46 protein-coding genes and 2 tRNA genes are annotated in these 42,747 nt (G+C 60.1%); 36 read left to right on the top strand and 12 right to left on the bottom strand.

Annotation, left to right across the window (positions count from 1 at the left end):
- Positions 1-231: 231 nt before the first annotated feature.
- A complete protein-coding gene (locus tag AC07OP_RS30525; RefSeq protein WP_495103178.1) occupies positions 232-1,515 on the bottom strand; it encodes an NAD(P)/FAD-dependent oxidoreductase in 1,284 nt (427 codons plus the stop codon).
- 184 nt (positions 1,516-1,699) lie between these two features.
- On the opposite strand from AC07OP_RS30525, the gene AC07OP_RS30520 reads away from it, so the two are divergent.
- Both AC07OP_RS30520 and AC07OP_RS30515 read left to right on the top strand, forming a co-directional pair.
- A tRNA-Val gene (locus AC07OP_RS30520) sits at positions 1,700-1,776 on the top strand.
- Positions 1,777-1,939: 163 nt separating this feature from the next.
- Positions 1,940-2,374: a hypothetical protein gene (locus tag AC07OP_RS30515; protein WP_115486926.1), complete on the top strand. Its 435-nt coding sequence runs from the start codon at positions 1,940-1,942 to the stop codon at positions 2,372-2,374.
- 30 nt (positions 2,375-2,404) lie between these two features.
- On the opposite strand, the gene AC07OP_RS30510 is transcribed toward AC07OP_RS30515, so the two are convergent.
- Positions 2,405-3,835 (bottom strand): DHA2 family efflux MFS transporter permease subunit, encoded by a 1,431-nt coding sequence (locus AC07OP_RS30510; protein ID WP_495103179.1) that lies wholly within the window; start codon positions 3,833-3,835, stop codon positions 2,405-2,407.
- 348 nt (positions 3,836-4,183) lie between these two features.
- Between AC07OP_RS30510 and AC07OP_RS30505 the strand changes: the two genes are divergently transcribed.
- From AC07OP_RS30505 to AC07OP_RS30485, 5 genes are all read left to right on the top strand, one after another.
- A complete protein-coding gene (locus AC07OP_RS30505; protein WP_115486928.1) occupies positions 4,184-4,900 on the top strand; it encodes a DUF969 domain-containing protein in 717 nt (238 codons plus the stop codon).
- On the top strand, positions 4,897-5,847 hold the full coding sequence (locus AC07OP_RS30500) for a DUF979 domain-containing protein (protein ID WP_115486929.1): 951 nt from the start codon (positions 4,897-4,899) through the stop codon (positions 5,845-5,847). The genes AC07OP_RS30505 and AC07OP_RS30500 overlap by 4 nt, the downstream gene beginning before the upstream one ends.
- Before the next feature lie 7 nt (positions 5,848-5,854).
- Positions 5,855-6,460, top strand: a complete 606-nt coding sequence (gene pcp, locus AC07OP_RS30495) for a pyroglutamyl-peptidase I (protein ID WP_065940363.1) — start codon at positions 5,855-5,857, stop codon at positions 6,458-6,460.
- A gap of 63 nt (positions 6,461-6,523) precedes the next feature.
- Positions 6,524-6,970: an anti-virulence regulator CigR family protein gene (locus AC07OP_RS30490; RefSeq protein ID WP_495103180.1), complete on the top strand. Its 447-nt coding sequence runs from the start codon at positions 6,524-6,526 to the stop codon at positions 6,968-6,970.
- A gap of 133 nt (positions 6,971-7,103) precedes the next feature.
- Positions 7,104-7,781, top strand: a complete 678-nt coding sequence (locus AC07OP_RS30485) for an HAD-IA family hydrolase (RefSeq protein WP_495103181.1) — start codon at positions 7,104-7,106, stop codon at positions 7,779-7,781.
- Between the two features lie 19 nt (positions 7,782-7,800).
- Here AC07OP_RS30485 and AC07OP_RS30480 read toward each other — a convergent pair whose 3' ends face one another.
- From AC07OP_RS30480 to csrA, 3 genes are all read right to left on the bottom strand, one after another.
- Positions 7,801-8,097 carry a DUF1652 domain-containing protein gene (locus AC07OP_RS30480; RefSeq protein ID WP_115486933.1) on the bottom strand — a complete coding sequence of 99 codons (297 nt, stop codon included), beginning with the start codon at positions 8,095-8,097 and terminating at the stop codon, positions 7,801-7,803.
- 101 nt (positions 8,098-8,198) lie between these two features.
- A complete protein-coding gene (locus AC07OP_RS30475; protein WP_115486934.1) occupies positions 8,199-8,444 on the bottom strand; it encodes a hypothetical protein in 246 nt (81 codons plus the stop codon).
- Positions 8,445-8,655: 211 nt separating this feature from the next.
- Complete coding sequence (csrA, locus tag AC07OP_RS30470) at positions 8,656-8,850, bottom strand: carbon storage regulator CsrA (protein ID WP_003192511.1); 195 nt, start codon at positions 8,848-8,850, stop codon at positions 8,656-8,658.
- A 263-nt stretch (positions 8,851-9,113) separates the two neighbouring features.
- On the opposite strand from csrA, the gene AC07OP_RS30465 reads away from it, so the two are divergent.
- Complete coding sequence (locus tag AC07OP_RS30465) at positions 9,114-9,479, top strand: SPOR domain-containing protein (protein WP_495103192.1); 366 nt, start codon at positions 9,114-9,116, stop codon at positions 9,477-9,479.
- A gap of 30 nt (positions 9,480-9,509) precedes the next feature.
- On the opposite strand, the gene AC07OP_RS30460 is transcribed toward AC07OP_RS30465, so the two are convergent.
- From AC07OP_RS30460 to AC07OP_RS30450, 3 genes are all read right to left on the bottom strand, one after another.
- A complete protein-coding gene (locus AC07OP_RS30460) occupies positions 9,510-10,199 on the bottom strand; it encodes an endonuclease (protein WP_115486936.1) in 690 nt (229 codons plus the stop codon).
- 4 nt (positions 10,200-10,203) lie between these two features.
- Positions 10,204-10,455, bottom strand: coding sequence for a DUF1654 domain-containing protein (locus tag AC07OP_RS30455; RefSeq protein WP_174562738.1), 252 nt, complete (start codon positions 10,453-10,455; stop codon positions 10,204-10,206).
- A gap of 191 nt (positions 10,456-10,646) precedes the next feature.
- Positions 10,647-11,735, bottom strand: coding sequence for an asparaginase (locus tag AC07OP_RS30450; RefSeq protein WP_010209102.1), 1,089 nt, complete (start codon positions 11,733-11,735; stop codon positions 10,647-10,649).
- A 554-nt stretch (positions 11,736-12,289) separates the two neighbouring features.
- Here AC07OP_RS30450 and AC07OP_RS30445 point away from each other — a divergent pair.
- The 7 genes from AC07OP_RS30445 to AC07OP_RS30415 are packed head-to-tail and all read left to right on the top strand — an operon-like array spanning position 12,290 to position 19,257.
- Positions 12,290-13,249: a sugar ABC transporter substrate-binding protein gene (locus tag AC07OP_RS30445; RefSeq protein ID WP_115486938.1), complete on the top strand. Its 960-nt coding sequence runs from the start codon at positions 12,290-12,292 to the stop codon at positions 13,247-13,249.
- A 57-nt stretch (positions 13,250-13,306) separates the two neighbouring features.
- On the top strand, positions 13,307-14,860 hold the full coding sequence (locus tag AC07OP_RS30440; protein ID WP_495103182.1) for a sugar ABC transporter ATP-binding protein: 1,554 nt from the start codon (positions 13,307-13,309) through the stop codon (positions 14,858-14,860).
- The gene (locus tag AC07OP_RS30435) at positions 14,857-15,834 is read left to right on the top strand and encodes an ABC transporter permease (RefSeq protein ID WP_065927257.1); all 978 of its coding nucleotides are present in this window, start codon (positions 14,857-14,859) and stop codon (positions 15,832-15,834) included. The genes AC07OP_RS30440 and AC07OP_RS30435 overlap by 4 nt, the downstream gene beginning before the upstream one ends.
- Positions 15,835-15,837: 3 nt before the next feature.
- Positions 15,838-16,860, top strand: coding sequence for a LacI family DNA-binding transcriptional regulator (locus AC07OP_RS30430; RefSeq protein WP_495103183.1), 1,023 nt, complete (start codon positions 15,838-15,840; stop codon positions 16,858-16,860).
- A gap of 23 nt (positions 16,861-16,883) precedes the next feature.
- Positions 16,884-17,801, top strand: a complete 918-nt coding sequence (gene rbsK, locus AC07OP_RS30425) for a ribokinase (RefSeq protein WP_495103184.1) — start codon at positions 16,884-16,886, stop codon at positions 17,799-17,801.
- A complete protein-coding gene (rbsD, locus tag AC07OP_RS30420) occupies positions 17,798-18,202 on the top strand; it encodes a D-ribose pyranase (protein WP_065940351.1) in 405 nt (134 codons plus the stop codon). Before rbsK ends, rbsD begins: the two co-directional genes overlap by 4 nt.
- Positions 18,203-18,228: 26 nt before the next feature.
- Positions 18,229-19,257, top strand: coding sequence for a nucleoside hydrolase (locus tag AC07OP_RS30415; protein WP_027604105.1), 1,029 nt, complete (start codon positions 18,229-18,231; stop codon positions 19,255-19,257).
- 26 nt (positions 19,258-19,283) lie between these two features.
- Here AC07OP_RS30415 and AC07OP_RS30410 read toward each other — a convergent pair whose 3' ends face one another.
- The gene (locus tag AC07OP_RS30410) at positions 19,284-19,496 is read right to left on the bottom strand and encodes a hypothetical protein (RefSeq protein WP_027604106.1); all 213 of its coding nucleotides are present in this window, start codon (positions 19,494-19,496) and stop codon (positions 19,284-19,286) included.
- Positions 19,497-19,650: 154 nt separating this feature from the next.
- Between AC07OP_RS30410 and AC07OP_RS30405 the strand changes: the two genes are divergently transcribed.
- A complete protein-coding gene (locus tag AC07OP_RS30405; RefSeq protein WP_115486943.1) occupies positions 19,651-19,956 on the top strand; it encodes a hypothetical protein in 306 nt (101 codons plus the stop codon).
- Between the two features lie 143 nt (positions 19,957-20,099).
- Positions 20,100-20,420: an I78 family peptidase inhibitor gene (locus AC07OP_RS30400; RefSeq protein ID WP_495103185.1), complete on the top strand. Its 321-nt coding sequence runs from the start codon at positions 20,100-20,102 to the stop codon at positions 20,418-20,420.
- Positions 20,421-20,492: 72 nt separating this feature from the next.
- On the opposite strand, the gene AC07OP_RS30395 is transcribed toward AC07OP_RS30400, so the two are convergent.
- Together AC07OP_RS30395 and AC07OP_RS30390 are read right to left on the bottom strand one after the other, a co-directional pair.
- The gene (locus tag AC07OP_RS30395) at positions 20,493-20,705 is read right to left on the bottom strand and encodes a cold-shock protein (protein WP_003234260.1); all 213 of its coding nucleotides are present in this window, start codon (positions 20,703-20,705) and stop codon (positions 20,493-20,495) included.
- Between the two features lie 289 nt (positions 20,706-20,994).
- Positions 20,995-21,309 carry a hypothetical protein gene (locus AC07OP_RS30390; protein WP_027604109.1) on the bottom strand — a complete coding sequence of 105 codons (315 nt, stop codon included), beginning with the start codon at positions 21,307-21,309 and terminating at the stop codon, positions 20,995-20,997.
- Positions 21,310-21,676: 367 nt separating this feature from the next.
- On the opposite strand from AC07OP_RS30390, the gene thrS reads away from it, so the two are divergent.
- The 10 genes from thrS (at position 21,677) to AC07OP_RS30340 (ending at position 29,898) form a co-directional block, all read left to right on the top strand.
- Positions 21,677-23,599: a threonine--tRNA ligase gene (thrS, locus tag AC07OP_RS30385; protein WP_048719014.1), complete on the top strand. Its 1,923-nt coding sequence runs from the start codon at positions 21,677-21,679 to the stop codon at positions 23,597-23,599.
- Positions 23,599-24,150 carry a translation initiation factor IF-3 gene (gene infC / locus AC07OP_RS30380; RefSeq protein ID WP_015884933.1) on the top strand — a complete coding sequence of 184 codons (552 nt, stop codon included), beginning with the start codon at positions 23,599-23,601 and terminating at the stop codon, positions 24,148-24,150. Before thrS ends, infC begins: the two co-directional genes overlap by 1 nt.
- Before the next feature lie 60 nt (positions 24,151-24,210).
- Positions 24,211-24,405, top strand: a complete 195-nt coding sequence (rpmI, locus tag AC07OP_RS30375) for a 50S ribosomal protein L35 (RefSeq protein ID WP_002553160.1) — start codon at positions 24,211-24,213, stop codon at positions 24,403-24,405.
- 30 nt (positions 24,406-24,435) lie between these two features.
- Complete coding sequence (gene rplT / locus AC07OP_RS30370; protein WP_003174975.1) at positions 24,436-24,792, top strand: 50S ribosomal protein L20; 357 nt, start codon at positions 24,436-24,438, stop codon at positions 24,790-24,792.
- 109 nt (positions 24,793-24,901) lie between these two features.
- The gene (gene pheS, locus AC07OP_RS30365) at positions 24,902-25,918 is read left to right on the top strand and encodes a phenylalanine--tRNA ligase subunit alpha (RefSeq protein WP_017737822.1); all 1,017 of its coding nucleotides are present in this window, start codon (positions 24,902-24,904) and stop codon (positions 25,916-25,918) included.
- Between the two features lie 26 nt (positions 25,919-25,944).
- Positions 25,945-28,323, top strand: a complete 2,379-nt coding sequence (gene pheT / locus AC07OP_RS30360) for a phenylalanine--tRNA ligase subunit beta (RefSeq protein ID WP_495103186.1) — start codon at positions 25,945-25,947, stop codon at positions 28,321-28,323.
- Between the two features lie 3 nt (positions 28,324-28,326).
- The gene (ihfA, locus tag AC07OP_RS30355) at positions 28,327-28,629 is read left to right on the top strand and encodes an integration host factor subunit alpha (protein WP_002553164.1); all 303 of its coding nucleotides are present in this window, start codon (positions 28,327-28,329) and stop codon (positions 28,627-28,629) included.
- Complete coding sequence (locus AC07OP_RS30350) at positions 28,610-28,966, top strand: MerR family transcriptional regulator (RefSeq protein ID WP_003174972.1); 357 nt, start codon at positions 28,610-28,612, stop codon at positions 28,964-28,966. The genes ihfA and AC07OP_RS30350 overlap by 20 nt, the downstream gene beginning before the upstream one ends.
- A 90-nt stretch (positions 28,967-29,056) precedes the next feature.
- Positions 29,057-29,133, top strand: a tRNA-Pro gene (locus tag AC07OP_RS30345).
- A 204-nt stretch (positions 29,134-29,337) separates the two neighbouring features.
- The gene (locus AC07OP_RS30340; protein WP_495103187.1) at positions 29,338-29,898 is read left to right on the top strand and encodes a cytochrome b; all 561 of its coding nucleotides are present in this window, start codon (positions 29,338-29,340) and stop codon (positions 29,896-29,898) included.
- Between the two features lie 189 nt (positions 29,899-30,087).
- On the opposite strand, the gene bamA is transcribed toward AC07OP_RS30340, so the two are convergent.
- Positions 30,088-32,454 carry an outer membrane protein assembly factor BamA gene (bamA, locus tag AC07OP_RS30335; protein WP_027607396.1) on the bottom strand — a complete coding sequence of 789 codons (2,367 nt, stop codon included), beginning with the start codon at positions 32,452-32,454 and terminating at the stop codon, positions 30,088-30,090.
- Between the two features lie 196 nt (positions 32,455-32,650).
- Between bamA and AC07OP_RS30330 the strand changes: the two genes are divergently transcribed.
- The 9 genes from AC07OP_RS30330 (at position 32,651) to AC07OP_RS30290 (ending at position 42,636) form a co-directional block, all read left to right on the top strand.
- A complete protein-coding gene (locus AC07OP_RS30330) occupies positions 32,651-33,334 on the top strand; it encodes a response regulator (RefSeq protein WP_495103188.1) in 684 nt (227 codons plus the stop codon).
- Positions 33,331-34,614, top strand: a complete 1,284-nt coding sequence (locus AC07OP_RS30325; RefSeq protein ID WP_098479038.1) for a HAMP domain-containing sensor histidine kinase — start codon at positions 33,331-33,333, stop codon at positions 34,612-34,614. Before AC07OP_RS30330 ends, AC07OP_RS30325 begins: the two co-directional genes overlap by 4 nt.
- 57 nt (positions 34,615-34,671) lie before the next feature.
- Positions 34,672-35,109: a hypothetical protein gene (locus AC07OP_RS30320; RefSeq protein ID WP_027607399.1), complete on the top strand. Its 438-nt coding sequence runs from the start codon at positions 34,672-34,674 to the stop codon at positions 35,107-35,109.
- Between the two features lie 255 nt (positions 35,110-35,364).
- Entirely contained in the window at positions 35,365-36,033 is a 669-nt protein-coding gene (locus tag AC07OP_RS30315) for a GntR family transcriptional regulator (RefSeq protein ID WP_065940326.1), read from the top strand.
- Positions 36,034-36,097: 64 nt separating this feature from the next.
- On the top strand, positions 36,098-36,904 hold the full coding sequence (locus AC07OP_RS30310) for an ABC transporter substrate-binding protein (RefSeq protein ID WP_495103189.1): 807 nt from the start codon (positions 36,098-36,100) through the stop codon (positions 36,902-36,904).
- A 12-nt stretch (positions 36,905-36,916) separates the two neighbouring features.
- Entirely contained in the window at positions 36,917-37,693 is a 777-nt protein-coding gene (locus AC07OP_RS30305) for an amino acid ABC transporter permease (protein WP_027607402.1), read from the top strand.
- A gap of 2 nt (positions 37,694-37,695) precedes the next feature.
- Positions 37,696-38,475 (top strand): amino acid ABC transporter ATP-binding protein, encoded by a 780-nt coding sequence (locus tag AC07OP_RS30300; RefSeq protein WP_027607403.1) that lies wholly within the window; start codon positions 37,696-37,698, stop codon positions 38,473-38,475.
- A gap of 22 nt (positions 38,476-38,497) precedes the next feature.
- On the top strand, positions 38,498-40,108 hold the full coding sequence (locus AC07OP_RS30295; protein WP_495103190.1) for a gamma-glutamyltransferase family protein: 1,611 nt from the start codon (positions 38,498-38,500) through the stop codon (positions 40,106-40,108).
- A gap of 122 nt (positions 40,109-40,230) precedes the next feature.
- Positions 40,231-42,636: a TonB-dependent siderophore receptor gene (locus AC07OP_RS30290; protein WP_495103191.1), complete on the top strand. Its 2,406-nt coding sequence runs from the start codon at positions 40,231-40,233 to the stop codon at positions 42,634-42,636.
- Positions 42,637-42,747 lie beyond the last annotated feature (111 nt).

The following is a 42,747-nucleotide window of genomic DNA, read 5'->3' as shown; positions in this document are numbered from 1 at the left end:
GCGGTAGTTCAGTCGGTTAGAATACCGGCCTGTCACGCCGGGGGTCGCGGGTTCGAGTCCCGTCCGCTGCGCCATATCTGCCTCAAGGCCCACTGAACGCCTTGCAGCACAAAGAAAGCCACTGGCTACTTTGATCCGATAGCAAAGACCCTGGTCGAAAGACCGGGGTTTTTTGTGTCTGCAATTTGGCGATTTTTTGCGGGAGCCGGCGAACCGGCTCCCATTGATTTGTCAGAGGGCCAGCTTATCCCGCAGCCCGTAGTACCAGGCTCCCAGTGCCGCAAACGGTGTGCGCAACAGTTGCCCGCCCGGGAATGGGTAGTGCGGCAGGTCGGCAAACGCATCAAAGCGCTCTGCCTGGCCTCTCAGCGCTTCCGCCAGCACCTTGCCCGCCAGGTGGGTGTATGTCACCCCATGGCCGCTGCAGCCCTGTGAGTAGTAGATGTTGTCGCCCAGGCGACCGACCTGCGGCAAGCGCGACAGGGTCAGCAGGAAGTTGCCGGTCCAGGCGTAGTCGATCTTCACATCCTTGAGTTGCGGGAAGGCCTTGAGCATCTTCGGGCGGATGATTGCTTCGATGTTCGCCGGGTCGCGCGCGCCATACACCACGCCGCCGCCGAAGATCAGGCGCTTGTCACTGGTGAGGCGATAGTAGTCGAGCAGGTAGTTGCAGTCCTCTACGCAGTAATCCTGCGGCAGGAGTGTCCTGGCCAGCTCATCCCCGAGTGGCGCCGTCGTGATCACCTGGGTGCCACAGGGCATCGACTTGGCCGCCAGCTCCGGCACCAGGTTGCCCAGGTAGGCATTGCCCGCGACGATGATGAACTTGGCCCTGACCTTGCCTTCTGCCGTATGGACCACCGGGTTGGCGCCACGCTCGATGCGCACCGCCGCCGATTGTTCGTAGATCGTCCCGCCCAGGGACTCCACGGCGGCGGCTTCACCGAGTGCCAGGTTGAGTGGGTGGATATGGCCGCCACTCATGTCCAGCAGCCCGCCGACATAGTTGTCACAGGCCACGACCTCGCGAATGCGACGCTCGTCCAGCAACTCCAGCTGTGTATGGCCGTAGCGCTCCCACAAGCGTTTCTGAGACTCCAGATGGTCCATGTGCTTGCTGTTGAGTGCCGCGAACACGCCGCCGTCCTTCAGGTCGCACTGGATCTGGTACTTGGCGACCCGCTCGCGAATGATCCTGCCGCCCTCGAACGCCATCTGCCCCAGCAACTGCGCCTGTTGCGGGCCGACGCTGCGCTCGATCACATCAATGTCACGGCTGTAGCTGTTGACGATCTGCCCGCCATTGCGGCCCGACGCGCCAAAACCCACCTTGGCGGCTTCCAGCACCGTTACGCGAAAACCGTTCTCCAGCAGGAACAGCGCGCTGGACAGGCCGGTATAGCCGGCACCGATCACGCACACATCGGTTTCGACGTCCCCTTGCAACATTGGGCGCGGCGGAACGGCATTGGCGGAAGCGGCGTAATACGACTGGGGGTAGGGGGTGTTCGCCATCCTGGAACCTCTGTTTTATATTTTTTACGAGTGCCCCGATCCTACCTGAGTTGAAAATTGCCTGCCAGCCACCCCAAAAAGTGCGGTGCGCCGGCTGCAAATAAATAATTCGCATATTCATAGGGTTAGCTGCAAAAAAGATGTTGACACCCCTCCGGAATTCCGTAGAATGCCGCCTCACAGCAGGCACGTAGCTCAGTTGGTTAGAGCACCACCTTGACATGGTGGGGGTCGTTGGTTCGAGTCCAATCGCGCCTACCAAACAAAATCCGCTCTGCTGGGCGGTCTAGAAGGGCTCACCGAAAGGTGGGCCCTTTTTTGTTCGTGCGATTTATTACTACCCGAAAATCTTCCCACCCCCGCCTAAAGTAATCGACACCCAGGCCGATAGAGATCGCAAATCTCTTACTCTCGGACACTTGGCATGCTTATCAACATCAGCACTACCGCCTCCGTAGCAAGCACCCCAAGCACTGTCAGCTCGACGGCTGGCGCGACCAAGGAAAGCACAAGCAGCGCAGGCGGCATGACCGTCAACATGCACGCTGACTCCAATGGTGCGGCAGGTGTAAGTGGCGGTGGCCAAGCCTCCTCGCTCTCGAAGGAGTCCGATACCGTCAAAGAATTGAAGAAGCAGATCGAGCAGTTGCAAAAGCAGCTTCAAGCGCAGCAGCAAGCCTTGCAGAAAGCTCAGTCCAGCAACCAGAGTGCAGAAGCCAAAGCGGCGGCAGTAGCGGCGGCGCAGATGCAGATCGCCGGCACTGCGGCGGCGTTGCAGACAGTGACTTCCGCGCTGTTGCAGGCAGTCACCGATGAGGGCAACAGCACGTCGGGTTCGATGGTCAGTACCACCGCCTGATACTGGCAACAGTGTGTTGAGCCGCAGCCTTCACTGTCGATTCAACACACTTTCTCCCGCTCCCACCGTCAAGCGATATACATCCACCAGCGCCCACGCTCCCAGCAGCGCCACGCCGACGAACGCCACGCGAAAATCCCCGACCTGTGCCTGCATCCCATGCCCCTGCAGGGTCATGGATGCCCGTAGCAGCAGCGCCGCCACCGTCACGCCCATCCCCATCGCCAGCTGGAATGACATGCTGAACAGCGCCGAGGCCTCACTCATGCGCGGTTTGGGCACATCCGCAAAGCCGATCGAGTTGTAGCAGGTGAACTGCATCGAGCGGGACAACCCTCCCACAAACAACACGGCCGCGATCAGTACAAATGGGGTCTGCACCGTGAAAAGCGCGCAAGCAGCTATCGACACCACACCGATTACCCCGTTCACCAGCAAGACTTGGCGAAACCCGTGGCGGCGCATGATTGCCGTGGTGAACGGTTTCATCGCCAGATTGCCAGCGAATACCGCCAGCACCAGCAAGCCTGCGTCCACCGGGGACAAGCCAAAGGCGATTTGAAACAGCAGCGGCAGCAGGAACGGCAGGGCGCTGATGGCCAGGCGAAACAGCGAGCCGCCATAGATGCTCACGCGAAATGTATCGATGGACAAGGTCTCGAGCGGCAATAACGGGTCGCTGGCATGGCGGCAATGGTGAATGGCCCACACTGCCAGCGCGATGCCTGCCGCGACCAGCACGGCGCCTGGAATAAGGCGTTCACCGGCCTGGTTACCCAGCCATTCCAGCCCGCCCAGCAGGGCCACGCAGGCGCCTGCCAGCAGTACAAACCCCTTGGCATCGAACTGGCGCACGCTGGCTTCACGGTCTTCCGGTACCAGCCACAGTGCGGCGGCCAATGCCAGCGCACCTAGCGGCAGATTCACGTAGAAGATCCATGGCCACGATGCATGCGTCACGATCAAGCCGCCGACCAGCGGCCCCAGAATCGGCGCGACCAGGCCGGGCCAGGTAATGATCGCGATCATCTTCACCAAGTCTTTCTTATCCGTATTGCGTAACACCGCTAAGCGTCCTACGGGCACCATCAATGCGCCGCCGATGCCCTGCAGGACGCGGGCGAACACGAACATCTCGATACTTTGGCTGAGCCCGCAGAGCATCGAGGCGAGGGTGAACAGGATGATTGCGCCAGCGAATACCCGGCGCGCACCAAAGCGGTCGGCGACCCAGCTGGACAGCGGTATGAAGATCGCCACGGCGAGGATATAGGCGGTGATGCCGATGTTCATGTCGACCGGTGTCACGCCAAAGGCCGAGGCCATGGTTGGCAGCGCGGTGGCGATGACCGTGGCGTCAAGGTTCTCCATGAAGAAGGTTACGGCGACCACCAGGGCGATCAGACTGGTGTGTAGACTGAGGCGGTTTTGCGCGGCGGAATCTGGAGTGGCTGAGCTCACCGGTGCTGCCCTTTTTCAGTGAACGGTTTGATGAAGAAGGCCGACCAACTGCCCGATGCGCCGCGCACGATAAACGGGCGGCGTTAAGATGAGCGAATCCTTCATGGTCTGTCCACGTCTTGTTACTTGTGGACTACTCAATTACCCACAAAATTTATTGGTTTGCAGCAACAATTTTTCTTGTTGGACACCTCCTGCTCCCAGGCAGCACAGTTGCCGCCACTGACGCTCGCCCTGACGGGCCAACAATAAAAAACCGAGCCGACTGCACGCCACTTCCTGCTGTGAACCCTTTGTTCACATCCTGCTGTAATGGCGCCGCAGCGCGCACTTAAGGACCTCTCCGCCATGCAAACTGTTGTGAACTTATGGCCGTTGATCGGCGTACTTGTGATCGTGGTTGGCTTTGTTTTGCGTTTCAATCCGCTGTTGGTGGTCACCGCCGCAGCTATCGCCACCGGGCTCGCTGCCCACTTCCCGCTGGAGAAAATCCTCGCCACTATGGGGGATGGTTTCCTACAGACTCGCGCCCTGCAATTGATCCTGTTGTTGCCCCTCGCCGTCATCGGTCTGCTGGAGCGCCACGGCTTGCGCCTGCACGCGCAGAACTGGATTGCGCGGTTTGAGCGCGCCACGGTCGGACGCCTGCTGATCATCTATCTGTTTGTACGCGAATCCACTGCAGCCATGGGCTTGACCAGCCTCGGCGGGCACCCGCAGATGGTGCGCCCACTGCTGGCGCCGATGGCCGAAGGCGCGGCGGAAAAGCGCTACGGCAAACTGCCGGACAAACTGCGTCACAAGGTGTTGGCCATGTGCGCGGCCACCGATAACGTCGGCCTGTTTTTTGGTGAGGACATCTTCGTCGCCTTTGGGGCGATTGCCTTGATGCATACCTTCCTGCTCGGTTCGGGTATTGATGTGGAGCCGCTGCACATTGCGGTGTGGGGCATTCCTACGGCGATTTGCGCCTTTATCGTTCACGCGATCCGACTTCATCGGTTTGACCGAAGACTGACCCGCGAGATGACGACCGTCGTGACCCCAGTGGAGGCCGCGCAATGATCATCTCTATCCAATACCTGTACTGGCTCGCCGGGGTCCTGCTGCTGATCACCGCCGGCATGATCCTGTTGGATCGAAGCCATCCCAAGCGCTGGTCCAGCGCACTGTTCTGGCTGCTGTTCGCCATCCCGTTCCTGGTAGGGGAGCGCCTGCCCTCGGTGGTGGTCGGTGCGGGAGTGGTGGTGATGGCACTGATCGCCGGCCTGGGAGGCGTCGGCCGTGGCACCCATGCTGAGTTGCATGACAAGGCTTCGCGCGCCAGTGCCGGCCGCCTCGGGCACAAGTTGTTTATCCCGGCGCTGGCGATCCCCCTGACCACCGTGATCGGTTCGGTCTTGCTCAAGCACACCGAGATTGGCGGCGTACCGCTGCTGGACCCGAAAAACACCACCTTCGTGTCCCTCGGCATCGGCTGCCTGATTGCCCTCGGCCTGGCGTGCTGGCTGACCCGTGATACACCGGTGCAAGCCTTGCGCGAATCCCGACGACTCACCGAGGCCCTGGGCTGGGCCATGGTGCTGCCGCAGATGCTGGCGATGCTTGGCCTGCTGTTCAATGAAGCCGGGGTCGGCACGGCTGTCGCCCATGTCACCACTACCTACATCAACCTGGATTTCAAGTTGGTGGCGGTCATGGTGTACGTGTTGGGCATGGCGCTGTTTACGGTGATCATGGGCAATGGTTTCGCGGCGTTCCCGGTGATGACCGGGGGCGTCGGCGTGCCGGTGCTGGTGGGTATCTACGGCGGTAACCCGGCGGTGATGGCCGCCATCGGTATGTTCTCCGGCTACTGCGGTACGCTGATGACGCCGATGGCGGCCAACTTCAATATCGTGCCGGCGGCGTTGCTGGAGTTGCCGGACAAGAACGCGGTGATCAAGGCGCAACTGCCGACCGCGTTGATGATGCTGGTGGTCAATATTGTCCTGCTTTATGTGCTGATGTGAGGCGACGATGCGAACTGTATTGCTGACGGGGTTCGAGCCCTTTGATCAAGACCTGGTGAATCCTTCCTGGGAAGCGGTGAGCCAGTTGGATGGCGTGCAACTCGACGATGATGTGCGCATTGTTGCGCGCCGATTGCCCTGTGCGTTTGCCACGGCGGGTGAGTGCCTGCTCCAACTGATCAGTGAACTGCGCCCGGCGATGGTCATCGCCACTGGGTTGGCCTCCGGGCGCAGCGAAATATCCCTCGAGCGAGTGGCGATCAACATCAACGATGCACGCATCCCCGATAATCTGGGGGAGCAGCCCATCGACACGGCGGTGGTGGTCGGCGGCCCGGCGGCGTACTTCTCGACTCTGCCGATCAAGGCCATGGCCAGGGCGGTGCGCGAAGCAGGGATTGCGGTGTCGGTATCGCAGACGGCGGGTACATTCGTGTGCAACCAGGTGTTCTACCGCTTGCAGCACGAACTCGCGGGCACCGGTGTACGCAGTGGTTTTATCCACGTGCCGAACCAGCTTGGAGCGGGGCTGGTCGATGGGCTGCGCATCGCGGTGTCGACGGCGTGGAATACCCCGGTGGATGTGCTGGAAGTGGGCGGTCAGGTGAGTTGACGTCCCACGGGGTGCGATAACCTCGACTACAGTTCAGCTACATTCCTATGTTGGATCATCGCCATGATCAAGTGCCCGAAATTCGTGTCTGTTGCGCTTTCGCTTGTGTTGTTTGCCGCTGGCGGTATGGCCCTGGCTGATCCAAGCAATGGCAAGGGGCAAGGCAACGATAAAGGCAATGGTCACGGCGGGCAGGGGCATGACAAGCCCAAGGGCAAAGGTGCAGCAGGCAGTCATGGCCCCAGCGTCGACCGTGGCAGCGTGCTGAATGTGTTGGGCGGTTATCGCGACTACTGGAGCCCGGGGCCCGCCTTGCCGCCTGGCATCCAGAAGAACCTGGCCCGCGGCAAGCCGCTGCCGCCGGGCATTGCCAAGAAGCTGGACGGGCGTTTGTTGGGCCGCTTGCCTCATTACGATGGGTACGAGTGGCAGCAGGCGGGCACCGACTTGATACTGGTGGCTATCGCGACGGGCATCATCTACGAAGTCCTCAATGGCGCCCTCGATTGAGCTGGCGGTGCCGCTCGCATGGCGCTCGACGCCGCCGTGTTATTGCCGGCGTCGTTGGCGTTTACAAGCCGCCGGGTGATCCGTAGATTGCATTGCGTCGATTATTCGTTTCAGCTCACGAGGAAACCCCGCAGTGTCCATCCGAGGTTCAGCCGTATTTGCCCGCCCTTACCGCGCCTTTCTGTTCGATATGGATGGGACTCTGCTCAATTCGATTGCCGCCGCCGAGCGGGTATGGAGTATCTGGGCTGAACGCCATGGGCTGGAGGTGGCGACGTTCCTGACCACCATCCATGGCGCCCGGGCGATCGACACCATCACGCGCCAGGCCTTGCCCGGCGTCGACCCGGAGGTTGAAGCGCAGTGGATTACCGAGGCTGAAATCAATGATGTGCACGGTGTCGTTGCGATTGCCGGGGCCGTCGAGTTTCTGAACCGCTTGCCCGGCGATCAGTGGGCGCTGGTCACTTCTGCTCCCAGGGAACTGGCGTTGCGTCGACTGCAAGCGGCGGGTATTACGCCGCCAGCGGTGCTGGTCACGGCTGAAGACGTGGCTATCGGCAAGCCGAACCCTGCGTGTTATGTGCTCGGTGCGCAGCGCCTGGGGGTGTCGACGCAGGATTGCCTGGTGTTTGAGGATGCGACGGTGGGTATTCGCGCGGGGGAGGCGGCTGGCGCGGATGTGATGGTCGTGACTTCGACGCACCTCAAGCCCATGGCGACGGAGCATCCTTCGATCGATGGGTATGAACAGCTGCAGGTGCAACGCAGCGCTGATGGCTTGCTGTACTTGGCGCGCGCGACGGACTGACGCAGCAAGGCCGAGCCGGCTACCGGACTCGGCCTGCTTCGCGGGTGGCTGGATCAGGCGGCGCCTGCATTCGATCACTGCGCATGCCTTGGCGTGACAGCACCATCTCCCTGAGAATCTCGTTGGCGAGCCGGGCAATCGCTTCGGCACCGCGATAATGCGCGCGCACGATTCCGGTGATTGCGAAGTGGTCCGTCTCCGGACCGCTGAGCACGGCCGAGAGGGTGCCGTCGGCGTGCAGCGTACAGGTGACCGTGTAGCTGGGCAGGCGGGCTGCCAATTCAGATTCGATTTGGGTTTTAGTGAGCGTGTCCATCTGTACCGACACCTTCTACTGACTGTGCAAACACACCCAAGGATAGGTCCTGCTGCGCGGCTGTAAATACCAGCGATCTGAAAGCGAATCGGGGGTGGGCGTCAGCGTACGGTTTTGCGCACGATGCGTTGGCACAACTTGCGCTGCACGGCCATCTGGATGGGCTTGAGGCAGAACATGAACAGGTAGCCACACAGCAGGAGTACCAGGTCCAGCCGCGAACGGGGCGCTTCGGCGCCCTCTATTTCAAGCTTCAGGCCATATTCCAAGCCGACAAAGACCAGCCCCGTCAGCAGGGCGATCATCCAGGATCTGGAAAAAAATGGCTGGGCGCTGCCTGGCATCATCGACGTGCTCCTGAGTGCACACGGATGGTGGGGTATCAGTCAGAGGATTCGGTTGCAGGGGGGGTAATAAGTTCCAGGTGTGAAGATAGTTTCATCTTGAGCATGGATGCACATGCGGCAAAAAGCGCTTAGCGCAACACAGACAAAAGCAGTCCGAGGAGGTTTTCGCCAGCCGTTACAGTGAACGAAAGGGCTGGCTACTGAGGGCGCTTCAAGGCGTCTGGTTTTTGTCCGGAGCGGTCAGGCCGGCCTGGATGCGCTGGTAAATCTCCTCGCGATGCACGGCAACATCCTTGGGTGCGTTGATGCCGATTCGTACTTGCTGGCCGCTGACGCCCAGGATGGTGATCGTAATGTCATCACCGATGTTTATGCTTTCACCGACTTTGCGGGTGAGTATAAGCATGGACTTCTCCTTGATTACTTTTAAGGACACATGTTTCAGACAGGGCAGGTGTCGTATGTGTGTAGCTTACTGCTAAGCGCGTCCCTGTGACTGCCTCTTTTAGGACGCATAGAGGCGACATTAATTCCCATGGCGACATCATACAGGTCTGGGATACATCATTCGCATTGTTTAAGCCAACGTTTATGACGGCCAGAATAGACAGTGAATGATAAAGTCGCCTCTTTATCCGTTGAAGGAGCAGGGCAGTGCGTAAAGTAGCGATGGCAATTGCGGTGTTGGTATTGGCCGGTTGCGGTGAAGGCAAAAGTGTCGATGCCCCCAAGGCCAAGCCTGCCGTCACCGAAAGCCAGCCACAAACCGGCGCGATTGCTGCCCAGGAATGGGACCTGCGAGTAGGCCCGCCGGACCATAAGCTGCAGGCAATCACCGACCTGACCGCCTGGTTGCTCGAACACGGGTTCAGTTTTTATATCGTGAAGGTCGACGGCAAGGACGAAGTGCTGCTGGGGCCATTTGCAACCAAGGCCGAGGCCGAGGCCAAGCAGACGCTGCTCAACGAGAAGATGGCGCGGGCCAAGAAAAGCGACACGGTGTCCGAGATCATCGAGCACAAGGCTGCGCAGTAACAGCAGTTCGGGCGGCAGTGCCGCCCTCGTTCAACCGCAGGCTTTCAGGTTAACCGGGCCGACAAACTCATTGCCGCGCCCCATTACGCACGCCACCGTCTGGTTCCGCTGGAGCTCCCAGGCTTGTACCGGATAGGTCTTGTTCCAGGCTTCGTACAGCTGGCGATCCTGTTTCGACAGGCGCAAGCCGTACTGCTTGCTCATGTAGAAATACGTGCGTGCGATCATCCCGCGAATGGACGGGCGCGGCATGACCTTCTTGGCCTTGAAATCCACCTGGGTCAGGCACGAACCGTACTGCCCGCTTTGCACCGGCAGCCAGCCAAAACTGAAGTTACTTCGATCTCCATTGACCTCGCCGATGCTCGGCACCAGGTTGTGCAGATCCGCTTCGGCACGCTTGAATACGTCGTCATGGCGGGTGCAGTTCTTGCGTCCACCGTTCTGCCAGCACTGGCGCTGATGGCCGATCTGCCAGGCCGGAACAATGTGCTCCCACTCGATGCGCGCGGCACGGTTGGCGTTTTTGCGTGGGATGTAGCCGCAGGCTTTCAGGTCAACGCGGTTGCCGGTGTATTTGCAGCCGCAATAGAACTCGGTGGATTGTGGCGCGTACAACTTCCAGGCAACCTTTTTGGCTTCGCTGAAGGTACGGGGCGCCTGGGCATGGGCAGTGACAGCAAAAAGCAGGCAGCACACAGCAATAAAACGGGCACTCATTGAATCAATCTTCCTTCGGCACAACCCAGAAAATCTGCACGCCGCCGTCATCCCGATAGGCGAGGGTGACGTTGTCGTTCTCCGCGATTTCCTCCAGCAAGCGCTGCCACTCGTCTTCTGGCTCGTCCGGCAAGCGGAAGATCAAGGCTGCCTTGGCTTTTTGAGCGTTGGTGGAGTTGATGATCTTTTGCACACGAATGGCCAGGCGTTCGTAGGCATCAGGTGGGGTTAGGGCTGCGGAAGAGGACTTTGCCACGGAGTGTTCCTTAATAAGCTGTACGTGCATACAGTATTTAACTGTAGGCAAATTCGCAACTGCTTAAAATTCAATAAGTTCGTCTGACGGCTATTTAGGCGAGTTGGTGTAAGGCGGGGAGGTGTTGGTTGCGGGATTTACACAGGAGGTAGAGGCGGGTAAACCCGCCTCTACAGAGATGCCAACAGGAATCAATATTCCCAGAACATCCGTTGCAGTTCTTTGCTGTCCTGGGTCTTGGTCAGGGCAACCATCGCCAGAATCCGCGCTTTCTGCGGGTTCAGGTCGAGGGCGGCGACCCAGTCGTACTTGTCGTCCGGCTGTTCGGCATTACGCAGCACCATGCCCCCGGCATTCACGTGGGAAGAACGGATGATCTGCACACCTTGCTTGCGCAATTCCACCAGCGCGGGAACCACTTTGGACGACACCGAACCATTGCCGGTGCCGGCGTGGATGATGGCTTTGGCGCCAGCCTGGGCCAGTGCCTTGTAGGCGGTGTCGCTCACGTTGCCGTAGCCGTAGGCGATTTCAACATCGGGCAGGCTCTTGATGTTCTTGATGTCGAACTCCGAGTCCATGGTGTGACGCTTGGCCGGCAGGCGGAACCAGTAGGACTTGCCTTCAACGACCATGCCCAGCGGGCCCCATGGGCTCTTGAAGGCTTCGGTCTTGATATTGATCATCTTGCTGACGTCGCGACCCGATTGGATCTCGTCGTTCATGGTCACCAGTACGCCTTTGCCACGTGCATCCTTGCTGCCGGCCACGGCTACGGCGTTGTACAGGTTGAGCATGCCGTCGGCCGACATGGCGGTGCCTGGGCGCATGGAGCCGACCACCACGATAGGCTTGTCGGTTTTTTCCACCAGGTTCAGGAAGTAGGCGGTCTCTTCCAGGGTGTCGGTACCGTGGGTGATCACGATGCCGTCCACGTCCTTGCTGTCGGCCAGTTCGGCGACGCGGCGACCCAGTTGCAGCAGGTTCTCGTTGTTGATGCTTTCGGACGCAATTTGCATCACTTGCTCGCCACGCACATTGGCGATCTGGCTAAGCTCAGGAACACCGGCGATCAATTGCTCGATACCGACTTTGGCAGCCTGGTACGTCGCACTGTTGGCGGCGCTGGCGCCCGCGCCGGCAATGGTGCCGCCGGTGGCGAGGATCACCACGTTGGACAGTTTGGTCTTGGATTCAACCTCCTTTGCCTGGGCGGCAACGGGGAACAGCAGCAGAAGGGCCAGCGCCCCCGGAACAAAGTTCTTCAATGCAGATTTCATTATTTTTCTCTCTGGTTTTTGATGAGTGCTGTAGCAGGTTCATCTAGAACACCTGGGCAGTGCTGAATGCCTCCAGGCGCTGTGTAGGAGCAGGATCTGTACCATGCCGAATATGTTCGAGCATATAAATTAACTTGTTGATATATATAGATTTTTATTGAATGAGCGATGTGGTTTTGCTTGCTGGATGTCCGGCTTTCCGAACAACCTGGGGTGTGGCGTTCGGTTGTCCGAAAGTTATGACGAAAGAATCCTGCCTGTCGTGCCAAAACCTGTCGTTTCAGAGAACGACCGAACCCGGCAGATGTTTAAGAGCGGCTTTCGCAGGGCGCGAGAGCCGGGGCTGGAGGTCTTGCATGAAAGGCCATGTTCTACCGTTGACAAATCTCGACAAGGTTCTCATAGTTTGGCTAACGCAAACGTTTGCGAGATGTTTCATGAGGCCCTCGTCAGAGTCTCCTGTCAGCTCGTATCAGCCACCCGGGTGGGAGGGCCGCCGAAGCACACTTCGGTGCACGCGTTGCTCACAATAATCATAAGATCGGAGTGAACCCATGAAGCTGCCATTCGCCGGACGTCTTCTTGCTGTCGCTGTGCTTGCTGCTGCATCCGCCGCCTTACCTTTCTCCTCTGCGTTCGCTGATGACGCTGCCGCCAAACCCAAGGTCGGCCTGGTGATGAAGTCCCTTGCCAATGAATTCTTTGTCACCATGCAGGACGGTGCCAAGGCGTATCAGAAAGACCATGCCGCCGATTTCGACATGATCACCAACGGCATCAAGAACGAAACCGATACCAGTGCGCAGATCGATATCGTCAAGCAGATGATCCTGTCCAAAGTCAATGCCATCGTTATCGCGCCTGCTGATTCCAAGGCACTGGTAAAAGTGCTGGAGGATGCCTCTAAGGCCGGGATCAAGGTCGTCAACATCGATAACCGCCTGGACCCGGACGTGCTGAAAAGCAAAAAACTCGATATCCCCTTCGTCGGCCCCGACAACCGCAAAGGCGCCAAACTGGTGGGCGACTACCTGGCCAAGCAGCTGGCTGCCGGCGATAAGGTCGGCATCATCGAAGGTGTACCCACCACCACCAACGCCCAGCAGCGCACCGCAGGCTTCAAGGATGCGATGGACGCTGCCGGTATGAAGATCGTTTCCACCCAATCCGGCAACTGGGAAATTGACCAGGGCCAGAAAGTGGCCTCGGCCATGCTGAGCGAACACCCGGACCTCAAGGCGCTGCTGGCCGGTAACGACAACATGGCCCTGGGCGCCGTCTCCGCCGTACGTGCGGCAGGCAAGGCCGGTAAGGTGCTGGTGGTGGGTTACGACAACATCGAAGCCATCAAGCCGATGCTGCAGGATGGTCGTGTGCTGGCGACCGCCGACCAGGCGGCTGCGCAGCAAGCGGTGTTCGGTATCCAGAACGCCCTCAAGCTGGTCAAGGGTGAGAAAGTCGATGCCAAGGACGGCGTGATCGAAACTCCGGTCGAACTCGTCCTCAAGAAGTAATCCTGGCAGCACCCAACAGCGTCTGCCCGTCCTGGGCGGACGCCTGGAGATTTTCCTATGTCATCTTCCGCCCCGAACGCTGTCCTCTCGGTCAGCGGTATCGGTAAGACCTATGCCCAACCGGTTCTGGCCGACATTACCCTCACGCTTAACCGGGGTGAAGTACTGGCGCTGACCGGTGAAAACGGCGCGGGCAAGAGTACCTTGTCGAAGATCGTCGGTGGGCTGGTTACCCCGACCACCGGGCACATGCAATTCCAGGGGCAGGATTACCGTCCGGCCAGCCGTGCCCAGGCTGAAGCGTTGGGCGTGCGCATGGTCATGCAGGAACTCAATCTGCTGCCGACGCTGACCGTGGCCGAAAACCTGTTCCTGGATAATCTGCCGAGCCACTGTGGCTGGATCAGCCGCAAGCAATTGCGCAAAGCCGCAATCGAGGCCATGGCCCAGGTCGGTCTCGACGCCATCGATCCGGACACCCTGGTCGGCAGCCTCGGCATCGGCCATCAACAGATGGTCGAGATCGCCCGCAACCTGATCGGCGACTGCCATGTGCTGATCCTCGACGAGCCCACCGCGATGCTCACGGCCCGCGAAGTCGAGATGCTGTTTGAGCAAATCACCCGCCTGCAGGCCCGGGGCGTGGCGATCATTTATATTTCGCACCGGCTCGAAGAACTGGCCCGTGTCGCCCAGCGCATTGCAGTACTGCGCGACGGCAAGCTGGTCTGCGTCGAGCCGATGGCCAATTACAACAGCGAACAACTGGTCACCTTGATGGTGGGCCGGGAGTTGGGTGAACACATCGACCTGGGACCGCGCAGCCTCGGCGGCCCGGCCCTGACCGTAAAAGGCCTGACGCGCTCGGACAAGGTCCGCGACGTATCGTTTGAAGTGCGTGCCGGTGAGATCTATGGCATCTCCGGCCTGATCGGCGCCGGTCGTACAGAGCTACTGCGGCTTATCTTCGGGGCCGACCTGGCCGACAGCGGCACCGTCGCCCTGGGTTCGCCGGCCCAGGTGGTGAGTATTCGCTCGCCGGTGGATGCCGTGGGTCATGGCATTGCCCTGATCACCGAAGACCGCAAGGGCGAAGGGCTGCTGCTGACCCAGTCGATCAGTGCGAATATCGCATTGGGCAACATGCCGGAAATTTCCGCCGGCGGCCTGGTCAATAGCCGCGACGAAACTGCCTTGGCCAAGCGCCAGATCGATGCCATGCGGATCCGCAGTTCCAGCCCGGCGCAATTGGTGTCCGAACTGTCCGGTGGCAACCAGCAGAAAGTGGTGATCGGCCGCTGGCTGGAGCGCGACTGCTCGGTGATGCTGTTCGACGAGCCCACCCGTGGCATCGATGTCGGTGCCAAGTTCGACATTTATGCCTTGCTGGGTGAATTGACTCGCCAGGGCAAGGCGCTGGTGGTGGTGTCCAGCGACCTGCGTGAACTCATGCTGATCTGCGACCGCATCGGCGTGCTGTCCGCCGGACGCTTGATCGAAACCTTCGAGCGCGACAGCTGGACCCAGGACGAATTGCTCGCCGCCGCCTTTGCCGGCTATCAGAAACGTGATGCGCTGCTCAACGACGCAGTGCTTAGGGATACCCCATGAAACTAACAACTTCCCCCGGTAAAACCGGCGGTAACTTCTACGGCCTGGGCACCTACCTGGGGCTGGCCGGTGCATTGCTGGCGATGATCGCGCTGTTTTCGGTGCTCAGTGATCACTTCCTGTCCTATGACACGTTCAGCACCCTGGCCAACCAGATTCCTGACCTGATGGTGTTGGCGGTGGGCATGACCTTCATCCTGATCATCGGCGGTATCGACCTGTCGGTGGGCTCGGTGCTGGCGTTGGCGGCATCGGCGGTCAGTGTGGCGATTCTCGGTTGGGGCTGGAGTGTCTTGCCGGCTGCCTTGCTCGGCATGGGCTGCGCCGCGTTGGCCGGCACTATCACCGGCTCGATCACGGTGGCCTGGCGCATTCCCTCGTTTATCGTGTCCCTCGGCGTGTTGGAAATGGCCCGTGGCGTCGCGTACCAGATGACCGGCTCGCGCACGGCCTATATCGGCGATTCGTTTGCCTGGCTGTCCAACCCGATCGCCTTCGGTATTTCGCCGTCGTTTATCATCGCTTTGCTGGTGATCATTGCCGCCCAGTTGGTATTGACCCGCACCGTATTCGGTCGTTACCTGATCGGTATCGGCACCAACGAAGAAGCCGTACGCCTGGCCGGGATCAATCCCAAGCCGTACAAGATCCTGGTGTTCAGCCTCATGGGCCTGCTGGCCGGTGTGGCGGCGCTGTTCCAGATTTCGCGTCTGGAAGCGGCAGACCCGAATGCCGGTGCCGGCCTTGAGCTGCAAGTGATCGCCGCAGTGGTGATCGGCGGCACCAGCCTGATGGGCGGGCGTGGTTCGGTGATCAGTACCTTCTTCGGTGTGTTGATTATTTCGGTATTGGCCGCCGGCCTGGCGCAGATCGGTGCCACGGAGCCCACCAAGCGCATCATCACCGGTGCCGTGATCGTGATTGCCGTGGTCCTGGATACTTATCGCAGCCGTCGTGCCAGTCGGCGAGGCTGAACCATGGCAACGATCAAGGATGTGGCCGCGATTGCAGGTATTTCCTACACCACCGTGTCCCATGTGGTGAACAAGACGCGCCCGGTGAGCGAGCCGGTACGGATCAAGGTTGAAGCGGCGATCAAGCAACTCGACTACGTGCCCAGTGCCGTCGCGCGTTCGCTCAAGGCCAAGACCACGGCCACCATCGGATTGCTGGTGCCCAACAGCCTCAACCCGTATTTTGCCGAGCTGGCCCGGGGTATCGAGGATTATTGTGAACGTAACGGCTACTGCGTGATTCTCTGCAACTCCGACGACAATGCGGAAAAACAACGCAGCTATTTGCGGGTGTTGCTGGAAAAACGCATCGACGGCTTGATCGTGACCTCGGTAGGCGGGGATGACAGCGGCCTCGCCGCGGGGTTGAGCGCCGTGCGCACGCCCATGGTGATTGTCGACCGGGCGCTGGATGGTATCGATGTCGACCTGGTACGCATCGACCACGAGGAGGGCGCCTACCTGGCGACCCGGCACTTGCTTGAGCTGGGGCATCGGGACATCGCCTGCATCGGCGGCCCGGGCCACACCCGCGTCGCGCAAATGCGCCTGGCGGGTTACCAGCGTGCACTGCATGAAGCCGGTGTGGCAGTGGTGGCCAATCGCATCCAGGAAAGCGACTTCACCAGCACCGGCGGTTATGCTGCTGCCGTGCAATTGCTGGCGCAGAACCCGCCCAGCGCGATTTTTGCCAGCAACGACATGATCGGCTTCGGCGTGTTGCGCGCGGCGGCGGAGCGTAATATTCGCGTACCCGGCGAGCTGTCGGTGATCGGTTTCGATGACATTCAAATGGGCCGCTACGTGTACCCGGCGCTGACCACGGTCGGGCAGTCGATCCTGCAACTGGGCGAGACCGCGGCCGAGCTTTTACTGCGACGAATTGCAACCCCCCAACTGCCGATCGATCAACGCATCGTGACGCCGAGCATCGTGTTGCGTGAATCGACGGCGCCCGTCGCCGGTGTGTTCGCCCAATACCGCTGAACCGAATTGATGAGTACTGATGTATGCCAGCAAAAGTAGTGGTAATAGGCAGCTTGAACATGGACCTGGTCACCCGCGCGAGTCGGCTGCCCCGTGCCGGTGAGACCCTGATCGGCCAGACGTTTTCCACGGTGCCTGGCGGCAAGGGCGCCAACCAGGCCGTGGCCTCGGCGCGACTGGGTGCGGATGTGGCAATGATCGGGTGTGTCGGTAGCGATGCCTATGGCACTGAACTGCGTGGCGCCTTGCTGGTGGAAGGTATCGATTGCCAGGCGGTGAGCACCGTCGACGGTTCCAGTGGCGTGGCCTTGATTGTGGTGGACGACAGCAGCCAGAACGCGATTGTGATTGTTGCCGGCAGCAACGGCGAGCTGACGCCCGCCTCACTGCAGGCGTCCGATGCGGTGCTACAGGGGGCCGATGTGATTATCTGCCAGCTGGAAGTGCCGATGGATACCGTGGGCTATACCCTCAAGCGCGGTCGTGAACTGGGCAAGACCGTGATTCTCAACCCGGCGCCGGCCAGCGGCCCGTTGCCCGCCGACTGGTACGCCTCGGTCGACTACCTGATTCCCAACGAAAGCGAAGCCAGCGCACTGAGCGGCGTGACAGTCGACTCCCTCGACAGTGCCAAGGTCGCGGCGACCCACCTGATCAAGGCGGGGGCGCGCAAAGTCATCATCACCCTGGGCGCCCAGGGTGCGTTGTTTGCCGATGGCCAGGGCTTTGAGCACCTGGTGGCGCCCAAGGTCAAGGCGGTGGATACCACCGCTGCCGGCGATACCTTTGTCGGTGGTTTTGCCGCAGCACTGGCCAGTGGCAAAAGCGAAGCCGAGGCCATCCGTTTCGGCCAGGTCGCGGCAGCCTTGTCAGTCACCCGTGCTGGTGCGCAACCCTCCATTCCTACGCTGCATGACGTTCAAGGTTTTGTGCTTTTATGAAAAAGACGCCTCTGCTCAATATCGCCTTGTCGCGTTTGATCGCATCCCTGGGCCATGGTGACATCCTGGTGATCGGCGACGCCGGCCTGCCAGTGCCGCCCGGGGTCGAGTTGATCGACCTGGCGCTGACCCAGGGCATTCCCGACTTCATCAGCACCTTGCGTATCGTGCTCAGTGAAATGCAGGTGGAAAGCCACGTGCTGGCGGAAGAAATCCTGCTCAAGCAGCCGCCCGCGCTGACGGAGCTGAACGCTTTGGCTGAACAGGCCGCCCTCGGCGAGCGAAGGCTGCTCAGCCATGAACAATTCAAGCAACTGAGCCGTAACGCGCGCGCTGTCGTGCGTACCGGCGAGTGCCAGCCTTACTGCAATATCGCGCTGGTCTCCGGCGTCACCTTCTAGAGTTTCCCAACGACAAGGAGTGTTTTATGCAACGTGGTCTGCCAACCCTGAAAAATCTGTTTCGGAGTGTCCTGCTTTTGTCCGCACTCACTGCTGCCAGCGCCCAAGCGGCGGAAAAAATCGACTTGATCATCGACACCGACCCAGGTGCCGACGACGTGGTGGCCTTGCTCTTCGCCATGGCTTCCCCGGACGAATTGAACATTCGTGCGCTGACCACCGTCGCCGGCAACGTACGCCTGGACAAGACCTCGCGTAACGCGCGCCTGGCCCGCGAGTGGGCCGGGCGTGAAGAAATCCCGGTGTACGCCGGAGCACCCAAGCCGCTGTTGCGCACACCGATCTATGCCGAGAACATCCATGGCAAAGAAGGTATTTCCGGCGTCACCGTCCATGAGCCTAAAAAGGGCCTGGCTGAAGGCAACGCCGTTGATTACCTGATCAAGACCCTGCGTGCGGCCAAGCCTCACAGCATCACCATTGCCATGCTCGGTCCGCAGACCAACCTGGCGCTGGCCTTGACCCAGGACCCGGAAATCACCCAAGGCATCAAGGAAGTGGTGGTGATGGGTGGCGCGCACTTCAACGGCGGCAATATCACCCCGGTTGCCGAGTTCAACCTGTTCGCCGATCCGATTGCAGCCGAGATTGTGCTCAAGAGTGGCGTCAAGCTGACCTACCTGCCGCTGGATGTGACCCACAAGGTGCTGACCAGCGAGGCGCGCCTGAAGAAGATCGCCGACATCAATAACAACGCGAGCAAGGTCGTCGGCGATATTCTCAATGAATACGTCAAGGGCGATATGGAACACTACGGCATCCCGGGCGGCCCGGTACATGACGCCACTGTCATCGCCTACCTGCTCAAGCCGTCCTTGTTCACCGGGCGTCAGGCCAATATGGTGGTGGACAGCCGCGAAGGCCCGACCTTCGGCCAGACCATCGTTGATTGGTACGACGGCCTGAAGCAGACAAAAAATGTGTTCTGGGTTGAGAACGGCGACGCCCAGGGTTTCTTCGATCTGCTCACCGAGCGCCTGGCACGCCTGAAGTAACCCGGTCGACCTTCGCCAGCCGGTTCTTATTCACGCTCGGGGTCTGGTGCCCCCATGTGATCGGCCGGGTATTTTTCGAATACCTGGCCGATGAATGCCTGTGCCGCCTGGGTGCCGAGTTCCTTGACCAGCAGGTCGATACCGATGATTGCCAGTTCTTCCGGGCTTCCTGGGCTGTAGGAGCTTTGTCCTTGGGGCCATTTGGCTTTGATGTCGGCTTGGAGCGTTACGGTGGTCATGGAAGTCTCACGGGTTGAAATGCTGGGTAATGCGCTGGAACGCGGCTCTAACCGGCGCAGTTAATCATTTTGCGCGGGGTTTGGCACTGCTACTTAGGCATGAAGCAGGTGCTGTGCGACACTGTCCTCCTGTTTAATTGCCGGGGCGTACCGCGTGCAGATCGATTTGAATAACCCCGAGAACCTGACACTGGCCGCCGTGCGTCAACTGATCGCCAGTGCCAGTGATGACGAGCATACTCAGTTGCGTGTGACCAAGGCCGGAATGGCCTACATATCTTCCGGGGTGGTGGGAGGCACTGACATCGATGGCCTGCTGTTCCGCCTGGAGACCTGGGCCAAGGGTTCCGGTTATGTCGGCAATGTCGCGGCCAGCGACGAGGTCTGGGTTACACAGATTTTCAATGCGCTGAAGCAGAACTGGCCGAAGCCGCCGTTTGATTACATCGACGTCTACTGATTGCGCTCATATTTGGTCACGATTGATCGGGCGAATGCCTGCTGATAGTCGGGCAGACTTACCTGGCGGCGGTTTACGTTTTGAAACCTATCAGCCTGACCGCTGTCGCACGATCTCTGTCCATTTTTCAATTAGGAGGCTTCATGCCTTGGAAGCTCGCATCATTCGGTACTTTGTTGGCAGCACTCGCGTTGGCGGGTTGCAGCACCCCGGGTGCCTCTGAGCCAGCCAAAGACGCCGCCGTGACCGATGCCGGTCATAGCCGCTGTGAGTCGAAGGCCGCCGAATTCAGCATTGGCCAGAAAGCCTCGCCGCAGTTGCTGGAGGAGGCCCGTACCCGCGCTGGCGCACAGAACGCACGGATCCTCAAGCCCAACGATATGATCACGCTGGAATACCGCTCCGACCGCCTCAACCTGAACACCGATGACAACCTGGTGATCACGCGCGTTAATTGCGGCTGATCGTTTCCAGGCTTTGCAACGCCCATAAAAAACCCCGTCACATGGACGGGGTTTTTTTAGCTCAGCGGAGAATTACTCGCCGCGAACCTGTGCAGCTTGCATACCCTTTTGGCCTTTCTCAGCCACGAAGGAAACGGTTTGGCCTTCTTTCAGGCTTTTGAAACCGTCGCTTTCGATAGCTTTGAAGTGTACGAACAGGTCGTCACCGCCACCTTGAGGAGTGATGAAGCCGAAGCCTTTTTCATCGTTGAACCATTTAACGGTGCCGGTTTGGCGATTAGACATGGTGTATCTCCAAGAAACATATATTTTCAGTAGTGCTGTGCTGCTCAGGCCAACTGGGCACACTGGGCTATCATAGTCGAAATGTTCGGCTTGGGAGCCCCCCCAAGGCATTGTTTGCTAATCAATAGCGTTGCGTTTGCTACTTGTGTCGGCTGAAAGCCCCGATCTACGGGGCTTCGGCACGAAATATCAGCTGGTAAAAAAAGCCGTAAAAGCTGCGTAATTTGTGCGAAATGGCAGTTTTCGGGCTGTTTTCCTGGCAAAACGGTCGTCTGATCCCGGACCGGTCTTACTTTTTCTTCACGACTTTGCAGGACGAAATAGCCGCGACTGCTTTGTTTTTAAGCTCCGGGCTGGCGTTCTGGTTAGTCATGAGCTCTTTGATTTCCGCAGTGCTCAATTCGGCGTTGATCTTGTCGGCGCCACATTCGCAGTGGGCCTTGGCAGTCTTGACGTCTACGTTCTGGCTGGCGGCCGCGCTGCAGTCGCTGACGAAACTGTCACGGGCACCGGCTGGCCAATTGGATGGAGCGGCAGCCTGCGCGCCGAGGGAAAGGAGGCTCAGGGTAGCGGCGAAAGCGAGGGTCGAGGTAAAACGCATCATGGGATGCTCCTTTGATTCGAGGACGAACGGCGATTCTCAGTGGGTTTGAGGTGTGGCGTACAGCTCAAGTTCACTTTTGCAGCTATAAAGGCTGGAATTTGTCTTTGCGGCGGATACTGTCGGCGCGATGACCGTTCATCTGTGCTAGCATCTTCGGCCTGGCTAATTCCGGGCGCGCCATTTGCCGCCTTGCCATGTTTATTTTCAGCTCACTCCAGTCACTGTGGTTCGATTATCGGTTGGCCGAAAGGCTCCTGCCGCTGTAAGGCAGGCGTTCATCATTGAACGGCCTGGTGTTGGATCTTGTACTGGCTCATCCCAACCCACGTGACCTTTGGTAGGGGTCACCACTAGGAGAGGAGGCGCCATGCCAACTATTACTCTTCCCGACGGCAGTCAACGTTCATTCGATCATTCGGTTTCCGTAGCCGAGGTCGCCGCATCCATTGGTGCTGGCCTGGCCAAGGCCACCGTGGCCGGCAAGGTCGATGGCAAGCTGGTTGACGCCAGCGACCTGATCACCTCCGATGCCAGCCTGCAAATCATCACGCCCAAGGATCAAGAGGGGCTGGAGATCATTCGCCACTCTTGCGCGCACTTGATTGGCCATGCGGTCAAACAACTGTATCCCACCGCGAAAATGGTGATCGGCCCGGTCATCGACGAAGGCTTTTATTACGACATCGCCTACGAGCGTCCTTTCACCCCGGACGATCTGGCCGCTATCGAACAGCGCATGCACGCCCTGATCGAAAAAGATTACGACGTCATCAAGAAAGTCACTCCGCGCGCCGAAGTGATCGACGTGTTCACTGCGCGTGGCGAAGACTACAAGCTGCGCCTGGTGGAAGACATGCCGGACGAGCAGGCCATGGGCCTGTACTACCACGAAGAATACGTCGACATGTGCCGTGGCCCGCACGTGCCGAACACGCGCTTCCTCAAGTCCTTCAAGCTGACCAAGCTGTCCGGTGCCTACTGGCGCGGCGACGCGAAGAACGAGCAACTGCAACGCATCTACGGCACTGCCTGGGCTGACAAGAAGCAGCTGGCCGCCTATATCCAGCGCATCGAGGAGGCCGAAAAGCGCGACCACCGCAAGATCGGCAAGCGCCTGAACCTGTTCCACCTCCAGGAAGAAGCGCCGGGCATGGTGTTCTGGCACCCGAACGGCTGGACCCTGTATCAGGTGCTCGAGCAGTACATGCGCAAGGTTCAGCGCGACAACGGTTACCTGGAGATCAAGACCCCGCAGGTCGTTGATCGCAGCCTGTGGGAGAAATCCGGACACTGGGCCAACTACGCCGACAATATGTTCACCACCCAGTCGGAAAACCGCGACTACGCCATCAAGCCGATGAACTGCCCATGCCACGTGCAGGTGTTCAATCAAGGTCTGAAGAGCTACCGCGAGTTGCCGATGCGCCTGGCCGAGTTCGGTGCCTGCCACCGTAACGAGCCATCGGGTGCGTTGCACGGCATCATGCGGGTACGCGGCTTCACCCAGGACGACGCCCACATCTTCTGTACCGAAGAGCAGATGCAGGCCGAATCGGCCGCGTTCATCAAGCTGACCATGGACGTTTATCGTGATTTCGGCTTTACCGAAGTCGAGATGAAGCTGTCCACTCGTCCGGAAAAACGCGTCGGTTCCGACGAGCTGTGGGATCGCGCCGAAGCGGCCCTGGCCGCAGCGCTAGACAGTGCGGGCCTTGCGTACGATCTGCAGCCGGGTGAGGGGGCCTTCTACGGGCCGAAGATCGAGTTCTCGTTGAAAGATTGCCTTGGCCGTGTCTGGCAATGTGGTACCTTGCAGCTCGATTTTAACCTGCCGATCCGTTTGGGAGCCGAATACGTCTCCGAAGATAACAGTCGTAAACACCCGGTTATGCTGCACCGGGCGATCCTCGGCTCGTTCGAACGGTTCGTCGGTATCCTGATCGAGCACTACGAGGGTGCGTTCCCTGCGTGGCTGGCTCCGACTCAGGCAGTGATCATGAATATCACTGATAAACAGGCGGATTTTGCTGCTGAAGTTGAAAAAACTCTCAACGAAAGCGGATTTCGTGCCAAGTCCGACTTGAGAAATGAAAAGATCGGCTTTAAAATCCGCGAGCATACTTTGCTCAAGGTTCCCTATCTTTTGGTTATCGGAGATCGGGAAGTCGAGATGCAGACTGTCGCTGTGCGTACTCGTGAAGGTGCTGACCTGGGCTCGATGCCCGTCGCCCAGTTCGCTGAGTTCCTCGCGCAAGCGGTTTCCCGGCGTGGTCGCCCAGATTCGGAGTAATTATTATTAAGCGTGAAATGAGACAAGATAAACGAGCTGCACCGAAAGCCCCGATCAACGAGAATATCTCGGCACGCGAGGTTCGGTTAATTGGCGCTGACGGCGAGCAGATTGGCATCGTCTCGATTGATGAAGCGCTTCGTATTGCAGAAGAGTCCAAGTTGGACCTGGTGGAAATCTCCGCCGATGCAATCCCACCCGTTTGCCGGGTGATGGACTACGGCAAGTCGATCTTCGAAAAGAAGAAGCAGGTTGCCGCGGCGAAGAAGAACCAGAAGCAGATTCAAGTAAAAGAAATCAAGTTTCGTCCAGGGACGGAGGAAGGGGATTACCAGGTAAAACTGCGCAACCTGGTACGTTTCCTGAGTGATGGGGACAGGGCCAAGGTATCCTTGCGATTCCGCGGCCGTGAGATGGCCCACCAGGAGCTGGGGATGGAACTCCTCAAGCGGGTTGAAGCTGACCTGCTCGAGTACGGTTCGGTCGAACAGCATCCTAAGATGGAAGGACGCCAGCTGATCATGGTCATCGCCCCGAAAAAGAAGAAGTAATCAACAGGGCACGGCAGGCCTTCTGATTATGTTTATCAACTGAATGCGGAGTATCCGAACATGCCAAAGATGAAGACTAAAAGTGGTGCTGCTAAGCGGTTTCTGAAAACTGCTAACGGTATCAAGCACAAGCACGCTTTCAAGAGCCACATCCTGACCAAAATGTCGACCAAGCGTAAGCGTCAACTGCGCGGTAGCAGCTTGCTGCATCCGTCTGACGTGGCAAAAGTCGAGCGCATGCTGCGCCTTCGTTAATTTTTGGATCAAGAATAGAGGAAGTAACTCATGGCTCGTGTAAAGCGTGGCGTCATTGCCCGTAAACGTCACAAAAAAATTCTGAAACTCGCTAAAGGCTACTACGGCGCACGCTCACGCGTATTCCGTGTTGCCAAGCAAGCGGTAATCAAGGCAGGCCAATACGCCTACCGCGACCGTCGTCAGAAAAAACGTCAGTTCCGCGCTCTGTGGATCGCTCGTATCAATGCTGGTGCACGTGTTAACGGTCTGTCCTACAGCCGTTTCATCGCTGGCCTGAAAAAAGCGTCCATCGAAATCGACCGTAAGGTTCTGGCTGAACTGGCCGTGAACGAAAAAGCGGTGTTTGCTGCGATTGTCGAGAAAGCTAAAGCCACCTTGGCTTAAGTACCCCCGACAGTCACCCTGGGCTGCGCCTGTAGCCCAAGGTGGTAAACGTCATAAATAGGGGAAGAGCCTTCAAGCTCTTCCCCTATTTTGTATCTGGAGTCTGTACATGGAAAACCTGGACGCGCTCGTCGCTCAAGCTCTTGAGGCTGTGCAAAGCGCTGAAGATATCAATGCCCTGGAGCAAATCCGGGTTCACTACCTTGGCAAAAAGGGTGAATTGACTCAGGTGATGAAGACCCTGGGAAATTTGCCGGCTGAAGAGCGCCCGCAAGTCGGCGCGCTGATCAACGTTGCCAAGGAGCGTGTCACAGAGGTGCTCAATGCGCGCAAGGCGACCATGGAGGAGGCCGATCTCGCGGCCAAACTCGCCGCCGAGTCCATTGATGTAACCCTGCCTGGTCGCGGCCAGGCCTCGGGCGGTCTGCATCCGATCACCCGGACTCTGGAACGCATCGAGCAGTTCTTCACCCACATCGGCTACGGCATTGCCGAAGGCCCTGAGGTCGAAGACGACTATCACAACTTCGAGGCGCTCAACATCCCAGGCCATCACCCGGCCCGGTCGATGCACGACACCTTCTATTTCAATGCAAACATGCTGTTGCGCACCCATACCTCCCCGGTACAGGTCCGCACCATGGAAGCGAACAAGCCGCCGATCCGCATTGTCTGCCCAGGCCGTGTGTACCGCAGCGACTCAGATATCACCCACTCGCCGATGTTCCACCAGGTCGAAGGCCTGTTGGTTGATCGCGACATCAACTTCGCCGACCTCAAGGGCACCATCGAAGAGTTCCTGCGAGTGTTCTTCGAGAAAGAGCTGGCGGTGCGTTTCCGTCCATCATTCTTCCCGTTCACCGAGCCATCCGCAGAAGTCGACATGGAATGCGTGATGTGCAGCGGTAAAGGCTGCCGCGTCTGCAAGCAGACTGGCTGGCTGGAAGTGATGGGCTGCGGCATGGTTCACCCCAATGTGCTGCGCATGTCCGGGATTGATCCGGAAGAGTTCTCGGGCTTTGCCTTCGGCATGGGCGTTGAGCGTCTGGCCATGCTGCGTTACGGCGTGAACGACTTGCGTCTGTTCTTCGACAACGACTTGCGGTTCCTCGCGCAATTTCGCTAGTCGTAACGAATCTTTAGGAGAGCAGGATGAAATTCAGTGAACAATGGCTGCGCGGCTGGGTAAGCCCGCAGGTAGATCGCGATGCGCTGGTTGCGCGTCTGTCGATGGCCGGTCTTGAGGTCGATAGCGTTACGCCGGCCGCCGGTGTTTTCAGTGGCGTGGTGGTGGGCGAAGTGCTGAGCACCGAGCAACACCCCGATGCTGACAAATTGCGTGTGTGCCAGGTCAGCAATGGCGCACAAACGTTCCAGGTCGTGTGCGGAGCGCCCAACGTGCGCCCGGGTCTGAAGATCCCGTTCGCCATGATCGGCGCCGAACTGCCGGGCGACTTCAAGATCAAGAAAGCCAAGCTGCGTGGCGTCGAGTCCAACGGCATGCTGTGCTCCCAGGCGGAGCTGCAAGTAGGCGAGGGCAACGATGGGCTGATGGAACTGCCGGGCGATGCGCCAGTGGGCCAGGACATTCGCGTCTACCTGGAGCTGGAAGACGCCAGCATCGAGGTTGATCTGACTCCGAACCGTGGCGACTGCCTGTCCCTGGCTGGCCTGGCACGTGAAGTGGGCGCGCTGTACAACGCTCCCGTGACGCGTCCAGTGGTGGCCGCAATGGCTGCTGTGCATGATGAAGTACGTCCGATCGAAGTACTGGCGCCAAGCGCTTGCCCGCGTTACCTGGGGCGTGTGATCCGCAACGTCGACCTGTCCAGGCCAACCCCGCTGTGGATGGTTGAGCGCCTGCGTCGCGCCGACGTGCGCAGCATCGACGCGGCCGTCGACATCACCAACTACGTGATGCTTGAACTGGGCCAACCGCTGCACGCTTTCGATCTCGCTGAAATCAATGGCGGCATCCGCGTGCGCATGGCCGAAGAAGGCGAGAAGCTGGTTCTGCTCGACGGCCAGGAAGTCAGCCTGCGCGCCGACACCCTGGTGATCGCTGACCATTCCCGCGCCCTGGCGATTGCCGGTGTGATGGGGGGCGAGCACAGCGGTGTGTCCGCGACCACGCGCGATGTCTTCCTTGAAAGTGCGTTCTTCGACCAGATTGCTATCGCTGGCAAGGCCCGCTCCTACGGCCTGCACACCGATGCGTCGCATCGCTATGAGCGTGGTGTGGACTGGAAGCTCGCCCGTGAAGCCATGGAGCGCGCAACTGGCCTGCTGCTGGAAATCACCGGTGGCGAAGCTGGCCCGATCACTGAAACCGTCAACGAACAGTACCTGCCGTCCGTTGCGCCAATTACCCTGCGCGCCAAAAGTGTCGAGCAAATGCTTGGCCTGGTCATCGCACCGGCTGAAATCGAGCAATTGTTGTCGGCCCTCGGGCTGAGCATTTCTGCGGGTGGGGAAGGGCAGTGGCGTGTTGAAGTGCCAAGCCATCGCTTCGATATCAGCCTGGAAGTCGATCTGATCGAAGAGTTGGCTCGCCTGTACGGTTACAACCGCCTGCCGGTTCGTTACCCGCAAGCGCGCCTGGCACCGCAACCCAAGGCAGAAGCACGTGCGCACTTGCCTGAGCTGCGTCGCCTGCTGGTTGCTCGTGGCTATCAGGAAGCGGTGACCTACAGCTTCATCGATCCCAAGCAGTTCGAGCTGTTCAATCCGGGCGTCGAGCCGCTGCTGCTGGCCAACCCGATCTCCAACGACATGGCCGCCATGCGTTCATCCCTGTGGCCAGGCCTGGTGAAAGCCCTTTCCCATAACCTGAACCGTCAGCAAGACCGCGTGCGCATGTTCGAAAGCGGCCTGCGGTTTGTCGGTCAACTCGACGGCCTGAAGCAAGAGCCGATGCTGGCCGGTGTTGTTTGCGGCAGCCGCTTGCCGGAAGGCTGGGCGCAAGGCCGGGATGCCGTGGACTTCTTCGACGTTAAAGCGGACGTGGAAGCGGTACTGGGTTTTGCCGGTGCACTGGACGACTTCACATTTGTGCCAGGCAGCCACCCGGCGCTGCACCCAGGTCAGACTGCGCGTATCGAGCGCGAAGGTCGCCTGGTGGGCTTCGTCGGCGCCATCCACCCGGAACTGTCGAAAACCCTTGGGCTCGACCGCCCGGTCTTCGTCTTCGAACTGGTCCTGGCTGAAGTGGCCTCGGGCAAGATGCCTAAATTCAGCGAGTTGTCGCGCTTCCCTGAAGTGCGTCGTGACCTGGCCCTGATCGCCGATCGTGAAGTCGCCGCTACTGCTGTTCTGGATGTAATCCGTGAAAATGCAGGGGAATGGCTGACAGACCTCAGGCTATTTGACGTCTATCAGGGTAAAGGCATTGATCCGCATAGAAAAAGCCTTGCAGTTGGCTTGACCTGGCAGCATCCATCGCGCACTCTTAATGACGATGAGGTGAATGCCACGACACAAAATATCCTCACCTCGCTCGAACAAAGGTTGAACGCCACGTTAAGGAAGTGACGTATGGGGGCTTTGACGAAAGCTGAGATGGCGGAACGTCTGTACGAAGAGTTGGGTCTGAACAAGCGCGAGGCCAAGGAATTGGTCGAGCTGTTTTTTGAAGAGATCAGACACGCTCTGGAAGACAACGAACAGGTCAAATTGTCCGGTTTCGGCAATTTTGACCTGCGGGACAAACGCCAGCGGCCTGGCCGCAATCCAAAAACGGGAGAAGAAATCCCGATCACGGCTCGCCGTGTGGTCACCTTTCGTCCAGGGCAGAAGTTGAAGGCCCGAGTTGAGGCTTATGCTGGAACCAAGTCATAACGACGAGCTACCCGTCATCCCAGGCAAACGCTACTTCACCATTGGTGAAGTCAGCGAGCTCTGTGCGGTAAAACCGCACGTGCTGCGCTATTGGGAGCAGGAGTTTCCTCAACTCAACCCCGTGAAACGCACTGGGAACCGTCGGTATTATCAGCGCCAGGATGTGCTGATGATCCGACAGATCCGTGCATTGCTGTATGACCAGGGTTTCACCATCAGCGGCGCGCGCCAGCGTATGTCCGGTGATGAAGCCAAAGACGACACCACCCAGTACAAGCAACTGATCCGCCAGATGATCTCCGAACTGGAAGATGTGCTGGTGGTTTTGAAGAAATGATTCAGGCTTTTAAAATACTTCCACATTTCAAAAGCTTGCGGTATATTCCTGATCGCTTCGTTGCGGAGCGAACCCAGTAACACGCCTAGTCGGGGCGTAGCGCAGTCCGGTAGCGCACTAGCATGGGGTGCTAGGGGTCGAGTGTTCGAATCACTCCGTCCCGACCATATAATTCAATGACTTAGCCCAATCTGGAAAGGTTGGGCTTTTTCATGCCTGAAAAATACCACCGCTTTTTCTCACGCTCATATTCCCCCTTTCATCTTCGCCCCCGAAAACCAAAAAACTCGATGGTAATCATCGGATTTTTGCGGTTTTTCCAAAATGACTGTTGACCATAATCGTGGCTTCTTAACGGGAGGTATGTGCTGATGTCGAACGTAGAAAGCTACACAGCTACCGCAAAGTGGTTGCACTGGGGAATGGCGTTGATCTGGATGGTCGCCTGGCTTGTCGGGATCGTGGCGGTTCATTGGCGTGACGAATTCAACCCTCAGCACCAGCTCACCTTTCTCCATAAGGCGATGGCCAGCGTGCTTCTATTCCTTATCGTCCTGCGCGTTGTCTGGCGTCTTACCCATCCTTCCCCCGCCATGCCCGCGACAATGAGCCCACTGATGAAGCGGGGCGCTTTCGCTGGCCATCTGTTGCTGTACTGCATCGCGCTGGTGGGGCTGCCGATGTCCGGCTGGTATTGGAGTTCGGTCGCAGATAAACCCATCCTGGTCGCCGGTTTGTTCTTGCTGCCGACACTCGTGGAGCCTGATCAAAGCCTGTACGACCTGGCGAAGTCGATTCACACCTACACCGCCTGGCTATGCGGAGTACTTGTAGGTGGACACGTGATCGTGGCCCTGAAACATCACTTTATTGACAAAGACAGGGTGCTCGCGGGCATGCTGCCCGGGCGTGCGACTGATGCACCAAGCTGATCGCAGCGATTGACCGTTCAGGTTTCGGAACGGCTCGCACGATAGGGCCTGACGCTGATGCATGCTCTAGAGGGGCTCGGGGCAGTGTTTTCATCAGGCTCAACGTGCGCTGAGTGCCAATTGTCTACATCACCGCATAGGTGCTCTGGTACGGCGTTTCTTTACAAAAAAGGATACCTAGGCGCGCAATCAAAACGTCTGCCCCATGGAGAACTGAAACACCTGCTTGTCCGCGTTCTCCGGCGTGCGAATCGGGTAGGCCAAGTTCACACTCAGCGGCCCCAGCGGGCTGTACCATGTCACCCCAACTCCCACCGAACTGGCCATCTGGCTTAGGTCCACGCTGCCGCAGCCCTGGGTCGTGCTGAGGTAGCACTTGTCCGAATACACCGTCCCTACGTCCCAGAACAACGAGGTTCGCACGGATTTGTTGTCTTTGATGAACGGCACCGGGAACAGGTACTCCGCGCCGCCGGTTATCAGGATATTGCCGCCCAGCGACTCGGTGTCCCGGTCCGAGTAGTACGCCTGCCCGGCACTGGCGTAGGCACCGGTTGCCGGGGTGTTGCGCGGGCCGAGGGTGCCGCTTTCAAAGCCGCGCACCGTGCCTTCGCCGCCGGCGGTGTAGGTTTCATAGAAGGGCAGCCCGTCCGTGGAGCCGTAGCCGCTGCCGTAGCCGAGCTTGGTGTGAAAGCGCAGTGATGTGGTGTTGCTGACAGGCAGGAACGTCTGCCCCGTGTAGTCGATTTTGTAGAAACTCAGGTCGCTGCCGGGCACCGTCACCATCAGGTTGAGGTTTTGCGAATGCCCGCGAGTCGCCAGCACGCCTTTGTTCAAGGTCGACTCCGACCAGCCAAGGTTGGCCTTGAAGTTGGTGAATTCCTTGCCTTCGCGCTCGATAAAGTCGTAGATCTCGTCGGCGCTGTAGGTGCCCGGTTCGATGCTGTCGTGTTGTACGGTCAGGCCAAAGTTCAAGCGCGAGGTTTCATTGATCGGGTAACCGAGGGTGGTGCCCAGGCCAAAACTATTGATGGCGTAATAGGAAACCCCGTCATCGTAGTACTTGTTGTAGTCGGTCTTGCTGTAGAACGCGTTGTAACCCAGGCTCACCCCGTCGGTGGTGAAGTAGGGATCGGTGAAACCGATGTTGTACTTGCTCTGGTAGGACGAGCGGGTCAGCCCCAGGCTGGCGTAGTTGCCGGTGCCGAGGAAATTGTTCTGGGTGATCGAGCCGCCGAGGATCAGCCCCGAACTCTGGGCAAAGCCGACACTGGCGGTAATCGAACCGGACGCCTGTTCTTCCACGGCGTAGTTCACATCCAACTGGTCATCGAGGCCGGCCACCGCAGGCGTCTCGACGTTCACCTCCTTGAAGAACCCCAGGCGCTCCAGGCGCACCTTGGACTGATCGATCAGGTAGGTTGACGCCCAGCCACCTTCCATCTGGCGCATTTCCCGCCGCAGCACCTTGTCGTCGGTCTTGGTATTGCCACGGAAGTTGATACGGTTGACGTAGGCCCGCTTACCGGGGTCGACGGAGAACGTGACGTCAACCGTGTGGTCTTCATCGTGGGCCTGCGGCACGCCGTTGACGTTGGCGAACGTGTAGCCTTCGTTGCCCAGGCGACGGGTAATCAGCTCCGAGGTGGTGGTCATCAGTTTGCGTGAGAACACCTGGCCCTTCTGCACCAGCAGCAAGGACTGGACCTGGTCCTGCGGGACTTTCAGCTCACCACTGAGCTTCACCTCGCGCACCGTGTATTTCTGGCCTTCCTGGATGTTCACGGTGATGTAGACGTGCTTTTTGTCCGGGGTCATCGAGACCTGGGTCGAGGTGATATCCATATTGATATAGCCACGGTCCAGGTAATAGGAGCGCAAGCGTTCAAGGTCGCCCGACAGCTTCTCCCGTGCGTATTTGTCGTCGTTCTTGAAAAACGACAGCCAGTTGCTGGTCTTGAGGGTGAACTGGTCGATCAGTGCGTCGTCGGGGAACACCGTGTTGCCTACCACGTTGATGTGCTGGATCGACGCCACTTCACCTTCGTCGATCTTGATTTTCAAGCCTACGCGGTTACGCGGCTGAGCCACCACCTGCGCGTCGACCGACGCCGAGTAACGGCCCTGGGCAACGTACTGGCGCTGCAACTCGTTGCGTATCCCTTCCAGGGTGGCGCGTTGGAAAATCTCGCCCTCGGCAAGGCCCGATTGCTTCATGCCTTTCATCAGGTCATCGGTGGCAATCGCCTTGTTGCCCTCGAACTCGATACTGGCAACCGAAGGACGCTCGACTACATTGATGATCAACACATCGCCTTCGCGGCTCAGTTGGATGTCCTGGAAGTAACCGGTCTTGAACAGCGCGCGGGTCGAGTCCACCAGGCGCCGGTCATCCGCTTCGTCGCCGACGTTCAGGGGTAATGCCCCGAACACGCTGCCTGCAGAGACCCGTTGCAGGCCGTTGATTCGAATATCCGAGATTTTGAAGCCTTGGGCGAGTGCCAGTGAGGCATTGAGCAGCAGCGCAACCGAGCAGAGCAGGCGCGAAAAATTCATCAAGATCTTTTCCAGAACACATCGACAAGCAGCGCCGGCACGCATGGACAACTCGCCGCGCGGCCGGACTGGTGAACATCCAGCATACGAGCGAGGGGCGTTTGGTGCGGTTAACCGAATGTCAAGTTAGGTAAAGTTTGGCCTGGGATGCCGATGCCGGGCCGATAATGCGCAACCCCCCACCGACGAGCCCGAGATGATCCGCGTATTGTTGGTCGACGACGACCAGGAACTGACTGACATGCTGAGCCAATACCTCGCGCGCGAAGGCTTTGAGACCACGGCCGTGCACACGGGGGAGGAGGGCGAGGTGGAGGCGCTGTCGGGGCGCTACAGCATTGTGGTGCTGGACGTCATGCTGCCCCAGCGCTCGGGCATCGAGGTGCTCCGGCGCATCCGCGTCGTCAGCCAGGTACCCGTAGTGCTGCTCACCGCCCGTGGAGACAACATCGACCGCATCACCGGCCTGGAACTCGGCGCCGATGATTACGTGCCCAAGCCCAGCTCCCCCGGCGAACTGGTCGCGCGCCTGCGCGCCATCATGCGCAGGGTGCAGCCGGTGGGCCAGCCGACCACCGAAGTGATCACGACCGGCGCGCTGGTGTTGTGGCCCGGCAAGCGCCAGGCCCTGTGGAACGGCCTCGAGCTGGGCGTGACCAGCACCGAGTTCAGCCTGCTGGAAGAGCTGGCCCGCAGTGCCGGTCAGGTAGTGAGTAAAAAGGATCTGTCACTCAATGCCCTCGGTTGCCCGCTGACCCGCTACGACCGGCGCATCGACGTGCATATCAGCAGCATCCGGCAAAAACTCGGGCCGCGCCCGGACACCAAGGCCTGGATTCAGAGCGTACGTGGCCTCGGCTATTTGTTGATTGCCGAATGACCCGGCCCAGCCTGCTGTTCTGGAAACTGTTCCTGGCCTTCTGGCTGGCCACCACCTTGACTTTCCTGGTGGGCGTCGGCGTGCTTGAACTGGGCCGTTTCCAGCCGAATGACCCGCATGTGGAAGCCATGCTGGCGGCCGAAGACAAGCTGCTGCAAACGTTCGGTGTCGAGGCGGGCGGCCAGCTCCTGGCGGTGTGGGAGCGCCCGGCGGATGAGGCCATCGGCGTCTACAACAGTGCCGGGCAATTGCTGATAGGTGGGCCGGTGACGCAGCCGGCCTATGAGCGAGCGGTCGTCAGCAAGGAAGGCCTGGCGCTGTCGATCAGGTCGACCCACGCGCCCGGTAACCCGCCCGGCCGGCCCTGGCACCAGATTCCGTTGATCATCGGCACATTGATGAGTGCGCTGTTCAGCGGCTACATGGCCTATTACCTGGCCTGGCCCCTGGCTTACCTGAAGCGCGCCATGAGCGACGCGGCCCACGGACGCTTCGAAACCCGGGTCAAGCCGGCCATGGGCAAGCGTCGCGACGAGATCGTCGACCTGGCGGAAGACTGCGACCGCATGGCCAACCAGTTGAAGGGGCTGGTGGAGGCCCAGCAGCAACTGCTGCACGACATCTCCCATGAACTGCGCTCCCCGTTGACGCGCATGCAGGCGGCCATCGGCCTGTTGCGCCAGGACGCCGCCCGCCTGGAAATGCTCGAACGCATCGAGCGCGAATCCGAGCGCATGGACACCCTGATCGAGGCGTTGCTGACCCTGGCGCGCCTGCAAGGCCGCCCGGAAAGTATCGAGCGCGAGCCCGTGGATATTGTCGAATTGCTGGCGATGATCGTTGAAGATGCGCAGTTCGAAGCCGGCATCAAAGGCTGTCGCGTGCACCTGCAGGCGTGCCCGCCGTTTATCGCCTGCGTCAGCGGTGAGTTGTTGTACCGCTGCTTCGAGAACGTGATTCGCAATGCCGTGCGCTACACCCGGCCGGACACCACCGTGTGCGTGTCGGCGCAGGTCAACCACGATGCGAACCGCCTCACGGTACAGATCACCGACCAAGGACCGGGCGTCGACAATGACCGGCTGCACAGCATTTTCCAGCCGTTCGAACGTGGTGTGGGCGATGCCAGCGTGGGGTTTGGCCTGGGGCTGGCCATTGCTGCGAGGGCCGTCCAGATGCACGGCGGCCACATCCTCGCGCGCAACGAGCCGGGCGGCGGGCTGACAGTGGAGATCACCCTGCACAGCGCGCGATCTTTACACGACATTACATTGGCTTGACCGCCCTGTACGTCGCGCCTCATTAGACTTGTCGCCATTGATTGAGTGGAGGTGGCGATGTTTCAGGTGCATAAAAAGGGCTTCGTGCCCGGCAGGAAAATGGTCGACGGCCTGGTCCCTTACGACTTCTTTTGCGAAGACAGCCCGGCGATCAATCTGTTTGTGTTCACCGGCGCCGCTACGCCGGGCGCCACCGTCGAAGAACAGACCCTGTGGGGCTTCACTCGGTTGGAACGTTTCGAGGCGATGAGCCACGCGTTGGTGAGCAACCAGCGGCACGCCGGCTGGTTTCAAAGCGTCAATGTGCTCACCGGGCCCAGCCACAACGGCACGCTAAGCGTGAAATTCCAGCGCGTGCTGAAAATCATCAAGCACGCCAGCCCGGCCCGCAAGGCCGACTACGAGATCCTCACCGACGAAGGCGACACCTATTTCACCCGCCAGGCGGTCGGCGAAAACAGCGCGCAAACCGTCATCTATTCGGCCGAGCCATAACGCCAGCGGTGGGCTGGATTCGCCTCAAGCAAAAGCATCTCGCCCACGTCCTGCTTGTTACTTCCGCTCACCAATGGGGCATCTTCTGCGCTATTGGGTAGCAAATTCCCACGCGACTTTTCAACGCCAGCGCCAGCTTTTTCCCTTCTATCCGATCTGAATCAATCACTTGGCTCCTGTTCCAAGCCGTTGGCACGCATCCTGCTTTTTTGTATCCGTGGATAATTGGATACAAAAATTCAAAAGGTGCTGCCGATGCAATTCGCTCCCGCTTACGTTGACCGCCAGCCCCTCACCGCCGAGGAGGAGGCCTACAACTTTCTGCTCGATGCCATTTGCGGCGGCCGCTACCGCAAGGGCGACCGGCTGATCGCCGAAGACATCGCCAGCGAGATCGGCATGAGCCGCATGCCGGTGCGCGAAGCTTTTCGCCGCCTGGACGCCCAGGGCCTGGTGACCCTGCGGCCCAACCGTGGCGCAGTCGTCAGCGGTCTGGATATCGATGAACTGCACGAAGTGTTCGAGATGCGCAGCGCCCTTGAAGGCCTGGCGGTACGCGTTGCCGTCGGCCGGATCGGTGAGCGTCAACTCGCGGCCTTGGAGCGCATGCTCGACGCGATGGACGACTACCGCGATGAGAGCGCCGCCTGGGTCAGCCGCCATCGCGCGTTCCACGAATACCTGTGCAGCCTCAGCGGCCGCCCGCGCCTGATGAAGCAGATTTCGGCGCTGTACTCGCTGGTCGAGGCGCCTATGCGCTTGTGGTTGCAGCACGGTGAAAAACCCCTCAGCGCCCGCCAGGAACACGCGGTGATCCTCGATGCGATCCGCGCCGGCGATGCGGCCCGCGCCGAAGCCGTGGTGCGCGAGCACATCGAAGGCACCGTGCCGGCACTGATCCAGTTCCTGCAAACCGAACAATAAGAAACACCCGCTGTGTTTTGACTTTAGTCCTGCCCCGTTATTCAACGAACTGGAGTGTCTGGTCATGCATAAATGCCGCGCCTTGCTGGTGGCTGTCTCCTTCGGTCTCTGTGCACAAGGGGCCTTTGCTGCGCCTCAAGTGCCGGATCGTCTGCAAAAAGTCGACAAACTTGTCTATTGCTCGGGGATGGATTCCCCGCCCCTGGTGTCCTTCGACGAAGCCCAGAAACCCCGCGGGCTCACCGTCGACCTGGGCCTGGAAATCGCCAGGCGCCTGGGCGACAAGCAAGTGCAATGGCGGGTGATTCCGTTCTCTGGCCTGGTGCCGGCGCTGCTCGCCCAGCAGTGCGACATGATCGTCGACCAGCTGTTCGACAAACCCGAGCGGCGCCAGGTGATCGACATCGTCAACTACATGTATTCCAGCCAGTCGGTGGTGGTGCCCAAGGGCAACCCCAAGGGCATCAAGGCGCTGGATGACCTGTCCGGGCACAAGGTCGCGGTGCTCAACGGCTCAACCATCAAGACCCTGCTCGATGCCCACAATGAAAGCCTGGCCAAGGCCGGCAAGCCCCCGATGAAACTGGTGGTCTACAACACCGACACCGACGCGTTCCAGGCCCTGCGCATCAGCCAGGTCGACGCCTACGGCACCACCGTGGAAACCGCCGGCTACTACGCGGCGATGGCCCCGGACCTGTTCCAGGAAGGCGTGCCGGCGTTCAGCCGCATCCTCACCGGCCTGGGCATACGCAAGGACGACCCGCAACTGACCGCCGCCGTGCAGCAGGTGATCAGCGATATGCGCAGCGATGGCAGCTATGTGCAGTTGCTGAACAAATGGCATGTCAGCAGCGACACACTCGACTGAGGTTCTACAACAATGAATTTCAATTGGGATGTGTTCTGGCAGTACCTGCTGCAGCCCAGTGGGGTTTACCTCACGGGGCTGTGGCTGACCTGCCTGATCAGCGTACTGGCGATGCTGCTGGGCTGCGCGCTGGGGCTGGCGGCGGCGTTGTTGCGCTTGTCGAAGAACCCGCTGTTGCATCTGCCGGTGCGTTTTTACGTGTGGCTGATGCGCGGCACGCCCTTGCTGGTACAGATCGTGTTTCTGTACACGGCGCTGGCGGCGGGCGGGATTTTCCGCTTTGAGGATATCGAGCTGTTCGGCTTGATCGTCCCCGGCAATATCCAGGCGGCGATCATTGCCCTGGGCCTCAACGAAGGTGCCTATATGGCCGAGATCATCCGTGCCGGCATCGGCGCGGTGGACAAGGGCCAATATGAAGCCGGGCGCTCCCTGGGCATGGGCTTCGCCAAGCTGATGCGGCGCATCGTGCTGCCCCAGGCGTTCCGGGTGATCGTGCCGCCGCTGGGCAATGAGTTCAACGTGATGCTCAAGAACACCACCCTGGTCAGCGTGATCGGTGTGCAGGAACTGCTGCTCAGCACCCAGATGATCACCTCGGCCACCTTCCGGGTGTTCGAGCTGTACCTGGTGGTTGCCTTGTACTTCCTGACGCTGACCACCCTCTGGGGCTTTTTCCAGCGCTGGCTCGAAGCCCGTTTCAGCCAGTCCGACCGGCCTTCCGCGCCACCACCGGCAGCCAGCCGCATGTTCGGGCGCAGCACCCTGAAACTGCTGAGGGGACGATAACCATGGCGCACCAAAGTGAAGAGCTGATCATTGAGGCACTGGATATTCAGAAGTCGTTCGGCGCGTTGCAGATCCTCAAGGGTATCTCGCTGCAAGTACGGCGCGGCGAAGTGGTGGTGCTGATCGGCGCCTCGGGCTCGGGCAAGACCACCTTTATCCGCTGCATCAACCTGCTGGAAGACATCCAGGGCGGGCGCATCCGCGTCAACGGCCGCGCCATGGGCTATCGCGAGCGCAGCGACGGCAGCCTGGTGCGTGATTCGGAGCGCAACATCGCCCGCCAGCGCCGCGACATTGGCATGGTGTTCCAGCGCTTCAACCTGTTCCCCCATATGACGGCGCTGGAAAACATCATTGAAGCGCCGATCCAGGTCCTCGGCACGCCACGTGCCGAAGCACTGGAACAGGCCCGTGGCCTGTTGGCGCGGGTCGGCCTGGCGGACAAGGCCAGCCATTACCCGTCGATGCTCTCCGGCGGCCAGCAGCAACGGGTCGCCATCGCCCGCGCCCTGGCGATGAAACCCCAGGCCATGCTGTTCGACGAACCCACCAGCGCCCTCGACCCGGAAACCGTCGGCGAAGTGCTGCAGGTGATGAAAGAGCTGGCCGAGGAGGGCATGACCATGGTGGTGGTCACCCATGAAATGGGCTTTGCCCGGGAAGTGGCAGACCGCGTGGTGGTTCTCGACCAGGGCGAACTCATCGAACAAGGGCCGCCGGAACAGATCTTCAGCCACCCCAGTCATCCCCGGACCCGGGCGTTTCTCAGCCGTGTGTTATGACTTTTTTTGAAGAGCCTTTGCCATGTTGAAATTTTCTGCTCACGAGTATCCCTATCCATCGCAGCGCCAGAGCGTATTTGCCCGCCGTGGCATGGTCGCCGCGTCCCAGCCCCTGGGTGCCCAGGCCGGTATCGAGATCATGCAAAAGGGCGGTAACGCCATCGACGCGGCCATCGCCACGGCGGCCGCGCTCACGGTGGTGGAGCCCACCGGCTGCGGCCTGGGCGGCGATGCGTTTGCCCTGGTGTGGTGCAAGGGCCAGTTGCATGGCCTGAACGGCAATGGCCATGCGCCGGGCGCCTTGAGTGTCGAGGCGGTCAAGGCTGCCGGGCACGATCGGATGCCGCTGTACGGCTGGACCCCGGTGACCGTGCCCGGCTGCCCATCGGCCTGGGCGGAGCTGTCGCAACGCTTCGGCAAGCTGGCGTTTGCCGAGTTGCTGCAACCGGCCATCCGCCTGGCCCGCGAGGGTTTCCCGCTGTCACCGGTGGTTGCCCACCAATGGCAGATCTCCTTGAACGAATTCAGCCCGCACCGCGATGAAGTGCTGCAAGCCTGGTTCGACACGTTCCTCATCGATGGGCGCGCACCCCAAGCGGGCGAGATTTTCCGCAACCCGGCCCAGGCGCGCACCCTGGAAGAACTCGCCGCCAGCCGTTGCGAAAGCCTGTATCGCGGTGCCCTGGCCGCACGCCTGGACGCCCACTCACGGGCCTCCGGGGGTTACCTGCGCGCCAGTGATCTCAAGGACTACCGCGCACAGTGGGTGGACCCGATCCACATCAATTATCGCGGTGTCGACGTCTGGGAAATCCCGCCGAGCGGCCAGGGCCTGGTGGCGCTGATGGCGCTGAACATCCTCGAAGGCTTCACCTTCGATCACCGCGACAGCCAACAGACCTGGCACCGCCAGCTCGAGGCCATGAAGCTCGCCTACAGCGACGGCCTGCATTACATCACCGACCCGCTGCACATGCGCGTGGCAGTGGCCGACCTGCTCAGCGACGACTACAGCGCGCGCCGTCGCAGCCAGATCGGCGAACAGGCCCAGGCGCCCAAGCCCGGTGACCCGCACGCCAGCGGCACAGTGTACCTGGCCACGGCGGACGCCGAAGGCAATATGGTCTCGTTCATCCAGAGCAACTACCACGGCTTCGGCTCCGGCGTGGTACTGCCCGACAGCGGCATTGCGTTGCAGAACCGTGGGCAGGAATTCAGCCTCGACCCGAGCCACGCCAACTGCCTGGCAGCAGGCAAGAAAACCTTCCACACCATCATCCCCGGTTTCCTCACCAAGGACGGCCAGGCCCTGGGCCCGTTCGGCGTGATGGGCGGCTACATGCAGCCCCAGGGTCACGTACAGATGGTGATGAACCTGGTGGACTTCGGCCTCAACCCCCAGGCCGCACTGGATGCGCCGCGCTGGCAATGGCTGGGCGACATGAAGGTCGGCATCGAGCAGGGCGCCTCCCGCGACCTGGCCAATGCCCTGGCCCGGCGTGGTCACCAGGTGCAGATCGCCAGCGACCTCACCGACTACGGCCGTGGGCAGATCATCCTGCGCGACCCGGTCAGCGGCGTGCTGTGCGGCGGCACCGAACCGCGTGCGGATTCCCATATCGCGGTATGGTAGCCAAAGCAGGGCATGGCGCCGCCATTGCCCTGCCATTTTGAAAAAAGTTGGTCGAAGCCTGTCCCCTTTTTTCACCTCGCCTGTCATTCCAGGCAAGTGAACAAAATCGAGAGCTTCTTCCAATGCCCGCAGTCCACCCCTTGCGCTTGCGCCCGTTGCTCAAACTGAGCCTGATGCTGAGCCTCAGCGCCAGCCCCTTGTTCGTCCCCGTCAGCTATGCCGAAGACAGCGCCGCGCGCCGCAGCTACCAGGTGCCGGCCGGCAGCCTGAGTGCGGCGTTGACCCGTTTTGCCGGGCTGTCGGGGGTCAACCTGTCGGTGGACCCGGCGCTGGTCAGCGGGCGCAGCAGCAGCGGTTTATCCGGCGAATATGGCGTGGAAGAGGGCTTTGCCCGCTTGCTGCAAGGCTCCGGCCTGCAATTGCAGCCCATGGAGGAGCAGGCCTACATGCTGGTGCCGGTGCCGGAGGGCGGCAGCCTGGAGCTGGCGCCCACGTCGATTCTCGGTACCACCGGCCTGTACGACGGCGACACCTACGCCGGTGGCCAGGTGGCGCGGCGTGGCTCGCAAGGCCTGCTGGGCACCCGGGACTTCATGGAAACCCCGTTCAGCATGACCACCTACACCCAGGACGCGGTGAAAAACCAGCAGGCGCGCACCCTTGGCGACCTGATCGCCAGCGACCCGTCGGTACGCGCCACCAACCCGGCCGGCGGGCGGTATGAGCAGTTCACCATTCGCGGCTTCAGCCTGTTCAACAGTGATGTGTCGTACAACGGCCTGTACGGCGTGCTGCCGACCTACACCATCGACATGGAGATGGCCGACCGCGTCGACATCTTCAAAGGCCCCACCCAGTTGATCAACGGCATCTCGCCGCGCGGCAGCGTGGGCGGCGGGATCAACGTGGTGCCCAAGCGCGCCACCGACAAGGACATCACCTCGTTCACCGGCACCTGGGCCTCCGACAGCCAGGCCGGTGGCGCCGTGGATGTGGGCCGGCGCTTTGGCGAGGACAACAAGTTCGGCCTGCGCTTCAACGGCGTGAAGCAGTCCGGCGATACCGAATGGGACCACCAGAGCGTCGACCGTGAGATGGCCGTGCTGGGCCTGGATTTTCGTGGCGAGCGCCTGCGCCTTTCCACCGATATCGGCCGCACCGAGCGCGACACCGATGCGCCGCAGGAGCGTGTGCAAGTCGCGGCTGCCGCGCCGGTGCCCAGCGCCAACGATGTGCGCCGCAACTATGCGCAGTCCTGGAGCAAGGCCCGCACCAAGGACACCTTCGGTACGCTGAATGCCGAATATGACCTCAGCGATTCGGTGATGCTCTACGGCGGTGTCGGCGCGCGCAAAAGCAACCACGAGTTCCTGCGCCATGCGGTTTCGGTGACCAATGCGGCCGGTGATTTCACCGTGCAGCCCCGGGACTTCACCCGCGATGAAAACGTCCGTACCGCCACGGCCGGCGTGCGTAACTGGTTCCACACCGGGCCGGTGAGCCATGAGGTCAACCTGGCCGCCAGCTACTTCTATATGGACTTCACCAACGGCGGTGCGCGTTATGCCAACGCATCGAGCAATCTCTACAACCCCGTGCAAACCCCGACGCCGTCGGTGGCCACGCGCCAGGATGCGAAGGTCTATACCGAGAACAAGTTCAGTGGCGTGGCCTTGTCCGACACCCTGGGTTTCTTCGATGACCGCCTGTTGCTCACCCTCGGTGCGCGCTGGCAGCGCGTGATCGTGGATGACTGGAGCAACGGCATCAAAGGCAAGACCAACTACGACGAAGAAAAGATCTCGCCTTCGGGCGGCCTGCTGTTCAAAGCCACCGACAAGCTGTCGCTGTACGCCAACTACATGGAAGGGTTGAGCCAGGGCAAGATCGCACCGTCCACGTCGAGAAACGAAGACCAGATCTTCCCGCCGTTTATCAGCCGCCAGGTGGAAGTCGGCGCCAAGTATGACGCTGGCGCCTTTGCCGTGACCGCCGCGGTGTTCCGCATCAAGCAACCGGCCTACGAGACCAACGCCACGTCGCGGCTGTTCGGTCCCAATGGCAAGCGCCAGAACACCGGTGCGGAGCTGAGCGTGTTCGGCGAACCCCTCAAGGGCGTGCGCCTGCTCGGCGGTGTGATGTACATCGACAGCAAATTGAAGGACACCACCAATGGCGCCTGGGACGGCAACCGCGCGCCGGCCACCCCCAAGTACAACGTCAACCTCGGTGCCGAGTGGGACGTACCGACCCTCCAAGGCCTGACCCTGACCAGCCGGGGCATCCACTCCAGTTCTCAATACCTGGACCAGTCCAACGTCAAGGAAATCGACGCCTGGAACCGCATCGACGTCGGCGCCCGCTACGCGTTCAAGGTCGATGACAAGCACATCACCCTGCGGGCGAACGTGGAGAACGTCGCCGACAAGCGCTACTGGAGTTCGGCCGGCGCGTCGGATGACAGCGAGCCGGGGCTGACCCTGTCGACCCCTCGCACCTACCTGCTGTCTGCCACCGTCGACTTCTAGACGCGGATTAAAAATGTGGGAGGGGGCTTGCCGCAATGCCAGTCAGTTAAGGAGGAACACTGTAACTGTGGTGAGCGGGCTTGCCCCGCGTTGGGCTGCGCAGCAGCCCCA

The organism is Pseudomonas sp. GW821-FHT09D08 (assembly GCF_059416305.1).
Note: the sequence above shows the minus strand (reverse complement) of the source record. Positions and strands in the feature narration are given on the sequence as shown.

Excerpts from the sequence above, each read along its gene's own strand:
- AC07OP_RS30525 (WP_495103178.1), bottom strand. The coding sequence starts at position 1,515 with ATGGCGAACACCCCCTACCCCCAGTCGTATTACGCCGCTTCCGCCAAT.
- AC07OP_RS30515 (WP_115486926.1), top strand. The coding sequence starts at position 1,940 with ATGCTTATCAACATCAGCACTACCGCCTCCGTAGCAAGCACCCCAAGC.
- AC07OP_RS30505 (WP_115486928.1), top strand. The coding sequence starts at position 4,184 with ATGCAAACTGTTGTGAACTTATGGCCGTTGATCGGCGTACTTGTGATC.
- AC07OP_RS30500 (WP_115486929.1), top strand. The coding sequence starts at position 4,897 with ATGATCATCTCTATCCAATACCTGTACTGGCTCGCCGGGGTCCTGCTG.
- pcp (WP_065940363.1), top strand. The coding sequence starts at position 5,855 with ATGCGAACTGTATTGCTGACGGGGTTCGAGCCCTTTGATCAAGACCTG.
- AC07OP_RS30490 (WP_495103180.1), top strand. The coding sequence starts at position 6,524 with ATGATCAAGTGCCCGAAATTCGTGTCTGTTGCGCTTTCGCTTGTGTTG.
- AC07OP_RS30480 (WP_115486933.1), bottom strand. The coding sequence starts at position 8,097 with ATGGACACGCTCACTAAAACCCAAATCGAATCTGAATTGGCAGCCCGC.
- AC07OP_RS30475 (WP_115486934.1), bottom strand. The coding sequence starts at position 8,444 with ATGATGCCAGGCAGCGCCCAGCCATTTTTTTCCAGATCCTGGATGATC.
- csrA (WP_003192511.1), bottom strand. The coding sequence starts at position 8,850 with ATGCTTATACTCACCCGCAAAGTCGGTGAAAGCATAAACATCGGTGAT.
- AC07OP_RS30465 (WP_495103192.1), top strand. The coding sequence starts at position 9,114 with ATGGCAATTGCGGTGTTGGTATTGGCCGGTTGCGGTGAAGGCAAAAGT.
- AC07OP_RS30460 (WP_115486936.1), bottom strand. The coding sequence starts at position 10,199 with ATGAGTGCCCGTTTTATTGCTGTGTGCTGCCTGCTTTTTGCTGTCACT.
- AC07OP_RS30450 (WP_010209102.1), bottom strand. The coding sequence starts at position 11,735 with ATGAAATCTGCATTGAAGAACTTTGTTCCGGGGGCGCTGGCCCTTCTG.
- AC07OP_RS30445 (WP_115486938.1), top strand. The coding sequence starts at position 12,290 with ATGAAGCTGCCATTCGCCGGACGTCTTCTTGCTGTCGCTGTGCTTGCT.
- AC07OP_RS30440 (WP_495103182.1), top strand. The coding sequence starts at position 13,307 with ATGTCATCTTCCGCCCCGAACGCTGTCCTCTCGGTCAGCGGTATCGGT.
- AC07OP_RS30435 (WP_065927257.1), top strand. The coding sequence starts at position 14,857 with ATGAAACTAACAACTTCCCCCGGTAAAACCGGCGGTAACTTCTACGGC.
- AC07OP_RS30430 (WP_495103183.1), top strand. The coding sequence starts at position 15,838 with ATGGCAACGATCAAGGATGTGGCCGCGATTGCAGGTATTTCCTACACC.
- rbsK (WP_495103184.1), top strand. The coding sequence starts at position 16,884 with ATGCCAGCAAAAGTAGTGGTAATAGGCAGCTTGAACATGGACCTGGTC.
- rbsD (WP_065940351.1), top strand. The coding sequence starts at position 17,798 with ATGAAAAAGACGCCTCTGCTCAATATCGCCTTGTCGCGTTTGATCGCA.
- AC07OP_RS30415 (WP_027604105.1), top strand. The coding sequence starts at position 18,229 with ATGCAACGTGGTCTGCCAACCCTGAAAAATCTGTTTCGGAGTGTCCTG.
- AC07OP_RS30410 (WP_027604106.1), bottom strand. The coding sequence starts at position 19,496 with ATGACCACCGTAACGCTCCAAGCCGACATCAAAGCCAAATGGCCCCAA.
- AC07OP_RS30400 (WP_495103185.1), top strand. The coding sequence starts at position 20,100 with ATGCCTTGGAAGCTCGCATCATTCGGTACTTTGTTGGCAGCACTCGCG.
- AC07OP_RS30395 (WP_003234260.1), bottom strand. The coding sequence starts at position 20,705 with ATGTCTAATCGCCAAACCGGCACCGTTAAATGGTTCAACGATGAAAAA.
- AC07OP_RS30390 (WP_027604109.1), bottom strand. The coding sequence starts at position 21,309 with ATGATGCGTTTTACCTCGACCCTCGCTTTCGCCGCTACCCTGAGCCTC.
- thrS (WP_048719014.1), top strand. The coding sequence starts at position 21,677 with ATGCCAACTATTACTCTTCCCGACGGCAGTCAACGTTCATTCGATCAT.
- rpmI (WP_002553160.1), top strand. The coding sequence starts at position 24,211 with ATGCCAAAGATGAAGACTAAAAGTGGTGCTGCTAAGCGGTTTCTGAAA.
- rplT (WP_003174975.1), top strand. The coding sequence starts at position 24,436 with ATGGCTCGTGTAAAGCGTGGCGTCATTGCCCGTAAACGTCACAAAAAA.
- pheS (WP_017737822.1), top strand. The coding sequence starts at position 24,902 with ATGGAAAACCTGGACGCGCTCGTCGCTCAAGCTCTTGAGGCTGTGCAA.
- pheT (WP_495103186.1), top strand. The coding sequence starts at position 25,945 with ATGAAATTCAGTGAACAATGGCTGCGCGGCTGGGTAAGCCCGCAGGTA.
- ihfA (WP_002553164.1), top strand. The coding sequence starts at position 28,327 with ATGGGGGCTTTGACGAAAGCTGAGATGGCGGAACGTCTGTACGAAGAG.
- AC07OP_RS30350 (WP_003174972.1), top strand. The coding sequence starts at position 28,610 with ATGCTGGAACCAAGTCATAACGACGAGCTACCCGTCATCCCAGGCAAA.
- AC07OP_RS30340 (WP_495103187.1), top strand. The coding sequence starts at position 29,338 with ATGTCGAACGTAGAAAGCTACACAGCTACCGCAAAGTGGTTGCACTGG.
- bamA (WP_027607396.1), bottom strand. The coding sequence starts at position 32,454 with ATGAATTTTTCGCGCCTGCTCTGCTCGGTTGCGCTGCTGCTCAATGCC.
- AC07OP_RS30330 (WP_495103188.1), top strand. The coding sequence starts at position 32,651 with ATGATCCGCGTATTGTTGGTCGACGACGACCAGGAACTGACTGACATG.
- AC07OP_RS30325 (WP_098479038.1), top strand. The coding sequence starts at position 33,331 with ATGACCCGGCCCAGCCTGCTGTTCTGGAAACTGTTCCTGGCCTTCTGG.
- AC07OP_RS30320 (WP_027607399.1), top strand. The coding sequence starts at position 34,672 with ATGTTTCAGGTGCATAAAAAGGGCTTCGTGCCCGGCAGGAAAATGGTC.
- AC07OP_RS30315 (WP_065940326.1), top strand. The coding sequence starts at position 35,365 with ATGCAATTCGCTCCCGCTTACGTTGACCGCCAGCCCCTCACCGCCGAG.
- AC07OP_RS30310 (WP_495103189.1), top strand. The coding sequence starts at position 36,098 with ATGCATAAATGCCGCGCCTTGCTGGTGGCTGTCTCCTTCGGTCTCTGT.
- AC07OP_RS30305 (WP_027607402.1), top strand. The coding sequence starts at position 36,917 with ATGAATTTCAATTGGGATGTGTTCTGGCAGTACCTGCTGCAGCCCAGT.
- AC07OP_RS30300 (WP_027607403.1), top strand. The coding sequence starts at position 37,696 with ATGGCGCACCAAAGTGAAGAGCTGATCATTGAGGCACTGGATATTCAG.
- AC07OP_RS30295 (WP_495103190.1), top strand. The coding sequence starts at position 38,498 with ATGTTGAAATTTTCTGCTCACGAGTATCCCTATCCATCGCAGCGCCAG.
- AC07OP_RS30290 (WP_495103191.1), top strand. The coding sequence starts at position 40,231 with ATGCCCGCAGTCCACCCCTTGCGCTTGCGCCCGTTGCTCAAACTGAGC.